General features: G+C 40.3%; 32 protein-coding genes and 1 other RNA gene. 18 read left to right on the forward strand and 15 right to left on the reverse strand.

Annotated features, from left to right (window positions below):
- Positions 1 to 293 precede the first annotated feature (293 nt).
- Positions 294 to 842 (forward strand): 3'-5' exonuclease, encoded by a 549-nt coding sequence (locus V7K25_RS27380; RefSeq protein ID WP_335162458.1) that lies wholly within the window; start codon positions 294 to 296, stop codon positions 840 to 842.
- 243 nt (positions 843 to 1,085) lie between these two features.
- Here V7K25_RS27380 and V7K25_RS27385 read toward each other — a convergent pair whose 3' ends face one another.
- The 3 genes from V7K25_RS27385 to V7K25_RS27395 form a co-directional block, all read right to left on the reverse strand.
- On the reverse strand, positions 1,086 to 1,475 hold the full coding sequence (locus tag V7K25_RS27385; RefSeq protein ID WP_335162460.1) for a hypothetical protein: 390 nt from the start codon (positions 1,473 to 1,475) through the stop codon (positions 1,086 to 1,088).
- A gap of 1,121 nt (positions 1,476 to 2,596) precedes the next feature.
- A complete protein-coding gene (locus tag V7K25_RS27390; protein ID WP_335162462.1) occupies positions 2,597 to 3,940 on the reverse strand; it encodes a hypothetical protein in 1,344 nt (447 codons plus the stop codon).
- A gap of 252 nt (positions 3,941 to 4,192) precedes the next feature.
- A complete protein-coding gene (locus V7K25_RS27395; RefSeq protein WP_335162464.1) occupies positions 4,193 to 4,834 on the reverse strand; it encodes a hypothetical protein in 642 nt (213 codons plus the stop codon).
- A gap of 2,316 nt (positions 4,835 to 7,150) precedes the next feature.
- Between V7K25_RS27395 and V7K25_RS27400 the strand changes: the two genes are divergently transcribed.
- From V7K25_RS27400 to V7K25_RS27420, 5 genes are all read left to right on the forward strand, one after another.
- Positions 7,151 to 8,380 (forward strand): sedoheptulose 7-phosphate cyclase, encoded by a 1,230-nt coding sequence (locus V7K25_RS27400; protein ID WP_335162466.1) that lies wholly within the window; start codon positions 7,151 to 7,153, stop codon positions 8,378 to 8,380.
- 4 nt (positions 8,381 to 8,384) lie between these two features.
- Complete coding sequence (locus V7K25_RS27405) at positions 8,385 to 9,218, forward strand: O-methyltransferase (protein ID WP_335162468.1); 834 nt, start codon at positions 8,385 to 8,387, stop codon at positions 9,216 to 9,218.
- 159 nt (positions 9,219 to 9,377) lie between these two features.
- Entirely contained in the window at positions 9,378 to 10,406 is a 1,029-nt protein-coding gene (locus V7K25_RS27410; protein ID WP_335162470.1) for a D-alanine--D-alanine ligase family protein, read from the forward strand.
- Positions 10,407 to 10,537: 131 nt separating this feature from the next.
- On the forward strand, positions 10,538 to 11,917 hold the full coding sequence (locus V7K25_RS27415) for an ATP-grasp enzyme (RefSeq protein ID WP_335162472.1): 1,380 nt from the start codon (positions 10,538 to 10,540) through the stop codon (positions 11,915 to 11,917).
- 282 nt (positions 11,918 to 12,199) lie between these two features.
- On the forward strand, positions 12,200 to 13,528 hold the full coding sequence (locus V7K25_RS27420; RefSeq protein ID WP_335162474.1) for an ATP-grasp enzyme: 1,329 nt from the start codon (positions 12,200 to 12,202) through the stop codon (positions 13,526 to 13,528).
- 91 nt (positions 13,529 to 13,619) lie between these two features.
- On the opposite strand, the gene V7K25_RS27425 is transcribed toward V7K25_RS27420, so the two are convergent.
- A complete protein-coding gene (locus V7K25_RS27425) occupies positions 13,620 to 16,205 on the reverse strand; it encodes a GAF domain-containing protein (protein WP_335162476.1) in 2,586 nt (861 codons plus the stop codon).
- A 919-nt stretch (positions 16,206 to 17,124) separates the two neighbouring features.
- On the opposite strand from V7K25_RS27425, the gene V7K25_RS27430 reads away from it, so the two are divergent.
- The 7 genes from V7K25_RS27430 (at position 17,125) to queF (ending at position 22,327) form a co-directional block, all read left to right on the forward strand.
- Positions 17,125 to 18,468, forward strand: coding sequence for a calcium-binding protein (locus V7K25_RS27430; RefSeq protein ID WP_335162478.1), 1,344 nt, complete (start codon positions 17,125 to 17,127; stop codon positions 18,466 to 18,468).
- Between the two features lie 466 nt (positions 18,469 to 18,934).
- A complete protein-coding gene (locus V7K25_RS27435; protein ID WP_335162480.1) occupies positions 18,935 to 20,380 on the forward strand; it encodes a PQQ-dependent sugar dehydrogenase in 1,446 nt (481 codons plus the stop codon).
- 89 nt (positions 20,381 to 20,469) lie between these two features.
- Entirely contained in the window at positions 20,470 to 20,736 is a 267-nt protein-coding gene (locus V7K25_RS27440) for a YciI family protein (RefSeq protein WP_335162482.1), read from the forward strand.
- Between the two features lie 38 nt (positions 20,737 to 20,774).
- An RNA gene (gene ffs / locus V7K25_RS27445) (signal recognition particle sRNA small type) lies at positions 20,775 to 20,871 on the forward strand.
- A 25-nt stretch (positions 20,872 to 20,896) separates the two neighbouring features.
- Positions 20,897 to 21,283 (forward strand): phasin family protein, encoded by a 387-nt coding sequence (locus tag V7K25_RS27450; RefSeq protein ID WP_335162484.1) that lies wholly within the window; start codon positions 20,897 to 20,899, stop codon positions 21,281 to 21,283.
- Positions 21,284 to 21,439: 156 nt separating this feature from the next.
- On the forward strand, positions 21,440 to 21,838 hold the full coding sequence (locus V7K25_RS27455) for a hypothetical protein (protein WP_335162486.1): 399 nt from the start codon (positions 21,440 to 21,442) through the stop codon (positions 21,836 to 21,838).
- A 69-nt stretch (positions 21,839 to 21,907) separates the two neighbouring features.
- A complete protein-coding gene (queF, locus tag V7K25_RS27460; protein WP_335162488.1) occupies positions 21,908 to 22,327 on the forward strand; it encodes a preQ(1) synthase in 420 nt (139 codons plus the stop codon).
- Between the two features lie 244 nt (positions 22,328 to 22,571).
- On the opposite strand, the gene pstS is transcribed toward queF, so the two are convergent.
- The 3 genes from pstS to V7K25_RS27475 all read right to left on the reverse strand — a co-directional run bounded on the left by pstS (position 22,572) and on the right by V7K25_RS27475 (position 26,030).
- On the reverse strand, positions 22,572 to 23,648 hold the full coding sequence (gene pstS / locus V7K25_RS27465; protein ID WP_335162490.1) for a phosphate ABC transporter substrate-binding protein PstS: 1,077 nt from the start codon (positions 23,646 to 23,648) through the stop codon (positions 22,572 to 22,574).
- A gap of 213 nt (positions 23,649 to 23,861) precedes the next feature.
- Entirely contained in the window at positions 23,862 to 25,259 is a 1,398-nt protein-coding gene (locus V7K25_RS27470; protein ID WP_335162492.1) for a cytochrome c biogenesis protein, read from the reverse strand.
- Between the two features lie 30 nt (positions 25,260 to 25,289).
- A complete protein-coding gene (locus V7K25_RS27475; protein WP_335162493.1) occupies positions 25,290 to 26,030 on the reverse strand; it encodes a cytochrome c biogenesis protein CcdA in 741 nt (246 codons plus the stop codon).
- Between the two features lie 183 nt (positions 26,031 to 26,213).
- Here V7K25_RS27475 and V7K25_RS27480 point away from each other — a divergent pair, with 183 nt between their 5' ends.
- On the forward strand, positions 26,214 to 31,262 hold the full coding sequence (locus V7K25_RS27480; protein ID WP_335162495.1) for a protein kinase domain-containing protein: 5,049 nt from the start codon (positions 26,214 to 26,216) through the stop codon (positions 31,260 to 31,262).
- Between the two features lie 350 nt (positions 31,263 to 31,612).
- Here the strand turns inward: V7K25_RS27480 and V7K25_RS27485 are convergent, their stop codons facing one another.
- Together V7K25_RS27485 and V7K25_RS27490 are read right to left on the reverse strand one after the other, a co-directional pair.
- On the reverse strand, positions 31,613 to 32,419 hold the full coding sequence (locus V7K25_RS27485) for a pentapeptide repeat-containing protein (protein ID WP_335162497.1): 807 nt from the start codon (positions 32,417 to 32,419) through the stop codon (positions 31,613 to 31,615).
- A gap of 10 nt (positions 32,420 to 32,429) precedes the next feature.
- Positions 32,430 to 33,071: a hypothetical protein gene (locus V7K25_RS27490; RefSeq protein ID WP_100900887.1), complete on the reverse strand. Its 642-nt coding sequence runs from the start codon at positions 33,069 to 33,071 to the stop codon at positions 32,430 to 32,432.
- Between the two features lie 481 nt (positions 33,072 to 33,552).
- On the opposite strand from V7K25_RS27490, the gene V7K25_RS27495 reads away from it, so the two are divergent.
- Complete coding sequence (locus V7K25_RS27495) at positions 33,553 to 34,548, forward strand: DUF1350 family protein (RefSeq protein WP_335162500.1); 996 nt, start codon at positions 33,553 to 33,555, stop codon at positions 34,546 to 34,548.
- A gap of 131 nt (positions 34,549 to 34,679) precedes the next feature.
- Here the strand turns inward: V7K25_RS27495 and argC are convergent, their stop codons facing one another.
- Complete coding sequence (argC, locus tag V7K25_RS27500; RefSeq protein ID WP_335162518.1) at positions 34,680 to 35,651, reverse strand: N-acetyl-gamma-glutamyl-phosphate reductase; 972 nt, start codon at positions 35,649 to 35,651, stop codon at positions 34,680 to 34,682.
- A 349-nt stretch (positions 35,652 to 36,000) separates the two neighbouring features.
- On the opposite strand from argC, the gene V7K25_RS27505 reads away from it, so the two are divergent.
- Positions 36,001 to 36,543, forward strand: a complete 543-nt coding sequence (locus V7K25_RS27505; protein WP_335162502.1) for a hypothetical protein — start codon at positions 36,001 to 36,003, stop codon at positions 36,541 to 36,543.
- A gap of 241 nt (positions 36,544 to 36,784) precedes the next feature.
- Here V7K25_RS27505 and V7K25_RS27510 read toward each other — a convergent pair whose 3' ends face one another.
- Together V7K25_RS27510 and V7K25_RS27515 are read right to left on the reverse strand one after the other, a co-directional pair.
- Positions 36,785 to 37,261, reverse strand: coding sequence for a hypothetical protein (locus tag V7K25_RS27510; RefSeq protein ID WP_335162504.1), 477 nt, complete (start codon positions 37,259 to 37,261; stop codon positions 36,785 to 36,787).
- Between the two features lie 987 nt (positions 37,262 to 38,248).
- On the reverse strand, positions 38,249 to 38,377 hold the full coding sequence (locus V7K25_RS27515) for a hypothetical protein (protein WP_335162506.1): 129 nt from the start codon (positions 38,375 to 38,377) through the stop codon (positions 38,249 to 38,251).
- A gap of 148 nt (positions 38,378 to 38,525) precedes the next feature.
- Between V7K25_RS27515 and V7K25_RS27520 the strand changes: the two genes are divergently transcribed.
- A complete protein-coding gene (locus tag V7K25_RS27520) occupies positions 38,526 to 39,689 on the forward strand; it encodes a choice-of-anchor tandem repeat GloVer-containing protein (RefSeq protein WP_335162508.1) in 1,164 nt (387 codons plus the stop codon).
- A gap of 93 nt (positions 39,690 to 39,782) precedes the next feature.
- On the opposite strand, the gene V7K25_RS27525 is transcribed toward V7K25_RS27520, so the two are convergent.
- The 3 genes from V7K25_RS27525 to V7K25_RS27535 all read right to left on the reverse strand — a co-directional run bounded on the left by V7K25_RS27525 (position 39,783) and on the right by V7K25_RS27535 (position 42,956).
- Positions 39,783 to 39,977, reverse strand: coding sequence for a hypothetical protein (locus V7K25_RS27525; protein WP_335162510.1), 195 nt, complete (start codon positions 39,975 to 39,977; stop codon positions 39,783 to 39,785).
- Between the two features lie 117 nt (positions 39,978 to 40,094).
- Positions 40,095 to 41,606 (reverse strand): glycerol kinase GlpK, encoded by a 1,512-nt coding sequence (gene glpK, locus V7K25_RS27530; RefSeq protein ID WP_335162512.1) that lies wholly within the window; start codon positions 41,604 to 41,606, stop codon positions 40,095 to 40,097.
- A 180-nt stretch (positions 41,607 to 41,786) separates the two neighbouring features.
- On the reverse strand, positions 41,787 to 42,956 hold the full coding sequence (locus V7K25_RS27535) for a PAS domain S-box protein (protein ID WP_335162514.1): 1,170 nt from the start codon (positions 42,954 to 42,956) through the stop codon (positions 41,787 to 41,789).
- 1,128 nt (positions 42,957 to 44,084) lie between these two features.
- Here V7K25_RS27535 and V7K25_RS27540 point away from each other — a divergent pair.
- On the forward strand, positions 44,085 to 44,417 hold the full coding sequence (locus tag V7K25_RS27540; protein WP_335162516.1) for a hypothetical protein: 333 nt from the start codon (positions 44,085 to 44,087) through the stop codon (positions 44,415 to 44,417).
- Positions 44,418 to 44,716 lie beyond the last annotated feature (299 nt).

The raw sequence follows: 44,716 nt of genomic DNA on the forward strand, positions 1-44,716 counted from the left end.
CTTCGGGGGTCATGCCTATGGTTTAAGTAAGTATTGTGTTCTCCCCATACTACACTCATGAATCAGTATTTCTGCAAAAATGGGATGCTCCCCTTCGTTGGGTTAAACCTTTTTCATCAATCTAAATTCCCTATGCCCCTAAATAAAAATATATAGGACTAATATTTGATTTATGAAAAAGCTCGGTACAGATCGAAAAGCCTAATTCCTTATTCCCTACTCCCCACTCCCCGCCCACGTAGATAATTTCAAAAATCAAATACGATTCCTATAATTTATTACTAATATCTAATATGGAAATTAAAATATCCCACTATTATTTAATCGTCGATCTAGAGGCTACATGCTCTGACAGTGGGACTATTCCCCGCCATGAAATGGAAATTATAGAAATTGGTGCAGTGATGCTCAATCGAACAACCTGGGAAATTGATTCCGAGTTTCAGCAATTCATTCAACCTGTGAGACATCCGCAACTAACAGGTTTTTGTACCGAATTGACTAGTATTATTCAGCCAGATGTTGACAAAGCACCAAAATTTATAGAGGCAATTTCTCGTTTCAAAGAATGGATTTATTTATTTCCCAATCATATTTTTTGTTCTTGGGGCAATTACGATAAAAAGCAATTTATTCAAGATTGCGCGTTTCATAATTTCCCTTATCTTTTTAGTTCCGAACACATCAATATCAAAGAGGAGTTTTCAGAATATCTTGGTGTGTCTAAAAAATTTGGCATGGCACAGGCTCTCAATGAGTTGGGGATAGAATTAAAAGGTACACACCATCGTGGCATTGATGATGCTCGCAACATTGCAGCTATCTATAGACAGATTAATTAAAACTAAGCTGAATAATGGGTAAGTAGTAACGTATCATCTTCAACTGTTGCGGTACATTAGGAAGATATAGCGCTTTCGGTACTTATCTCACTTGGTTAGTAATTCAACTTAATCAGGGTACAGCTAGATAAACGTGACGGAAAAAGACAAGCGATCGCTATCCGAACCAAGGCGTTACCAGCCACAGAACTTACTTAATATGTAACTTCTGTTACTCGTGCAATATCAAATTAATAATTCTATTTAGACAAAAGGATTTTTGGAGGAAGAATCTTTCTTACTGGGTGAATATTCAGAGCAATTCATCGCTTCTTCAGTGAGGACAATAGAAGGATTTACCGCACATTTTAAATAATGATTATTGGAATAAAAGCTACATTTTTTACAGGGAAGTTTGTGTAAAGATTTAGCAGGAAATACCATTTTATAATCTAAAAGTGCCTGGATTTTTCGCAATATTAGGAAAAAAACCATCCAACTAATTACAAAGCCAACAGGAGATAAAGATATTACTATATCAGTAATAGTTAATTCATGCGTTTGTGCTTTATCTTTCGTTGCTTCACTCACGATTACTTGATGTAAGTTACTATTGGTTGCTACATTTGTCGGCAACATTTGAGAATGATACATATTATTTACCTCTTCTATATGTCTTTAGTCTCTCGATTTTTACTAGCCAGTTTACTAACTAGTTATTTGGAAATATATCCTGACTATTACTGTGTCATCGAAATTAGGTTGACAACACTGTTTCTTTAGGAATATATAATCATTTATCGAGGAAGAGAATTCAGCATAATTTTATAAACAAGACTTGATTTTACCTAAATCGCGGCAAAGTTATAAATATTCCATATTAGAGATGTAAATATCAAAAAACTTTGGAAGATAACGATATTTAGGGTTTAAGTTTATTGATCTGTTTTTTAATAAACAAATCACTACACATTTTTCAGTAGATCAAGTTCTAATGTTTATAAGGGTTTAATTATAGGTTTAGCAAAATAAAACTTCAGTCATATCTGCCAAGAGTTTTGCTTATATTTTTAAGTTATATATCCAAGGGGAGAAATTAGATTATGGACTTACAACTAGATGTTTTTATGTTAAAATATATGCAAAAATACTTTTAAAAGTTTCTGAACATCAAACTCATGCGACTTTGTAAGTTATATTTATTACAAAAGTTTTGAATGCAATGATTTTGCATTGACAGCTTATCTAGTAGCGGGTTTTTGCTGAAGGTGGGGCTTTTGGAGTGCGTGTAAATGGCCCCATGCATTGGCAGTGATTAATTCTATTTTTTTAAGTATTTTTGCTCGAATTACTTGACAACTAAGGTCAGGGCTATTTCATTGTCTGTCATCTAGCCGTTATCTAGCCCGCCTCAGAATGAATTCTGAGTCGAATAGTGAAAGTTGTCTAAAGACGATTCTACCAGACCCTCCGCGAAAGGGTCTACATTTCTCAACCTAACCTACATTAGAGTTATTTTTTAGGCAAAACCTACGCAATATTGCCAGTTGCGTAAGTCCTGAATACTTTTACAAGCGAAGCGATCGCCAGGTAAATAGAATTGCACTGTAGGGGCACAGTATTACTCATACGTGTCAACAAAAGCCTAGAAATAGCTTAACTGTTGCTTCCTCACCCGCCTGGAATTTCAGCTCCAAGCAAGACATGACTTTTACCTTAAGTTGACACCAATGATCATAACTGTACCCTTACAGAAATTAAAGCTGCTGTAAGAATTATGAATTACGGATTTTTAAAGAGCGGTGTTTGTAACCGACTATGCATAGTAGAACAATTAGTAATAAAAGCGCTTTGATCATTGATGGCTCCACTACCTTCTTCACTTCGGTAGGGGTTTTAGGAGTAACATTACACGGAACCTCAATGATCTGTGTGTGATCGGGAGCATTACCACTGGGAGTCAGATCGCATTCGCCTGTGCTGGTGAGAGACAAAGGTGCATTTCCTGAAGAAACAGATGAAACAGATGCTTGAGCTGAAGAATTATCGCCATTCAGTAGTAGAAGCAGAATTAAAGCAAGACCCCCAATTCCGAATATTGGCCAGAGTGGAAAGGAATCAGGACTGTCTTGTACCAAAACATCTCCCATAGAGGCTGGGGAAGTATCAACGCCCATTACTTCTCCATCCAATGCTAGTGGATTATCACTCAGCAATATATCTCCTGGGATATCTTCTCCCAAGAGCTGACTAAATTCCTGTGGAATCGCGTTAATGGGACGTCCGAGTTCCCCACCATTTTCAGAGTATGGAAAGGATAGTACTTCAAAAATCCTCTGTTGGAGTTGGTTTGGATTTCCCGAATTCAACGCATTCAAGCCTGTAGAGATTTTATTCAAATAGAAATTCGTCATCTCTGGGGACAAACCTAAAGACTGAATCTGCTCCTTAATGTTGGGAATTTTTGAGGCTTCCTCAAAGAGTAGTCGTCCGTATGACAACTTCAAGTCTAGTAATCCATTACGGAGACTAACCGAGTTATTGGTTCCTGAGTATGGTGACCAGTAGAACTGTTTGGTTACAAGTCCGAGTCCTTCTACTGGATTCCGACCAACAGGTTGTCCAAGAAGGTATTGAGAACTATCCATGATTGCGGGGGATTGGTTTCTCCAAAATGAGGCGTAAGGCACCTCAGAAAGATTGGGATTGTTACCGTAAAAGCTAGCGAAATTCTGGAAGTTTTCTTCCCCACCAGCTGCTCGTATCAAGAGGTTTTGATAGCTAGTCCCCTCGTTTGAATCTAGTAATCGCTGAATTACCGATCCAGTTTTATTGCAGGTCAGACCAAATCCCACATCACATCCAGGAATGACTCGCATCTGGCTCAGATTCTGGTTATTGATTTGGTACTGGAGATACTCATACTCCAGTCCTGGTTGGATACCATAGCGTCCAATATTGAGCTGTGCAAAACTAGACTCACACATAGTAAGTACTACTGCAACAGATGAGAATACGATGGTCGCAAACCGAACCCCCTTTTCTACGCTCGCGTAGCGTGTCGCAGACAAACGCTCTACGAATGGCATTGCAATTCTTTGAACGATTGATTTAGGCAAGATGCACCTCCACTAAATGACAGCAATTTCATTGGTTGTTCACGCCCCTCTTTCAGTCCGTGGGGTTGATATTAATAGCTCCATAAATCCAATGGGTCGCAGCAAGATCGCAGACTCACCGAGTCTGCAAACAGCATTCCTATCCTTGTTAGCTAGGATTAGGGATTGGGAGAAAATTTCTTTACGAGTTGAGTGAGGTTTGAATCCCCATCTATACTCATTACACTCCCCACTCCCTACTCTCTAGTTCATTCAACTCTTAGGTAAAGAAATGTTGATTGTGATTCCGGTACCTTTGAGATTTCCTGATGAGAGCGTGTGATATAAGACCAATCCCCGGTTGGGTTGGTCGAAAAGAAATCCACGACGTGTAGGTTTGATTTTGCCTTCTTTTACTAAGGAGACAAAGGCTTCTAAATACCTGTGTATACCTTGACGGTTCTCTGGGCTAGTATTCGTATGACGCTTAATGAGCATCATAAAGAAGTCCAAACTACGATTTTCCTGTCCCTGAATCAAACTGCCTTCATCTAGAAAAGAACTTGCTATGAGCCTGCCATCAACTTGTTTAACCTTAAATAGGGTAAAGTAACGCCCTTCTTTTTTAGGATCGTTCACATAACAGACCCAAGAACCCTCTTGATTCTGTATAAAACCCTGTTCAGCAAGGTAAGAAAGCAAAGAATTACTTGCCTTGGTTTGTACTGGAGGTAATAAATTATCAATGGGATCTAAAGAGCAAATCTTCTGCGTTGTTTTCCGTAGAGAAGCAGCAAGAGTCTCCTGGGTATAGACTTGTGGTGTCTTGTCATTAGCCATTGCCATAGTAGACATCGTAGCGATCGCAGATATTTGGAGAGCGATCGCTCCAACCAAACGAACAATAATATTCATGTTTTTCCTGTTACTTTTGCTGACGTTGTTAAGAATCGAGTCATTACTAAATCAAGATTGATCTAGCAGTCCTAAATCATTTTTTAGATTTAAGTGTTTCCCTCATTTGGTCGAGGTAGCTTAAGTTTTCGACAATGAAATCGGGATTTTGTATAGGTAACTACCCACAAAGAGAAATCAATATCTAAATAAAACACACAATATTAATGTCTTCTTGACAAGACAAATTTGGCTTTTCGATATTTTTACATACACGAAAAACAACTGACTTAGTGTCTAAACTTTTATATTTACTCTTGTCTAATTTTTTGCCATTTCAAAAGGGTTTTATACGTTCTTAGCTAGCTCTAATGATTTATCAAAGAGGACTTTGTGAGCTATTTAGTACCTTATATAAGCGGAATTTTAAAAGCTCTGTGCTTGGCACATTGGCGCTTTTGTGGATTTCCTTGGTGGTTTAAATAATTTTTCTTTTTTGAAGGTAGCGCACCTAACTAACTGTTTCAGCATGTTTGAAACTTTATGTATAAAATAATATCTCCTGACAGTAAAATAATATTACCATGAGCTTGAGACATGCAACACTATTGTGGACAGTTGTCAAAGTTGTACACAGTGAATTGTAACTACCTCTTGATTAAATTTCATGGCAAATAGCTGAGAATCAAAATCAATTTACTTATACATTACTAGTATTTTAGAATCTAGTACCTTTGTTCTTAATCCAGTAAATCATGTTTTAAATAAAACTTTTTATTACTAAGTACAAATTTTACTATTTATAAATTTCTCCGCCGACTTAGTTAAGCGATCGCGGCAACTGGAATGATAAATTTAAGTTTAAATTGATACACAGACTGATTGCCAAAATCCTTAATTTGTTACAGCCTTCTGCTTTCTGAAGCATCCACTGTCGCTTCCGTAAGTCAGCAAAAAAATTTCAATATCAATATATGTATACATTCAGGCGTTGCAGAACGGTGAGATAAATTGGGGCAAGCTGGCGTTACACGGGAAGCAGGGGGAGAATTTTGGAAGTTGCTAAATCATCCTGCAACTATGCAACCCCAGCCAGTCTAGTAGAGATTTTGATTCTAAACAAGACTAATTTTGCAAAGCCTCGATAATATCACATTCAAATGAATTAATTTCATCTTCTCTAGAAAATATCTATCTTTCGACATACTTTTTAAAAAAATATTGTTATACAGTACACTTCGCATGGTGGATTGACTTAAATATATTTACATATGTTATGATTTCTATGGTCTAATGTTATGATTTGTGTTGCAATTTTAATTTACCATTTGGTAAATTATTAGCTAAATTAAGCTAAAATAGTCTAATTTAGAACTTTAAAGAGCAATTCAAGCAAACTTAGAAATTTTTAAGAGATAACCGTTCTTTAAATAAAGTTAAAGTTTTGTTACTAATAACTCAGATATTTTTAACTTCTGAATTTTTAGGAGTTACCAAAGTAGTTATGTTGAATACTAAGTATTAACTTGATTGAATGAAAAAAGAATTCTACTGCGATTCTGAATAGAGTGTAATGAGTCATATTCGTTTTTAACCATTTTATGTTTTAAGACTAAAACTAAAAAACAGCTAGCTGAGAATTAATCATGGCTGGAATCTAAAATGTCAACCTGGAGATAGATAATATGATTAGTTTACTAAAATAGGATTTTTGCAAAGTCTAATGGTTGGAAAGTTGCTAAAGATAAACATCGTGGAGTTAATAAAAATTCAGATAAACTTCCTAAAAGTCCACTGTTATTCTGAAGCAAATAAAATAAACGAGTTTAGCGATATAAGGTTTGATACTAATGGTAAAAAACAGCGAACTAACGATTAATCAGGGTTCTAATCTCAAATTTAAGCTTGGAGATCAACGATACAATAAGTTTTCTAGGCTAGAATTTTTGCGGAATCGTACAGTTGGAAAGCCACTAATAAACTATAGTGGAATAAATCTCAATTAAGATAAATTTTCCTCTCACTAAAGTCAATAATCTCGAAAGAAAGAATGCAAGTAAGTATTATGGCGAAATCTTGCTAGAGGGACTATTTGACTAGTTTAGAGGCTATCTTAAATTAGAGACTAGCCCACTTACAGAATTTACTCCAATGAATGATGTTATTTAATAACATTGCCAGTCAGAAATATAAGTAAGCTTTTTTATTGAAAGCTCATTTAATCATGTCTCTAATCTCAAACGATAAAGAGCATTATCTGTTGCTGGCATAGATTAGGGTAAATCGGAATTCTTACCGAAATCTCACAGTTTTTTAATTGGAATAAGGTCAACACACATGAATAAAGTTCAAGCATCATTTGAAGCTACAGAATCTGCGTTTCACGTCCAAGGTTACGAAAAAATCGATTTTAGCCTTGTCTATGTGAACGGTGCATTTGATATTAAAAACAGAGAAATAGCAGATAGCTATGCAAAATTTGGTCGCTGTCTAACTGTAATTGATGCCAATGTCCATGAACTTTATGGCGATCAGATCAAGTCATATTTTAGACACTATGACATTGAACTGACAGTATTTCCGATCATTATTACAGAGACAGCTAAAACCCTGGCAACGTTTGAAAAAATTGTTGACGCTTTTTCCGACTTTGGCTTAGTTCGTAAAGAACCAGTCTTAGTCGTCGGTGGTGGTCTAATTACTGATGTGGCTGGGTTTGCTTGCGCTTCTTACCGTCGCAAGAGTAACTACATTCGCATTCCTACCACGTTGATTGGTTTAATCGATGCAGGTGTAGCGATTAAGGTAGCAGTTAATCATCGTAAGGAAAAAAATCGCTTGGGAGCATATCATGCACCTTTAAAAGTGATCCTAGATTTCTCATTTTTGAAAACCTTGCCAACGGCTCAAGTTCGTAATGGGATGGCAGAGTTGGTAAAAATTGCGGTAGTTTCTAACTCTGAAGTCTTTGAACTGCTATACGAATATGGCGAAGAACTGCTTTCCACTCACTTTGGACATGTGAATGCGACACCGGAAATTAAAGAGATTGCTCATAAAGTCAACTATGAGGCAATCAAAACCATGTTGGAGTTAGAAACTCCTAACTTGCATGAAATAGACCTAGATCGCGTCATTGCCTACGGTCATACTTGGAGTCCTACTCTAGAATTAGCACCTCAGATACCCCTATATCATGGTCATGCAGTCAATATAGATATGGCTTTGTCTGCAACCATTGCAGCACAACGGGGCTATATTCCCACAGAAGAGCGCGATCGCATCCTAGACTTGATGAGTCGTATCGGTTTATCACTCGATCATCCTCTACTAGATGGGGATTTGCTCTGGTATGCCACCCAGTCTATAAGCTTGACACGAGATGGCAAACAACGCGCAGCCATGCCTCGTCCTATTGGTGAGTGCTTCTTTGCCAACGATTTGACTCGTGAAGAACTTGATGCTGCCTTAGCTGAACACAAACGTCTTTGTGCTAAATACCCCCGTGGCGGAAAAGGTATTGACGCATATATTGAAGATCAAGAAGCCAAGCTAGTAGGGGTGTGAAAATATGACGAGTGTTTTAGGACGAGAAACAGCTAGACCGATAACGCCACACAGCATCTTAGTAGCGCAGCTACAGCAAACCCTCAAATTAGCAGAAGAGAACAAGATTCCCGTAGAGATATTAGATTCTTTGCGGCAGGGTGTTCAATTAGCGGTGGGTTTAGATCCCTACTTGGATGATTACACCACCCCCGAATCGAGTGCATTGACAGCATTGGCGCAAAAAACCAGCATTGAAGACTGGAGCAAACGCTTCAGCGATGGGGAAACAGTGCGTCAACTAGAGCAAGAGATGCTCTCAGGACATCTAGAAGGACAGACATTGAAAATGTTTGTTCATATCACCAAAGCAAAGCGCATTCTAGAAGTAGGAATGTTTACAGGGTATTCAGCCTTAGCAATGGCAGAAGCATTACCAAGTGATGGGCAACTTATCGGTTGCGAAGTAGATCCCTACGTTGCTGAATTTGCTCAAGCTTGCTTTAGTGAGTCTCCCCACGGCGACAAAATTGTTGTGGAAGTAGCACCTGCCCTAGAGACACTCCACAAGCTGGTTGCCAGAAATGAAGTATTCGATCTGATCTTCATTGATGCGGATAAAAAAGAGTATGTAGAGTACTTCCAGACCATTTTGGATAGTAGCTTACTGACTCCCGACGGTTTAATTTGCGTGGATAACACGTTGTTGCAGGGACAAGTTTACTTACCACCCGAACAACGCACCGCCAACGGTGAAGCGATCGCTCAGTTCAACCGTATTGTCGCCGCCGATCCTCGTGTGGAGCAAGTTCTGTTACCCATCCGAGATGGTATAACGCTGATTAGACGAGTTGTGTAATCGAGAGATCAGCAGAGAAGTCTAAGCCTTGGCTTAAATTTCAGAGAGATGAAGAAGATAAGAAGGAATAATTTCCGCTTGCTTCCTCATCTCTTCTTAAGCTATTTTTTGCGATCGCAGTTGTTATACAAAATACAACAGTACTTAAGAAGATGAATCATGCCAGTACTTCGTATTCTTCATTTAGTTGGATCTGCATACAATGATTTTTACTGTCAGTTGTCACGCAATTACGCCGAAAGCTGTCTGCTAGCTACGGCAAATCCATCGCTCTATGACTTTCTGATTGCATACATCACAGTTGATGGCCAATGGCGATTTCCTTCCTCTCTCAGTCCAGAAGATATTGCTGTCGCTAAACCGATGCCTCTATCAGATGCCATACAGTTTATAACAGCGCAAAACATTGACCTTATGTTGCCACAAATGTTTTGTCTGCCTGGAATGACTGACTACCGGGCCCTATTCGACTTGCTTAAGATCCCTTATATAGGCAATACTCCCGATGTCATGGCAATAACGGCCCACAAAGCCAGAACCAAAGCAATTGTCGCAGCAGCAGGGGTGAAAGTGCCGAATGGAGAACTGCTCCGCCAAGGAGACGTTCCGACAATTAAACCTCCAGTAGTCATCAAACCCGCAAATGCCGACAACTCTTTAGGAGTGTCCTTAGTCAAAGAAAAGAGTGAGTTTGACGCTGCCTTGAAGAAAGCATTTGAATTTGCAGATGAAGTAATTGTAGAAACATTCATTGAAGCCGGTCGAGAAGTCAGATGCGGCGCTATTGTCAAAGATGGGGAGCTAATCGGTTTACCCCTTGAAGAGTATCAGATAGACGCGCAAACCAGACCCATTCGCAGCTATACTGACAAATTCAAAATTCCAATCGAGGGCGACTTGGATTCAACTGCTAAAAATTATGTCCCAGGTTGGATTGTAGATATTAACGATCCGATCGTCCAAAAGGTTCAGCAAGAAGTTAAAAAGTGTCATTTGGCTTTGGGCTGTCGCCATTATAGTTTATTTGACTTCCGAATCGACCCACAGGGACAACCTTGGTTCTTAGAAGCCGGATTGTTTTGTATTTTTGACCATAACGCGGTGATTGCCTGTACGGCGAACGCAGCCGGAATTCCTTTAAATGAGTTATTTATGACGGCAATCAATGAAGCGTTGAGCGCGATCTAATGTCCGGCAAATCACCTTTTTAGCTTTTTTCTGACTTGGAATAGCACAAGGTCTTCACTAGCGACAAGTAATAGAACTCGAATGTAGATTATTTGAGTCAACTAAGCATATATCATGTCACAATTACAACTATGAGGGAGAAGATTTTTGCCATATTCCAAAATTTGGGTACTCTTGCATTACTAGCGATCGCATTTCCCTTTAACTGCACCGTTGTACTTGCATCGCTGCTGTGGAATTTTTTCAGCCGATCGAATGCTAATCTTGTGGTTTTGAACAAAAATCCTAAAAATATCTTGATCGGTGGTGGTAGAATGACCAAAACCCTTCAACTGGCGCGATCGTTTCACGCTGCTGGGCATCGAGTCATTTTATTTGATCTTGACAAATACTGGTTTAGTGGTTATCGATTTTCTAACTCTGTGGCTGGCTTTTACATAGTTCCTGACTCGCAAGAAGACTTAGAAGGCTATACTCAAGCCGTGCGGGCGATCGCTAAAAAAGAAAACATAGATTTTTTTGTCCCGGTAGGTATTTTTGCTGCCAGCTACTTCGACTCGGAGCGCAAGCCAGTGTTATCAGGCTATTGTGAAAATTTCCACTTCGATGCTGATACAATGAGTATGCTGGATAACAAGTTTACCTTTGCAGAAATTGCCCGCTCAGTGTCGCTATCTGTTGCGAAAACCTTTCTAATTACAGATTCCGAACAAGTTCTTAAATTCGACTTTGCCAACGAAAAGCGCAAGTACATTCTCAAAAGTATTGTCTATGACTCTGTTTTACGCTTGGATTTGACTAAGCTACCAATGGAGTCTCCCGAAAAAATGGCGCTTCATGTTAAAAGTAAGCCAATTAGTAAAGATAACCCTTGGATATTGCAAGAGTTTATTCCCGGAACAGAATACTGTACTCATAGTACGGTGAGAAATGGTGAATTAACGGTACACTGCTGCTGCAAATCATCTGCTTTTCAAGTCAATTACGAAAACATCGATTGCCCAGAAATTAAAGAGTGGGTGAGTCATTTTGTCAAAGAACTACAACTGACTGGACAAATTTCTTTTGACTTCATTCAGGCGGAAGATGGAACGATTTATGCGATCGAGTGCAACGCTCGCGCTCACTCGGCAATTACAATGTATTACAACCATCCAGGTTTAGCGGATGCCTATCTTAGTAAAGAGCCTCCATCTGAACCTCTGCAACCCCTGAGTAATAGTAAACCTACTTATTGGCTTTATCACGAACTTTGGCGACTTAATGAAATTAGATCGTTAAAGCAGTTGCAAAAGTGGTTTAAAAATATTTGGCGAGGAAAGGATGCAATCTTTGAAGTAAACGACCCACTACCGTTCTTAATGGTACATCACTGGTACATTCCTTTACTATTACTCGATAGTTTGCGCTCCTTAAGAACTTGGGTGAGGATTGATTTTTGCATCGGCAAACTCATACAGTTTGGAGAAGACATAAAATATAAAACCTCTATCTCTGCAACCCCTGAGTGATAATAAGCCTATTTATTGGCTTGCTCACGAATGAAGACTTAATGAATTAAATCATTAAAAAGGAAGCAAGAGCAGGATCGCATCTCCTTGTCTCTTTAACGAACTTTGGGGGGTTTAAGTCCCCTGCCTCCACAGGCAGCGCGTTTTGGGTCGGGGTCTAAATCCCCGGACGCTCGCAGACTCGCTAACGCAAAACGTAATTGCGAATTGCGAATTGCGAATTGTTCTAACCTCTTCCTATGCACCAGCCACTGATTCCACTATCATGTCAAAATTCTAACTATGAGAAAGCATATTTTTGTAGTGTTCCAAAACTTGGGCACTCTTGTATTACTAGCACTGGCATTTCCCTTAAACTGCATTGTTGTCTTAACATCGCTACTGTGGAACTTTGTTAAGCAACCATTCGGTAAGTCAATTGTAGTCAACCCCAATTCCAAAAATATCTTGATTGGTGGCGCGAGAATGACTAAAACCCTTCAGCTAGCGCGTTCATTTCATGCTGCTGGGCATCGGGTTATTATAATTGACATTGAGAAATTCTGGTCAAGTGGTAATAAATATTCTAACTCTGTTGCAGGCTTTTATACCGTTCCCGATCCAAGCAAAGACTTAGAAGGCTATGTTGAAAGCCTACACGCGATCGCTAAAACAGAAAAGATCGACTTTTTTATCCCGGTAGCGATTTTTTCCGTCATTCACTACGATCGAGGCCAGCCACCATTACCAGACTTTGTAGAGTTTTTCCACTTCGATGCTGATGTCATAAAGATCCTGGATGACAAGTTTGCCTTTTCTGAAACAGCGCGATCGTTCGGTTTATCTGTCCCCAAATCCTTCAAAATTACCGATCCCGAACAAGTAATCAACTTTGACTTTTCTCAGGAGAAGCGCAAATACATTCTTAAAAGCATCCCCTACGATCAAATACGTCGCTTGAATCTCACCAAGCTACCTTGCGATACACCATCAGAAATAGCAGCATTTGTCAATAGTCTGCCGATCAGTGAGAAAAATCCTTGGATTATGCAGGAATTTATCCCTGGAAAGGAATACTGTACTCACACTACCGCGCGAGATGGAGAGTCAAGAATGTACTGCTGCTGTGAATCATCCGCCTTTCAAGTCAACTACGAAAACGTTGATCGCCCAGAAATTATGCAATGGGCGAGTCATTTTACCAAAGAACTGGGAAAAACCGGGCAACTTTCCTTTGACTTCATCCAAGCAGAAGACGGAACTGTTTACGCGATTGAGTGTAACCCCCGTACTCACTCCGCCATTACTATGTTTTACAATCATCCAGGAGTAGCGGATGCCTATCTTGGTAAAGAGCCTCTAGCTGAATCTTTGCAACCTCTTGCTGATAGTAAGCCAACTTACTGGCTATACCACGAAGTTTGGCGGCTGAATGAAATTAGATCGTTTAAGCAACTGCAAACCTGGTTAAGAAACATCAAGCGGGGGAAAGAAGCAATTTTTGAGGTGAGCGATCCCTTACCCTTCCTGATGGTACATCACTGGCAGATTCCCTTACTCATTCTCGACAACTTACGAAGACTCAAAGGTTGGATAAGAATAGATTTTAATATGGGCGAGCTTATAGAGTGATACCAATCCGCATCTAAAGCGTAATCTAGTATGCTCCACATTACCTTCTGGTACAAGCCCCAACTGAAAAGTCGGTGGGGCAGTTGACCAGTTATTTTTCCTGAAACGTCCACACACCTTCATCCCAATCTGATTCTGTTAGGGATGACTGTAACCAATGCTGACAACGCAATAGATGCAACATAGCAGCTTTGTCATAGTTATCAACTGCCAAAACTTTGGCAAACTCGGCTCTAGCAAAGGAAAACTGGCGCTTGAGGTAATACTCGCGCCCTTTGTGATAATGCTCAATTACTTGCAATTTTTCGCTTTCAATCGGGTTGGAACGCAAACCCAGTAATTCATATATGGCTACTGGTTCGTTTCTACCCTTAACACGAATGTAATCTAGTTCCCTAGCCCAAATCTGATCTTGGCATGGCTTAAAAGTGTTATCGCTAATAATAATATCGCAACCATATTGTTTACTGACACTTTCTAATCGAGAGCCAAGATTAACGCCATCGCCAATGGCAGTAAATTCCATCCGCTTACTAGAGCCGATATTCCCACTAATCACGGTATCAGAATTGATGCCAATGCCGATCTTGATTTTAGGCTTATCATCTCTATAGCGACGTTGATTAAATTCGTGCAGACGATGGCGCATTTCTAAGGCTGTTTGCACTGCCATCCAAGCGTGTTCTTCTAATGGTAAGGGAGAACCAAACACAGCCATGATCGCATCGCCGATATATTTATCAAGAGTGCCTTTATGTTTAAAAACTGCCTCCACCATTGATTCAAAATATTCATTAAGCATACTCACCACTTCTTCTGCTTCTAAGTTTTCCGTTAAAGTGGTGTAGCCGCGAATATCGGAAAATAAAATCGAAACTTCTTTACGATCGCCTCCTAGTTTAGCGTCATCTAATTTCAGCAATTCTTCGGCTAATTCCTGGGTCATGTAGCGGTACATCGTACTCTTGAGCCGCTTTTCATCACTGATATCTTCCATCACTACCAGCGCCCCCCGGACTTGCTCTTGATCGCTAGCATCAGCTATTGTGTTAATGGATAAATTGATACTGTGCTGTTCTGTACCAGTAGTTAGGAGTGTGCGATCGGGATAATATTGCTGGCGGCCTTTTAAGTCGGCTGCATGTAAAGCATCCTGATACCACTTGCTAAAGTCACCTTCTTTGATGCCGATCGCATCAGTAACTAATTTACCTTCTAAACGATCTTCTGCCTTCAGTCCTAGCATCCGCTTGGCACTTTCATTGGCGGCGATAATTAACCCGGCTTTATCAGTGGAAACTACTCCATTGGAAAGACTACGCAAAATATCCCGTTGCATTTGTTCTTGTTGCTTAACCGTGGCAAACAACTGGGCATTTTGCAGCGCTACTCCCGCTTGAATATTAAAAGCTTCCATAAACTCTTCATCGTTGCGGTCAAAGCTAGCTTGGAAGCAGTCAGGAGCTTTGGGCCAATCAACTGGATTATAAGGTGGAAAATCACCTGTTTTCTTTTTATTTACTAATTGAGTAACGCCAATCAGTTGTTGATCGGCGTTAAATACTGGCATACAAAGCAAGCTACAGGTGCGATAGCCATTTTGCTGATCGAGTTGTTTGGCAGTATCAGAATCAGGATGGTGGTACAAATCAAAGGCAATATTTAATTTCTTGCCAGAAGCCGCTACTATACCAGCAAAGCCTTTACCTACAGGGACTCGTAACTCCTTAGTTGAACTATCATCCTGGGTGATTTTCGTCCATAATTCATGGCGATCGCGGTCTATTAACCATAGTGTACTGCGATCGGCATTCATCAGTTCCTTGGCTTCATCCATCACCCGCTTCAGGGTGTCTTCTAAGTCGAGGCTGCTTTGAGATAGAGACTTGATCGCCTTCATCAGCGCCGCCACTGCTCTTTGTTTTTGAGTGGCTACATAAAAAGAGCGCGAGGATTCTAAAATGAGGCGAATCGATGGGGCAAATTCTTGAAATAATTGTTCGTCACCACAGATAAAACCTTTGGTATCAATGCGCTCTGCAAGTGGAACATCGGGATTATTCCCACATTTTAATTTATTCAATAATTGCACTACCGCAACTAACTGTCCATGTTCATTCAATAATGGCAAAGCCAGCATGGTGTAGGTGCGGTAGCCAGTTCTTTTTTCTTGTTCTTGGGCAAAATGCGATCGCGGATCGTTATAAAAATCAAAGGGAATATTAATAACTCGCTTGAAGGTGGCGACTTCCCCAGCAATGCCTTTATCGGCGGGGATGCGAATTTCTAAAGAGCGATCGCCCTCCCCCTCAGCCAGAATCGACCAGAGTTCTTGTTTTTCTTCATCCAATAAAAATATCGTCGTCCGGTCTGCCCCCAGTAATTCCCCGGTTTTCAAGGTAATCGAATGCAACATTTCTTGCAGAAGAGTTTCAAATCCCTGAGAATCCAGCATTGACAGGGTTTGATGAACAATCTGTAATTTTTGCTCGACATCCTGAACGACCTGTTTAAAAGTATCTTGAGTCAGAGGAGCAAGAAACGTAGAAAAAGTTCCTTGTCTTGTGGCAAGAGCACCCACAGGAGCAGAATTTGCTTGTAATTCGAGGTTTTCTTGGTTGTGAACACCAATAATTAAATCGGTGGTCTCCCCACAACTTCCTTGATACACTGACATAATAGGTTTTTTATATAGCAGAATGAGATTTTAAATGTAACAATGCAACTAAATTTATGTAAGTGGTGCTAAAAACAACAATTCCTTGATGTTATCCATAGTTTAATCGCTTGTTTAGCTAGCGTCATCCTGGGAAGCAAGGTGGAAGCCAATTACTTATGAACTACAGTACAGATGTAGTAATACCCAGAACCTTTGCTACCATTTACACATAAGTCTTGTGGGAATCGTCAATTTTGTATTGAGAAGAAGTCAGAAGCAAGCAGGGCTATTTCATTCTCATCACACCTTGAAAAGGCTTCTTCCCCAATCCCTACTCCCTGTATACGCAAATAATTTCAAAAATTAAAGCGGACTACTATATAAAATTTATGTAAAGCTTAAGTGTTATTAAGCTCGAAAACGTTCTTGACAATATATAACTTTAACTTATGTATTCTTAAATGTATTTCTTTAATAGAAAAATATTAATTTTACAAAATAACAACGATATTGAAACCTAACTTAACGAGAATATTGCATTTATCTGAAAAATATTGCAACTTTTTCTAAAAAAACAGGAAGTTTCAACACAGACTTAATTAAAATTTATAACCATTTTTAACAGTATTAGAAATCCAAAAGATTAAATTTTTAAGATTTGGTAAAGAAGTTGACGTAACTTTTAGTTCATGTTAATTAAGTAATTACAGGTAAGTTAAATATGGGAAAATAATTAAAATCAATTTTCACCCAATTTCTTACCATTTGCCTAATCAATAATTAACCAAATCAATAATTAATATTTTCTAAGTAATATTTGTATTAATTAGGTTAACAAAAATAACTGTATTTAAACTTACAGTTTTAAGTAATCTACATTGAACTTATAAAAAGTTCTGTGACTGAGGCCGAAGTTAGACATTTTAGGAATAATAATATGGCAGTTATTTTCGGCACTACAAATCCTGACACCAGAAATGGGACATCAGGAGATGATACGATATATGGTTGGGCTAATGGTGGTAATGCCAATAGTTTGTCTGGTAACGATACCCTAAATGGTGCAGATGGTGATGATAATCTATTTGGCGGGACGGGAAACGACAGTTTAATCGGTGGAATTGGCAATGACACACTTGATGGTGGCTTGGGTAGTGACAGCTTGAATGGGGGAGTAGGCGACGATACTTACGTCATTGACAGTGCTAGCGACACCATTACCGAGGCTACTAATTCAGGAATAGATACTGTCCGGTCTTCTGTCCCCTACAAACTGGGCGCCAATCTGGAGAACCTGAGACTGAGGGAAGGTAGCGCCATCAATGGGACAGGTAACAGTCTTAATAACATAGTATTTGGTAATACTTCTAACAACATTCTGAATGGGAGAGCAGGCGATGACACGCTAGATGGTAACAATGGCAATGATACCCTCAATGGTAACGAGGGCAATGATAGTCTACAGGGCGGGCCTGGTAATGATGTAGTCAATGGCGGGCCTGGAAACGACATCCTCATCGGTGTTTTCCCTGGTAGTCCCCTTTCACCTGGATTAGGGGAGACTGATACTTTAACTGGCGACGTTGGGCTAGATACATTTGTCCTTGGGGACGCTGCAAATGTTTTCTACGACGATAAAAACACTACGAATGCTGGTTTTGGGGACTTGGCTACTATTACTGACTTCAATACTAGTGAAGATAGAATAGAACTAAAAGGCTTGCCAGAAAACTACCGCTTGCAATCTGTTGGAGCCAATACACAAATATTTTTAGACAAACCTGGAGCAGAGCCAGATGAGATCATAGGTATTGTGCAAGGAGTATTAAACCTTAAACTTGAGAGTGACAATTTCCTTTTCTATGAGCCGGAAAATCCTGGACAAGCTACAAACAATACACTAGCTAGTGCTGAAAAATTAGGTTCTCTATCATCAGGCTTAGATGTTAATCTCTCAGGTGAGTTAGTAACAGTTCAACCGGGAGACAATCCCGATTTCGACTTTTTTACATTTTCTCTAGCAAATCCAGGGACTGTGACTATCACTGCGGCGACAACCGATGATACAGTTATCGGACTGTTTAACAATGCTGGAATTTTACTGCAAAGTGACGACGATAGTGGCCCTGACTTTGGATCATTAATCACCGCTTCATTGGGTGCTGGAACCTACTCAATTTCAGTGAGTAAATATGCTTTCTTCCCCCAAAATGGCGGAACTTTCTCTGGCTCTAGTGATAGCAACCCTGCTCCTTATACGCTAGAAGTCAGTTTGGCATAAGAACGTTGTTAACTCAAGGAATTACTGCATTATAAGGCTGATTGAAAGATACTCTTACTGCTAGTTAGAGAGATACGACCATGTGTCTCCCTTCCCTAACAAAAGACTATTTAGAAGCTAGTACAGCACGGTAAAAATAAATATACCATTTCAAATGGCACAAGAAGCTCGGAATACAATTATGTGGCAATACGCTTGGGTTAGCGCCAAAAACCTTGAAATGTGTAGGTTGGGTTGAGGAACGAAACCCAACATTTTCAGGGCTTTGTTGGGTTGCGCTTTGCTTAACCCAACCTACAATTTTCCTTAACCCAAGCGTATTGAATTATCTGGGACTTTTGAATTTTAACTTCCTCCTTGCGGTACTAGTACCCATTGCTCATTTCAACCCAGAATCTCTAAAATTGTTTCCTTTCTCAAAAATATTTAGCAACAAAAATCATTTGACTCTTTTATGAACGCAATAATGAATAGCATTAACTCATCCAACCAAAAGCAACGCAGATTTATTGGCAAGTTTGCTCTCAAAAGCTACTTTGTTGCTGCTAAAACGCTGTTATTTACAATAGTTCTATTAAATTATGGTGCAACTGGAGTAAATGCTGCACCTAAAGCCCTGCGTCCTGATATTCAGATTCGCAATATTACGAATACCTTATCAGTCTCTCCTTCTGTTCGGATTGTAAAAGATCCACGAAACAATACCCTCTATTACCTTAAAGAAAATGGTGACATTTATCGAGTCAATTTACGCTTGTCTAATAGTACACTTTTGTACACCTCTAGCGATCATAATCTAGGTGAGACTCAAGGTATGGCTATTGGCCCTAACGGCACAATTTATTTGGTGGGCAATGCAGACCTTGTGAATAACCAGACCAAAGGAATTATTGTTAAAGGCGAAATTAAGTCGGGTACAGAACAGCGCGTCTGGTCTATCTTAGCTAAAAGTGCAGGCTATCCCAAAAGCAAAACAGCCTATGACCATCGCTTCAACGGCGTGGTTGTTAGCCCGGATGGTAACTTTATCTATGTAAATAGCGGTTCTCGTACCGATCACGGTGAGGTTCAGTCTGTTAATGGGCTATATCCTAATACTCGCGAAGTCGGATTAACCGCCTGTATACTCCGTCTTCCTACTAATGGCAAAAATATTTTTCTTCCAAACAATCGAGCAGCTTTAAAGACAGCTGGCTATATTTTTGCAGAAGGAACACGTAATACTTTTGATATGACCTTTGCGCCCAATGGGGATTTATTTGGCACAGAAAATGGCCCGGATCGCGACATGTCAGAAGAATTAAATTGGCTTCGTCCAGGTGGTAATTACGGCTTTCCCTGGCGGATTGGCGGAACAGACAACCCACAACAATTTCCCAATTATGATCCTACCAAAGACCTTTTATTAAGCCCCAATTTTAACGCTGTCCAAAGGGGCTACTTTCGTAACGATCCAACCTTTCCAGCTCGGCCTATAAACTTAATTGAACCAATTCCTAATTTTGGGCCGGACGCAGACAATTTCCGCGATCCTCAAGATGGAAAAATCAAAGACGCTAGTGTTCTTGGGCAAAGTATAAGCACTTTTTCAGCACACCGTTCTCCTTTAGGCTTGGTTTTTGATACACAAGGAGTAATGAGTCCAGAATTCAACAGAGATGGATTCATGCTGAGTTTTACAACAGGCGACCCAACTGGCGAAACACTACCAGGCCCTTTTAAAGATGCTGGTCAAGACCTACTGCATTTAAAGTTAACTAAAGTAGGAAATACTAACTACAAATTGAATGCTACCCGCATTGTTGAAGGTTTTAGTAATCCCATTGACGCTGCGATTATCGGCAATAAAATTTATGTTATAGAATATGGTGGAAATCAAGGAATTTGGGAAATCACTATGCCAACTAAATGAAGCAGACTGAGGATTACAGTCTTACTTTTATAGTGCCACCCGAAGGTGGTTGAGGCAGAAAGTCCTTAGCAATAGGAGATAACAAGCAGATGCCTTGGTTTGTCAAGATTGAAGAAGGGAAAGTCGATAAACCTACCTTTGACCAATATGTACCTGCCCACAAAGCCTACATTCAGGATTTGATTGCTAAAGGACACAAAGCGCGAACAGGCTATTGGGCAGAGCAAAGAGGCGGAATGTTACTCTTTGAGGCGGCCTCAAAGGAGGAAGCAGAAGCAATTGTAGCTAATGACCCATTGGTGAAACACGGCTGCGTCAACTTTCAGCTTTATGAATGGCGGATTGTTATGGAATAACACACACATTACTGACTTTTAATGTTATGCTTTTAGAAGACCTGGATCTATGCGATCGCAACACCCAAATCTTGTCAGAACCGGAAGGTAGCAGCAACACGGGAGGCTTGTGATAGGCGTAGTCTCCGGGTCGCCCTATTTGTAGGAGCGGTCAGGGAGAATGGCTGGTTTTGGAGATATTGTTCAAAAAGCTTTTTACCTCGGTGTTGGATTAGCTTCTTACGCAGGTGAGAAAGCAGGGGGAAAATTAGCCGAAGTGCGATCGCAAGTCCAAAAACTGGCAGATGAAATGGTCGCAAAGGGCGAAATGAACACAGAAGAAGCCCGCCGCTTCGTTGAAGATATGATGAAGCAAGCCCAACAATCCCAACCATCTGCTGAAAGCTCTGAGAAAAGGCCTCCTTCAGAACCTCGCCGCATTGAAATTTTAGAGGAAGATGAAGAACCAACGGTGAAAGAGGGATCAAGTGATGATAACACGGAAAAATTACGGCAAGAAGTGCTAGACCTGCAAAACGAGTTAAAAAGATTGCAACGCGATCAATAAAAAAAATTGTTTGATCGAAATATTAGTAAGAAGTGGCAGTTTGACATGGCACTTCAGATAGAAACTTGATAAGATACATTGCTTAGTGTGTACTCTAGCTCTTTAAGCCAGAAAACACAAAGCGTCCTGTTTATAGCCTGCAAAGGTGTCAAGTTTATGGAACAGTGGCAAAAAGATTTAGTAGAGATCGTTGAAACAGTAGCTGATGAAGTAGAGCGTTTCTTCCTGGGAATGAGTGAAATGGTAGACGCTTTTTTTGAGCTAACGGAAGAAATCACCGAGCAAGTCCCTAACATTGCCATTGAAGTCGATCAGTATTTACAGGATTTGACTGAACCAATGTTTGAAGCTTACTGGGAACTGGAAGACATTGTAACAGATATAGATCCAGGTTTTCCTTATTCAGTTGAACCCACATCTGAAAAAAATCCTGCCTGTATTGGTTGTACTCACTACCACGGTCAAGTTTATAGTGGTAATTTGTTAGTTTGTGCCATGCATCCCCACGGTTGTGAAGATGAAAATTGTCCAGACTGGGAGAAGGAAGAGTATTGAGTGGGGAATGGGGAGTTAGGAATAAAATTACTAAAAGGGCGTAAAGATAAGTAAAATAACTAATGACAAATGACAACTGACAAATTATCTGAAAGTGTAACCCAGGCAAGCCAAGAAATGAAGTATGGCGAACGCGAGATTGCAGAAGGTAAACTAATTACCTTTCCGAATCCGCGTGTGGGGAGGCGATATGACATTAGCATTACTTTGCCGGAATTTACTTGTAAATGTCCTTTTTCTGGTTATCCTGACTTTGCGACAATTTACGTTACATATATACCTGATGAACGAGTAGTGGAATTGAAGGCGCTTAAACTTTACATTAACAGTTACCGCGATCGCTATATTTCCCACGAAGAATCTGCCAATCAAATTTTGGATGATTTTGTAGCTGCTTGCGATCCGTTGGAAGCCACTGTGAAAGCAGATTTCACGCCTCGCGGTAATGTACATACCGTGGTTGAAGTGCGTCATCATAAGCATCCATAATAAAAACTTTGGCTTGTAGTGAGGACTAAAGTCCTCTCTACGAGACGCTAGGCGAATAAAATCAGGACTTTTTACTCAGGTTGATCAAATAACGCGATCGCCTACTCTAAACTAAAAAATAGTAGTCTGTCTCATTAAATTTGAGGGATAAGGGAACGAACCGCAGAGGCACAGAGAACGCAGAGAGGAGAAAGATTCTAAAACTTGGAATACTCTAAGCATTGTTGACTTGACAGACTATTAGTTATTCTCCAATCTTCTTTGCAGCAGATTGCACTTGAAGCACAACTTTTTGAGACAAAGGGATATATCCCAGTTCCAAACTGGATTTTTGTCCGTCAATCACAGCCCAATCAATAAAGTTTTTCAGCGCTTGAGCTTTGACTCGGTTTGGATATTGGTGATAAGTTAAAAGCCAGGTGTAAGTAACGATGGGATAAGACTGGGCATCTTTAGGATCGGTGATAAAAGCAATCAAGTTATCAGCGGGTAATTTCACTGCCTCTAAGGTTTCAGCTACAGATTCTGGTGTCGGTGTAATATAATTACCAAATTTATTTTCCAAAGCAGCCATAGGAAGTTTATTTTGTTTGGCGTAGACGTATTCTACATAGCCAATAGCTCCTGGAATCTGTTGAATTAAGGCGGTGACACCTTCGTTACCTTTTCCACCAATTCCTACTGGCCATGCTACAGATTTACCTGCTGCAACTTTGCTTTTCCATTCTGAACTTATCGCACTTAAATGTTGCGTAAATACACTTGTAGTCCCACTACCATCAGTTCGGTGTACAACCTGAATCGGTAAATTGGGCAAATTTACCCCTGGATTAGCTGCGGCTATTCTGGGATGATTCCAATTCGTAATTTTTCCGAGGAAGATATCTACGTAAACTTGGCGTGGTAGTTTTAAACCAGTTGACAGATTGACTTGAGGCGACTGGTGTAATTTGGCAAGGTTATAAGCTAGTACAATAGAACCGGCAGTTATGGGTAAAGCGATCGCTCCCCGTTTTATCTTAGCTGCTTGTTCATTTGTAATTCCTACATCACTAGCTGCAAAGTCCACAGTACCTTCAATGAGTTGTTGCACTCCAGCACTGCTTCCTATCGCTTGATAATTAATTTCTATATTGGGATTTTGCTGGTTATAATCTGAAAGCCAGCGTTCGTACAAAGGTGCGGGAAAACTTGCCCCAGCACCTACAAGAGAAACACGGTTGATGTTTCGATTATTGGCAGTGCAAGAAGCAATATTCAACAAGATAGCAATTAACGGTAGAAGGTAAACGCGTCCCTTGAATTGAAGTTGAGCAGACATAGAAATCTTTTTTTCCAATATTTAATAAATACCTCTAGTAATTTTCCAATTTGTAGCTGTGGAAGTGGCGTAATTAATTGTAAATAACTTTGAAATGCATAGATACGCATAGGCTAACGCAAAAGAACGCAAAGTAATCCTCTGCGTTCCTCTACGATTTCCTTCTCTGCGAGACGTTGCGCGAACGCTAATTCGAATGCGCCCCTAAAGTGTTTAAACTTCAATCGCCGCCTCTTTCTCCTCACCTTTTGGCTGTGAACTCAGCCGATCTAAAATCTCCAAAACCTCTTGTTCAAAAGCAACTTGGGCGCGATTAGTTTTGCCACCCACATACAAGCGATCGCCTTTTTGTAATGCCCATATTTGCGAGTGAGAAAAGTAACTCATCACCACACCCAGCATTAGTAAACCAAACCCTGAGTAAACAATTGGTATACCTGGATCGGCTTTTATTTGTAAGCCAGTGCTGCCAATGATATCCAGAATTTTCAGCTTTACGCCATTTACTTGAGTGGACATCCCAGCGCGGACAGTATCAACGAGTTTGCCTGTGGGATCATAAATTAGTACCATCCCTTGCAAGTCTTTGGCTAATAAAGAGACACCCTCACTCAAATCCGGTTTCGTAGGAACCCACGTTCCCCAAATGCGCCCTTGGCCGTTGGTATTCAATTGCGCCATTGGTAGCTGAAAAACCGGGCTATTGTTAAATTGGACGCGAACACCCGCAATTCCCCAATCAGTTTGGTAGAAAGTGATGCCATGATAGCGCAGAGGCTCGTTGACAAAAATCTTTTTGTGGTCAATTTCCTCCCCCTGCTTATTCAAGACAGACATATCCGAATAAAATTGATCGATGCCGCCAGATGGTGTATAGTCAATCCAAAAACGATTGACGCGCACAGACCAATCTTTCGAGATTTTTGCTGCTAAAGGGCCAGCATCGACAATATTTGTCACTTGAAATGTATCGCCACTAGCAACCATTTCCTGAGCCAAAAACCCAGTCATCGCCCCCCAAATTCCCCCGATAAGAATAGCTACGATGCCAATATGAACAATAATTGGCCCAATGCGTCCGACTATTCCTTTACGGGCGTATAGGAGATTTTCTTTTTCTTGATCTGGAAAAATTTTATAGCGACGTTTCTGTAATATTTGGCTGAGAGAATCGAGGGAACCAGTATCTAGTTCTGCACTTAAAGCTAACTTTTGAAATTGCCGTGGTTCGTCGTAATATTTCCAGCGCTGGGCTGCTTTTAAGGCTGGTAACTGTCGGGTAAAAGAACAAGCAGTTAAGCTAGTACCAAATAATATCAGTAATGCTAAAAACCACCAAGTACGATATACATGGTCTAACCCAACTACCTGAATTACCTTCCAAGTTAAGAAACCAAATAAAGCTGGATGTTCTGGGTAGTTAGCCTGGTAAAATGCGGGTGATTGACCTTGCTCAATTACAGTACCAGTAGAGCTAAAGATTGCAATCAATAGCAGTAGTGCGATCGCTAGCCGTAAGTTTGTCAGTACAGGCAAAAGCTCTTGCCGTAAGAACTGCCCAGGTACTGCCCACCATTTTAATTCTTTCGATGCTGAATCTTCTAAAGTCATTATGTGTAAAATCTAACAAAGGTATTGATATTAAAAACTGCCAAGGGGAATTCGAGAAATTAAAGAAAATACACCGAATCCTACTAACAGCGCCCCGCTAACTGGGTTAATCCAACCAGACCAGCGACGCAATTCTAGTAACTTTTTAATTGAAGCTGTAAAAGTACCTGCCAAAATCAACGGTGCTACATAACCGGCTGTGTAAGAAAGTAGCAAAACAGCCCCTAAAATTAAGTCTTGTGTATTGGCAATCCAACCCAACAAACTAGCTAAAACAGGCGTGCTACAAGGGGATGCGACTAAACCGAAAGTCAGCCCCAGTAAATAAGAACGCAATCCTGCTGGTAAATCTTGCGAAATCCAATTCGTTTCGCCCAAGGATGGAAATTGCAGAGGTAGTGCTTCTAATAAGTTCAGCCCCATGAGAATGGCGATAATGCTGACGATAATCGGCAAACCAATTCCCACTTGACCGTAGACTTTTCCTACCAAACCTGCTATGATACCAAGCCCGGACAAGGTAGTTGCTAATCCTAAAGCAAACCAAGTTGATTGGGCAGCTGCTTGCAAGCGGCTTTTAGCTTCATAGCCGCCGATGTAACCAATAGTAATTGGCAGCATAGAAAGCATACAGGGTGTAAGACTGGTAAGCAAGCCAGCAGCAAAGATGATAGCAACACTCACCACGCTAAGGTGTGTGAGTTGGTTAGAAACGAGGCTGTTGGCAAATTGTTCGAGTTGGTAAACTTGGGTTTGCAGGTTATCAAGCATGGGGAGTTTTTGAGCGGGAAATGCTTACTCTGCTTGAATTTTAGCTTATTTTTCGTTTGGGAGTTAGCAGAACGTAAATTATCCAAACTTAATATCATCTAAATTTCATCTGCCCAAGGAAATGTATCTAAAATACAATTAAGCTCGAACTAGATTTGAAGAAGCACGGCTGGAGTATTTGGCATGATGATTGCATTACCCGGATTTCAAATTGTCACTTTATTAAAAGCAGGGGTAAAAGCAGTCATATACCGTGGAATTAGGGTTAAGGATCAGTGTCCGGTAATTATCAAAGGGCTACGGAAAGAACAGTGTACACTCAATAATATTGAACAGATCAAACATGAGTATGCGATCGCACAAAGGTTAAACACCGCAGCCGTAGTTAAAGCTTACGCCTTAGAGATGCATCAGGGAATCCCTTATTTAATTATGGAGGATTTTGAGGCGCGATCGCTCGATCAGTTGCTAGACCAATTTCAACAGCCTGTGCCGTTTCTGAAGATTGCTATAGAAATCACTAGCAAACTTGCACAAATTCACACTCATCACATTGTCCACAAGGATATTAAGCCGCAAAATATCTTAATTAACCTCGAAACTAATCAGGTTAAAATTGCCGATTTTGGAATTGCTACCTTCATTCCATATCAGCAGCAAATGGTTAGTAGTTCCAGCCGAATTGAAGGCAGTCTACCATATTTGTCACCTGAGCAAACTGGGCGGATGAATCGAGAAATTGACCATCGTAGCGATTTGTATTCTCTGGGAATCACCTTTTATGAAATGCTGACAGGTCAGCTACCATTTAAAGGCAAAGACCCCTTAGAGTGGGTACATTGCCATATTGCAAAATCTCCGCCATCCCCGAAAGAGTTAAACTTTGATATTCCCCAAATCCTCTGTGATATCATCATCAAATTGCTCTCGAAGGTTGCAGAACAGAGGTATCAAAGCGCTTTAGGTTTGCAATTTGATCTGGAACTGTGCTTAAAGCAATTGGAGACAGGCAAAGAAATCCAATCTTTTATTTTGGGTGAGCAAGATATCTCAGAGCGTTTTCAAATTCCTCAAAAATTGTACGGACGAGAACCAGAGATTATCAAACTTTTACAAGCATTTGAGGGAATTATTAGCCAAGGCGGCTGTGTGGAAGCAGGTGATATGACGATGGCGAACTACAACGGTTATCAAAGCTCGTGGCAAATTATCCAGTTAGGTTTTCCACTTGCAGAAACATACAAATCTCTAGAAAAGTATACTGCATTCGCCCGCCAATCTAAACATGAGACTGTCTATCAGACAATCAAACTACAGCAGATGCTACTGATGAATCTGCGCGGACTGACTCACCAAAATCTGACTCTCAGTAATGATGAATTTGATGAAGCATCAGCTTTGTCTATTATTACAGATGCAGGTTTTGTTAGTGGAATTATTTTTTATAATATTATTAAATTAATTATATTTTTTACTTATGGAAAACATACAGAGGCATTTAATTATGCCTTAAAATTGTCTAATTATCCAGTTAAAACACTAGCATCACTAATTGAAACAGATTACATTTTATATTACTCACTAACTCTCACAGCTCTTTATCCAACAGTATCTTATCAAGAGCAGGAAGAGTTTTTACAATCCCTAGAATCCCATCAACAGCAATTGCAATACTGGGCTAACCACTGCCCTGCAAACTTCTTACACAAGTCTCAATTGGTAGCTGCTGAAATAGCTCGCATTGAAAATCGTGACTTGGAAGCAATGCGCTTGTATGAGCAATCAATTGCTTCAGCTCGTGAGCAAGGATTTGTACAATATGAAGCTTTGGCTAATGAGTTATGCGCTAAATTTTATGTAGAACGGAAGTTTGAATTAATTGCCAAAACCTACTTGCAAGAATCTAAAAATGCTTATGTACGCTGGGGGGCATCTGCTAAAGTTAAACACCTCGAAGAATCCTATCCTCAGCTATTGCCACAACAACAGCTTATCTCTAACGGAACGTTTTTCAGCACAGGTGAACAGCTAGACTTTTTATCGGTTGTGAAAGCGTCTCAAACCATATCTAGTGAAATTGTGTTTTCGCGGTTGTTGAAGACTTTAATGCAGATTATTATTGAGCAAGCAGGAGCAGAAATTGGTTATTTATTGCTTGAATACGAGCAAAAATTGGCGATCGAAGTAGAAGCTAAATTTAATCTCCAAGTAGAAAAGCTCAATGTTTATCGACCTGTATTCGAGGGTGAAATTTCACAGGTTATTCCGCAATCAATGCTGAATTATGTTCAGCGAACTCAAGAAACAGTGATTTTGCAAAATGCCACTGAGCAAAATCTGTTTTCCAAAGACGAGTATATAATCCGAAAGCAACCTAAATCTGTACTTTGTTTACCGATCGCGCTTCAGTCAAAATTAATTGGTATTTTATATTTAGAAAATAATCTTATTTCCAGTGCCTTTACAAAGGACAAGCTTTCCGTACTGGAAATATTGACAGTTCAAATTGCTATTTCTCTAGAAAATGCTCGTCTTTATCAAGGTCTAGAAAATAGTCAAGAAAAACTCAATCTAGCGTTGAAATCTACCCAGATCGGTGTTTGGAGTTGGGATATTGCCAACGATCAGTTTACCTGGGATGAGCAAATTTATCAATTATTTGGCTTAATACCTGAAACCTTTGTTGGCACTTCTGAGGCAATTTTAGCTCGTCTGCATCCAGATGATCGAGGATTGCTGGCTCAATCGTTGAGCCTAGCGATTAACCAAGGTGTGGAGCATGATTTAGAATATCGAATTATTCGAGATGATAGCAGTATTCGCTACCTAGCCTACCGAGGAAAAGCCTTTTTCAACGAAGCAGGTAAAGCAACACACATGAGTGGTGTTGTGCTTGATATCACAGATCGTAAACAATCTGAAGCTGAACGTATCCAACTGATTCAAGAGCAAACTGCCCGACAAGAAGCAGAAGCCGATCAGCAACGGGCAACATTCTTAGCTCAAATCAGTGCAACCCTAGCCTCTTCTTTCGATTACGAAAGCACACTAGCAAGTGTGGCAAATCTGACTGTGCCTTACTTAGCTGATTGGTGTGGCGTCGATCTGCTGCAAGACAACCAATCAATTCATCGGGTAGCAGTTGCTCACCGAGATCCAGAGAAAGTGAAACTTGGTTGGGAACTTTATCAGCGTTATCCTAGAAAGTTGGATGCACCTGAAGGTGTACCTAAAGTTCTGCGTACTGGACTTGCAGAAATGGTAGCTGAAATTTCAGATGCAGCTCTAGCAGAAGCTATCCAAGATCCAGAACATCTGCGGATTCTGCGTGAAATTGGCTTAAAATCATGTATTATCTTGCCCTTAATGGCACGCGAAAGAATTTTTGGGGCAATTTCCTTTGTGACTGCTGAATCAGAACGTCGTTACAGCACCGCTGACTTGTCACTAGCTGAAGATGTTGCCCATCGGGCTGCGATCGCTATTGATAATGCCCGCCTTTACCAAGAAGCACAGCAAGCACAAAAAATAGCAGAACGAGCATTAGAGCGCATTGCCCGTCTTCAATCCATCACGGCTGCCCTTTCAGAATCCCTGACACCAGCCCAAGTATCTGAAGTCATTGTAGAGCAAAGCATGGCTGCCTTGGGAGCCAACTCTGCCCTCGTCGCTTTGGTGAATGAAAACAAAACTGAACTAGAAATTGTACGTGCGGTTGGCTATAACCAAGATTTGGTAAACACTTGGCGGCATTTTACTATTGACTCACCCTCTCCCTTAGCAGAAGCTGTGCGGACTGGGCAACCTATTTGGGCTGAATCAACAAAAAATCGGATTGTTCGTTACCCTAATTTAGCTGAAACTTACTCCAAATATGACTTTGAAGCCTGGATTTCTATTCCATTGATGCTAGAAGGTTGGGCAGTTGGCGGTATAACTTTGGGATTTGTCCAGCCTCAACAACTGAGTGGAGAAGATCAAGCGTTTCTCTTGGCCATTGCTCAACAATGCGCCCAAGCGATCGCTCGCGCCTATCTTTACGAAGCCGAACGAACGGCACGAAGCGCTGCTGAATCAGCAAACCGCATCAAAGATGAATTTCTCGCTGTGCTGTCCCATGAATTGAGAACACCGCTTAACCCAATTTTGGGTTGGACAAAACTGATGCGAACCCGCAAACTTGATCAAGCAACAAGCGATCGCGCCCTCGAAACCATTGAGCGCAACGCCAAGTTACAAACCCAATTGATTGAAGATTTACTTGATGTCTCCCGCATCCTTCAGGGTAAACTTAACCTCAACTTCTACCGCATTAATTTGATATCAGTCATTGAAGCTGCGATCGAGACAGTGCGTTTGTCAGCACAGGCTAAGTCCATCGAGATTCAGACAATTATTGAGTCTAGTCTAGGGCCAGTTTTAGGCGATGCCAATCGATTGCAACAAGTTTTTTGGAATATCCTTTCTAATGCCATCAAGTTTACTCCCACTGGGGGACAAGTAAAAATTAAATTAGAGCAAATTGGCTCACAGGTACAAATCTGCGTCACTGACACAGGGAAGGGGATTGCACCTGAGTTCTTACCTTATGTCTTTGATTATTTCCGTCAAGCAGATAGTGCCACAACTCGAAAATTTGGCGGTTTAGGTTTAGGATTAGCGATCGTCCGGCATCTTGTAGAACTTCACGGGGGAACTGTTCAAGCCCAAAGCTTGGGCGAAGAACAAGGAGCAACTTTCACTGTCAAAATTCCATGCTTACAGAATGAAAGCAAAGGAATCAAGCATGCAAAAGATAACTCCTTACTTGTGGAAGATCAGTCCTTACCCTTGTCTGGCTTAAAGATTCTCGTGGTGGATGATGACGCAGATATGCGAGAGTTTTTGCCTTTCATGCTGGAGCAATATGGTGCAAGTGTAACTGTTGTAGCCTCAGCCATTCAAGCTTTAACTGCACTGAGTCAATCCCAGCCAAATTTGCTCATTAGCGATATCGGGATGCCAGAAATGGATGGTTACATGCTGATGCGACAAATAAGGAGTTTGCAACTAGAACAAGGTGGGACAATTATAGCGATCGCTTTAACTGCCTACGCTAGTGAGATAGATCATCAGCAAGCGATCGCTGCTGGATTTCAACAGCATATTTCCAAACCTGTAGATCCAGAAGAATTGGTGAAGGCGATCGTATTATTAGACTTATTGAAACAGAATAAAGGCGGCAGTCCTTAGAATTCACGATGAATTCTGTACAAGTAGCGGATCTGAATCCCCCACCTCTTGGGGACTTCAAAATTACTTTTTTTTGTTAAGGGAACTCCAAAAAATAAATTATCCAATTTCTAGACTTCACTACGACTTTCCCTCCCCCTGCTCCTAATACGCTTGGGTTAGCGCCAAAAACCTTTCACGACTTACGCAAAAACTCTCTGAAACTCTTATTCTTTTGTGTCCTTTGCGCCCTTTGTGGTTCGTTTTTTCTTAATTTTGGATAAGTCTTGTCTGTAACTGAACCGTATTGCCCCTGCCCCCTGCCTCTATAGCGATGGTATATTTTTTATTAGGAAGTCGGAAGTCCCTAATTAATCATGCCTTGAAGCATCAGGCATAATTGCCTCCTGAAGATTTACGCCCTTGAGGTTAGCTCCCCTAATGTCGGCTCCTCTAAGGTTAGCTCCTCTAAGATTCGCGCCTGCCAAATTCGCGCCTCTAAGGTTAGTCCAACTCAAGTCAGCTTCACTTAAGTTAGCTTCACTTAAGTTAGCTTGCAACAAGAAAGCACCACTGAGGTGAGCCTTATTTAGATTAGCTTTGTACAGTTCAGTTTTATAAAGATAAGCCCCTAACACTTCCGCCTCATACAAACTCGCCTCGCTAAGGTCAGCCGCAATCAAGTTAGCTTCAATCAGGTTAGCAAAAGAGAGATTAGTCCGCATTAGCTTTGCTGCACCTAAATCGGCATCTCTCAAGTTAGCGCCTCTTAAGTCGGTTCCAATTAGATTAGCATGAGCGATCGCAGCCTCTCTAAGATTCGCCTCACTCAAATCTGCTCCAATGAAATTAGCATGACTCAAATCTGCCTGTTTAAGTACAGCACCACTCAAGTTAGCAACACTGAAGTTAGCATTACTTAAGTTAGCTTCAATAAGCAAGGCTTTGTAGAGGTTGGCACTACTCAAATCAGCACCACTGAGATTTGCTCGCACGAGTAAAGCATTACCCAAATCCACCTTGCTCAAATTTACCCCCTGGAGATTCGCGCCTCTGAGGTTATCCCCTTGCAAGTTTGCGGCGCTGAGGTCTGGTTCAATCTGAGGATTTTTCTCTCTCCACTCAATCCATTTAACTGCACCTGCTTTGAGTAAAGCTAGATGCTCTCGATTTGCCATTTTCTCTCTTTTACTCCTGACGCATACCCAGAGGATTTGCCCGACCAGCTACACTTTCTATTGCCGTTAATGCTCCCGCCGCACCTGCTAGAATATCTCTTTCATGTCCACCTAAGTAAAGCCGTCCAAAACTTCCTACAGCTTGAACTTCAAGGATGTTAATCGATGCCGCTTTCTCAGCTTCATTCGCAGCCAGTGCAGCATAAGCAGCAGGCTCTACTTCTAATACATACAACGTTTGCCCCGCTAGTAATAGCTGGCCCCGTCGTGTGCGGTTAATAAGTTGTGTTTGGTAAGCATCGATATTGCGGATAATTTGGCTAGAAACAACACGCGGTTTGAGACATTCGTCTTTTCGGACTCCCAATGCAGCTAAAATTGCTTGCCCAGCAGCTCGCGTTTCACCTTGGGAGCTAGAATGAACTTCTAATAGTCCGTAGAGTCGTTCAACTACCTGTACTCCCGGACGAACAGAGGCAGCTTTCAGAGCTACATCCGTAATTTTATTAATTTCGATACCAGGAGAGATTTCAATCCACAGTGATGTATCCCCTGGTAATGGTAAGAAGCCTTGAGCTACTGTTCCCATATATGCTGCATGTTGAGGTTGCAGGCTGTCGAGAAATACGAAACTGCGTAGTTCTATTCCCAAGATTTTGCTCTCCAGTCATAAGGGTAAAAGTTATCTATTGCAAGATAGAAGCGCCTAATTTGGGGCATTCTTGCCACAAGTGCAGGATGGAAAAACACAAAGTAGAAAAATTTTGCTGTCGATAAATTTTACGCCTGAGAAGTATTCTGGCAGGAAAAACCGCCTTGACAATTGTACAAGCTTTATTACACACAAATCGCTGTCTGCAATGCCCAACTGGTCTTGATTTACTGATAAAGTTGATGTTACAAAAAAGTCCAATAGCTAAACTGAAGCGGGAAAAATCCACTGGACTTGTGCGAATATCTTCAAAATGCTGCCAAAATTGCAGCCAATCAAACTCACAGTACTAGGATTTACACATTGACAAAGTAGGCAAGTAGTGATTTGGGTGGAAACAAGGAAATATCCGAAAAGCAGCAACTTCAGTTTGGAGGTTAAGTATACACCTATCAAAATGAGATGCACTCATTGCTAAATCATGGTAAATGCAAATTTAAAACTGAGATTTAAACCTGTTTCTCACAGTTGGGTTGCTCTGCATCCACAGCCTAAAGGAGTAATTCAATTTATTGCTGGGGCTTTCTTTGGTACATTTGGCCCCATGATTTTTTATCGCTATCTGCTTCAGTGCCTATATGAGCAGGGATATACAATTATTCTTTTACCGTTTAATTTCACTTTTAACCATTATGTAGAAGCTGGTTTTCTCATGAGAGAGCAGTATGAAATTCTGCCAGAGCTTGTGAGGATGGCAAGCGTTGAAGGATATGATTATGAAGCTTATCTAGATGATAAAAACTTTTCTTGGATTGGACATAGCCTTGGCTGTAAATATATTTCCCTGTTAGAAGGATTTACTGCTTTACCTCCAGAGCCTCAAGATAGAGAAAAGTTTATTCGGAATCTGCTATCTTATACTTCGGATGAGTCACAGATAGAAAGTGTTATTGCAGACATTAACGTTCTTTTTGAGGAACTTAAACGAAAAATTGTAGAAGATCGGAAACTAATTTACAGTTATGTAAATCGGGAAATCAAAATTAACAGTGTCTTCATTAAAGGGCAGGCTTCTGTCCTATTAGCACCTGCTATTGCTGATACAGGGAGCGCAATTCGTCCTCAGTTTTTAGCGAATCTCATCGATAATCTGGGTTGGGGCGTGAAACCAACTGTTGAAGAAACCCATAACTTAATCAAGGATAGTGGTTTATTTAATATCATGGGTTTAGTTTGTTTTCAATCTGATAATATTGCTAAAGTAACCTGTGAGTGGTTTACTAATATTCTGAAAAAACCACCTCAAGAATTTCTACAATCTGTAAAGGGCGGACATTTAAAACCTTTAGGTATTCAATTAGGTAAGTATGTAATTAATCTTTTTAATCGACCTTTGATTGAATCAGTGCAAGAGCGAAATAGAGGCTTTGAATCTCATGTAATTCAATTAATTGAGGAACTAAAAAATAATAAATAAAAAAAGTACTGAAAATTCCAAAATCATTAAGTTAATAATATAGCGGTTCTTAAGCAAAAAGACAGATTGCTTTCTCAATTTGCCTTTTTGCTTTTTAAAATGAACAATTTACACTATTACCTAACCCTCTTTCATATTAATCCTAACTCTTCTGGAAAGCCTAGCATAATGTTTAAGTTTTGGATTGCGGCTCCCGATGCGCCTTTGCCCAAGTTGTCGAGACGAGCAACTAGCAAGGCTTCTTTGGTTGTGTCATTGGCAAATACAAATACTTGAACAATATTGGTGCCGTTCATTGCGATCGCATCCAAAAATATTCCGTCTCGCAGCAGTGTAGAATCTTGGTATGGAGCAACCTGGACAAATTTTTCACTTTGGTAGTAGTTAGCGATCGCTTGATGAATAACCTCACCTGATGGTGGATTATCCAAAGTTCCTAACGGCAAAGGTATCTGAACCAGCATCCCTTGCTCAAAATCCCCTACTGCTGGTACGAATAGCGGCGGCGATGCTAACTCTGAGTAATGATGCATTTCTTTGACATGCTTATGTCCAAACTGCAAACCGTAGATACCATAAGGATAGAGCGACTCTCCTCCAGCCTCCTGTTGGTGGAAGGTATGGTATTGTTTGATCAGATTCTTTCCGCCACCAGAGTAACCTGACACTGCATTGACGGTGATGGGAAAATTACTCTTTAAAAGTCCCTTGGCAATCAACGGACGGATACAGGCTAAAAATCCTGTGGGATAACAGCCTGGATTGCTGACATACTGAGCGCTGGCGATTTTCTCTCGCTGTCCTGGATTGAGTTCAGGAAAACCATATACCCAGTTATTAGCTGTGCGATGGGCACTACTAGCATCAAGAATCTTAACCTTAGTACTACTTACTAAGCTAACGGCTTCGCGGGCTGCATCATCAGGTAGGCAGAGAATGACAACATCGACGGCATTAATTAATTTAGCTCGCTCAGTTGCATCCCTACGTTTAGATGCCTCAATGCTAACTAACTCGATATCATCCCGTTGATTGAGGCGTGAGTAAATATGTAAGCCTGTGGTTCCCGATTCCCCATCAATAAAAATCTTAGGTTTAGTAATCATCCGTCCAGCATCCTGATCTGTGAGTAGTATTATGCAGTAAATCAATTCATGCTGGTCAAATTGCTTGCTTTTTGCTCATTCAGGAGTTGATTTACGGAGAAAGCCAGGGCAAACGCATCTAAAGTATAAGAATCCTTTAACAAGGTTAAGGCGTTTAATTCCCCTGTCTAAAAAGGGTAGCACGTTCAGGGTAAGCGCGTTTAAAATGCTAGCGATCGCTTGATTAAACCAAGTCTTAACCTACCATGAAGTATAGGATAACTGGCTTTAAGTACTAGTACGTAATCTGCGGAAGCATTATATATTTGAAAAGATTAGATTTATTAGCTTCTGGGATTTCTTAATTATGAAGCCTAACTTAAAAGACATCGTTGGTAGTTCTCCCCGTCGTCAAATTCTCAAAACTGCTTTTACCTTTGTGACTGGTTTAACCGCCACATCACTGGTTTCTTTTTTGATGAACAAATCCACAAAGCCAGCACAAGCAATTGTTGTGCAACGACCAAATGAGTTTAAACTTGAGGGCGAAGGTACAACAATTCAGTATTCAATTCTCAAGGGAGTTCCACAGCTTGATTACAAAACTCAAAACATTTCCATTCATTTCAGTGGTAACGAAATTCAGACATTAGCTACTGATATCGGTACACTAGTGACAGTTATTATTAGCAAGCCACCAAACCCTGAATTTGGAGGAAATGTAGTAAAACTGAGCTTACTCTTACCAATTATTAACCTATTTATCGGCAATGGAGAAACCCCTGTCCAAACCGAAGCCATTTTAACTACTCAAAAAACATCAGGATTTATTCGTACTCCCCTATTGGGACAATTACAGTCATATCAGACTATAGTACTGCGGGGAACTGCCAAAGCAAACGCATCTTAAATTGCATCCGAAAATGAAGTATAGATTAACGCTGCTCTGATGTAAATCCAGAGCAGTTTTATCTTGTACAGGCTTTCTAACCCCAGTTAAAAACAGTCAAATTGATGAATCAACTAAGGAACATGGATTAAATAAGATGCAAAACTTTATCCTGTCTCTAGATTCCCTCTACTTTATAAGGAGAGGGATTGAGGGTGAGGTAAACCAGAGATATAAATTTTATGTTATTTAATTCTCATTCCTAAAAGTTCTGGGGTGGGAGTGGTTGTCCTTGGCTCTTAGGAATATTAATTACGTTTAAAGCTTTGGCAATTTCAATAACGTCATTATCCAATCGTTGAGCTTTAGGATTGCCAGGACAGCTAATGTCTGACGACTCTTCACCAGCTAATCTAATGCTAGTAATTGTACCAAAAGAAACAGATTTGATGCAACCTTGTTTTGGCAAGTTAGATAAAGGTTCAGCAACTTTCAAGTCACTGAAAAACTTTTTCGTTAATTTTTCGGACAATTTACCTTGATTAGACCCTTTGCCATCAACATACTTAACTTCTCCAGATGGTGATACGTAAATGCGATACCCAATCGTATTTGTAGAGCCACTATTAACGATAATGGCAACGTTATTAGGTACAAGCGCCATTGCTAATTGAGACGAACAAAGTAAAAATGATACACCTGCTAGCCCCAGTAAGCTCTTAGAAAAAATCTGATTCATATAATAAATCTCCTGATTTATGAGTCTTGATTGTCAAAATTTTATGACCAATATTCATCTAAATAAGTTTCTTTCGTTTCCTGATTTTAACAGGCTGTTTAGTAAAAACCCTGGTCATACTTTTGTTATAACTTTGTCATAAGTGCGTCAAATTAGTATGAAATGATTAGAGATTGTGTTTTACTGCTTATGTGAATTGGGGTAGCAAGAAAAACGCGCGTTTTTAAAGCAGGTTAAGCGCATATTGTCAAGAATAAAATTTCTATATTAATAAATCTCAAAATAATCGCATTCACTAATACTTATTTATTACGAAGATTTTAAGCGTAGGCGTAGCCCGTCGTAGACATCGGCTTGACCCTTAAAAACTAAACCAAGCGATAAATCTGATTCTTTGGTTAATACATTATTAATCAAGGTTTTTGCCAAGAGTAATTTAAATGTGCTTACCTAGCAGCACATCTAGATGCCTAATTAAAATCCCCGTTATAAAACGTAATTGCTCTCTTCTCTACGAGACGCTTTGCGAACGTAGCGGAGCATAGGAAGAGTGCAAATTGGTTTAACAGCAAGGGTTTAAGCGTTTAATAATTGAGGTGCTTTTTCATAAATATCTTTATGCAGCAAGGGTTCCACAAATTAAATGCGTTTATCCTGGTATTCTGCTTTAGTTTTTTCAAAAATGAAATAGGATTTTTATAGCAGAGATAAAAGTTAAATTTAAATTTTTTGTGTTGCTCACGACATCTAAAAAATAATGAGTATGTTATCTTACTTAACGACATCATTAATTACCTCATTTTCAGTAATTAACTTAAGTGCGAATACAGCTATTGCGGTATAGCCAGCTAGAGAATTTCAAAATTCTTCCTGGTCAAGACTATACCTAAGTTCCTGGTAATTTCTCATTAAAAGCTAGTTATGAAAAACAAATTTATAGTACTTGATTTCACAACTAGTTTATGAAATAAAGTACTACAAAATTTGTTATTCCAAGCCATCCAAGCTTTTTTCAATTGTATGGAATAGATATCTGTTGAGGAGTGCAAAGTCTTGCACCCCATAGCGGATTGCATCCATACAAGAATTGTTATACCCAATCTGAGGGAGATCCATAAAAATAAATCTCCAGCCTGATTAAAAGGAATAACCGACTACGCCCACACTGAAAATTATGTTCGGCAGAGCAGTTTTTGAAGATTAGGCTGGGGATTTATTTCGGGTTCGCGTCTGAGCAAATTTTTGTAGGAGTTAAGTGAACAAGATGAAACTGTGCAAACAACGTCAAAGCAAAAATAGCGTATTGATTTTAACATCTCTGGCTGTGTTGGCGTCTCCATTAGTATTGCCCTTGCAACAAGCCTTTGCAGAAACATTAACGACCGTTGTAAATTTCAACGGTACTAATGGAGCCAACCCAAATGCAGGTGTGTTTGCAGGGAAAGATGGCAATCTTTATGGAACCACTTCCGCAGGTGGTTCGCAAAGTAAAGGAACAGCATTCAAATTAACTGGTTCTACTTTTAGTACTCTGACTACACTAGTTAACTTCACTGGAAGCAATGGAACTAACCCAATTGCTAGATTATTCCAGGCGAGTGATGACAATCTATATGGTGCAACCTCTACAGGTGGTACAAATAACTTCGGTACGTTGTTTCAGTTACAAAAAACAACTTTTACAAACTTGACAACTCTTTTGAATTTCAATGGCACTAATGGAGCCAACCCAGCAGGCCGATTGATTTCAGGTGGCAATGGCAGCTTGGTGGGGATAACTTCTGCCGGTGGGGTCAATAATAAAGGAACTGTATTCAAGATTCCGCTAACTGGTGGTGTCCCCACTGTCTTAGTTAACTTTAACGGTACTAATGGAGCAACTCCATTAGCAAGATTGCAATTAGCTAGTGACGGAAACTACTATGGCACCGCCTCAGCAGGTGGAGCAACTAATAAAGGTGTGGCATTCAAGTTAACTCCCGCAGGAGCAATAACTCCATATAGCTTTAGTGGTGCTAATGGCCAAAGTCCTCAGGCTGGATTAATTGAATCTGATAAATTTATTTATGGCACGACTTCTCTGGGTGGAGCCAGTAATAAAGGAGCTATATTCAAGGTTCCGCTCGGTGGCGGTACACCGGTTTTAGTTGCCAGTTTTAATGGCACCAATGGGGCTAACCCCACAGCTGCACTCACAAAAGGAAGCGACGGTAACTTCTACGGTACAACTTCTACAGGTGGTGCAAATAATAAAGGAGCCATCTATCGGTTGACTGGAGGAACCATCACTTTGTTGTTTAGTTTTAATGGCACGAATGGGGCAACGCCAGAGTCTACCCTAATTCAACTTGCTAGTGGTGCATTTTACGGTACCACCTCTATTGGTGGCGCTTCGGGACAAGGAACCGTGTTTAAATTTACACCATAGCTTGAAATACAATAGACCTCTTGCAAAAGTCTATCCCCTTTTCCACATCCCGTAAAAAGTCAGGTTGAGCGCTCGCATTTGTTTGTTGAGCGCTCACATTTGTTTGTTGAGCGATGGCATTTGCTTGTTAAGCGATGGCATTTGCTTGTTAAGCGATGGCATTTGCTTGTTAAGCGCTCGCATTTGTTTGTTAAGCGATGGCATTTGCTTGTTAAGCGATGGCATTTGCTTGTTGAGCGATGGCATTTGCTTGTTGAGCGATGGCATTTGCTTGTTGAGCGATGGCATTTGCTTGTTAGGCGCTCACATTTGCTTGTTAGGCGATGGCATTTGCTTGTTGAGCGATGGCATTTTACCCAATAACTCTTTTTCTTCCCCTGCCTCAAGAGCTTATCCGAATGAGGGCTACTCCCAAACGAGAGTGCGTTTCACTGCCTTTTGCCAAGTAACAAAGTTGGATAATGGAGCATCGCTCCCCGGCTCAAACACACGTTCAATTTGTCGTTGTTCCACTAGTGCTTCATAGCTCTGCCAAAATCCTACAGCTAAACCTGCTGCAAATGCTGCACCCTGAACAGTCGTATCGCGCATTACCGGACGTTCAACTGGAATATTTAATACATCAGCTTGAAACTGCATCAGAAAATTATTCTCGCAAGCACCACCATCTACCGTTAATCGCCCAACTGGAGTACTACTAGATGCATTAATCGCCTCTACTACTTCCAGAACTTGATAAGCGATCGCTTCCAATACGGCGCGAACTAGATGCTCCGGTTGTACACTGGCAGTAATGCCGAAAAAGGCTCCCCTAGCACTCATATCCCAATAAGGTGCGCCTAGCCCACTAAATGCAGGCACAAAGTAGACTCCGCCATTATCTGTTACCTGGTTTGCCATCGCTTCACTTTCAGCAGCAGTTTTAATCAGCTTCAGGCGATCGCGTAACCATTGAATACAAGCTCCACTAGTAAACATACTACCTTCTAAGGCATAGCCTACATCTAAAGTTCCCTTCGGATTTGCTTGTGTCCATGCCACCGTAGAAATAAGTTGGTGGTGCGACCGCACAATTTGATCGCCTGTATGGGCAACTAAAAAGCTACCAGTCCCGTAAGTACATTTCATCAAACCAGGGCGATCGCAGCCATGACCAAATAGAGCAGCTTGCTGATCCCCCAAGATGGCAGTAATGGGAATCTCAGCGCCCAACAAAGTAGCATCAGTAACTCCAAATACTCCTAAACTCGGCTGAATCTGGGGCAAAATATGCACCGGAATCTGAAATAGTTCCAGTAAGTTCTCATCCCACTCACAGGTTTTGAGATTCATCAACATTGTCCGACTGGCGTTGCTGTGGTCAGTAGCATGGACTTTGCCACCTGTGAGGTTCCACAGCACCCAGGTATCAATAGTGCCTGCTAAGACATTGTTCAGGTCAGTATCTGTAAACTTGTCTAGTAGCCACCTAAACTTAGTCGCAGAAAAGTAGGCATCGATGATTAATCCGGTGCGATCGTAAATTTCATTAGCGTAGCCTTGCTGTTGTAATTGGTGGCAAAGAGGAGCAGTGCGGCGATCTTGCCAGACAATCGCTTTATGGAGTGGTTTACCAGTAGTTTTGTCCCAAATCAAACAGGTTTCACGCTGCACAGTTAGCCCTAAGGCTGCGATCGCAGATGGAGCAATTTGGGCATTACCAATTGCGGTTTGCATCACCCAACACGTATCCTGCCAGATTTGTTGAGGGTCATGTTCTAACCATCCAGGGTGAGGATAATACTGAGTTAGTTCTTTGTACGCTTGTCCAACAATCTTGCCGTCTGCGTTAAACACAAAGGCGCGGTTGCCTGTCGTACCTAAGTCCAGTGCTAAGATGTAGCCCAATGATTGAGTTATGTTGCCAAGTGTGTGCATAGCTGCTTTGACATGCTGCGTAGGCGATTTTAACAATACACGTCAAATTAGATATACATTATTTTGGGTACATTTTTTAATTCTGCGATGCCTACGGCGGGTTACACCTACGTGTAGCCTCTTTACAGGATAAGAGGATAACAATTAGGCCATATTTTCTCATGAGATACCTATAAGGAATTAATCAAAATCTCTCAAAATCATGTGTTTTTTTAAGTCAAAACTGATTATGCCTTCTTCCTGTAATTTGCCGATCAATCGTGTAATTGTTACCCTGGTGGTGCAGCAGGCGCTAGCAATATCTTCGTGAGTAAAGCGAACACTTAGGCGAGTTCCCTGCGGCACAGTTTCACCAACTTCCTGTTTCAAAAGTTGTAATAGATGGTGTAAGCGCTCTTGTACCCGTCGTCTTCCACAAATTACTAAAAAAGATTCTGTTTGGCGTAAGCGCTGATTAATTTTTGGTAAAAGGATATGGCTCAGGTTGGGGGAAGCTGCTATCTCTGCTGCATAAATTGACACCAACTCAACATCAGAGAGGGCTGTTGCTTGGTAAATGTTTAAAGATGTTAAACTAGAGCCAAAAACCATTTCTGCTGTTGCCAATCCTGTTAAAACTTCTTCACCCGTTTCACAGTAAGTACTAAGTTTGACCAAACCCTGACAAACATACAAAATTACTAATGGGTTAAGAGGAATAGTTTCTCCTTTAGAATATTTCTGCACAGGACGGTCATACAAGAGGTTGCTATCATTTGTAACTACTGCTGATTCTACCGCTTTCCGTTCAGAAATATTACGTAACACCCAGCGTAAAGAGGTTGCCTTACCCTGTGGATTCCGGGCAACTGCTACTGTTAAAGCTGCATCAAATAACTCACCATGACGTTGTTGCAAGCGTATCAATAGCTCTTTAACTCTGTCTGATTGAGCTAGTTCAATAAGTTTGTTACGAAGGTGCTGACGTTCTTCTAGAGGGACGAAGTTAATCATTGGTTTGCCCACTAAAAATTGCTTTGAAACATTGAGCAATTTAGCTGCGGTGAAATTAGCTTCTTGAATGATTCCTTCTGTATTAGTCACTAAATAGGCGTCAGGCGCAAACTCGAATAATTCTTGATAGTGTTGGCGTTCTGTTTCTAAGCAATTCCGTGATTGTATTAATTCCTCATTTTGTTGATGGAGTTCCTCTGCTGCTAACTGCACCACCTTTGAGCTGTTATAGAGTTCATTAAAAGCTTGCGGCAGCAGATCCGGTGAAATCCAAGGTAATACACTAGCAGTTTGGTATAAATCTGCTAAACGATTGTGCAATGTTTCTGAGCGTTGGATAAATTTTTCTATGTTCACCTTAAATTCCCGCTACTTACTTGCAGAGTTGAAGCAAAAAATCTACTAGGTAAATTATTGGTAAAATTGCAGTATTCCATCTTATAAATTTAACTAGTTCTGAACTGTAATTATTATTCAGTAGAATCTATAACAGTATGATTAGCACAGTTAGAAAACCCTGGATCTCAACTTTAAGTTCCTATTCTTGCTTAATCAACTTTCTCATTTTCCCAATGAATGATTTAGTGATAATCATAATTGTTTCCATGATTTCTCAGAATAACTAATAATTTTTTCCGCAACTTCCATCACAAGCATCAAGCTACTACTACCAAAGATATATAGTTTAAATTAAGTTTGTTTGTGATTATAAATACATTTTTTCAACGAAAAGCTTCCCGACTTATTACAAAAGTCGGAAATCTGAGCTTTTGGATTTCCACAAATCGATGAAGGAACTATCTGGCATAAGCAAAAGTAAGACTAATAAGTTAAAAGTATTTGTATAGTAAATCACATAATAACTTAACGATTCTCCGCCTCTTTAGTTAGAAGAGAAATCAAGCAATAAGCTGGTGTAATTTAAAAATGCGTAACATGCTTATCAACGCGCAAGTTATTAAGGAGTGGTGGGTGAGGTGTTAATACTATAAAATCTCATCTCGTCACTTTTTTTACTTACTTCGGAACGCATACACGTACTTTTATAAAAGTCACTTCATAAAAGTCAGCTTTTATTAAAACTTTATATATTGTTGGTTGTAGTTCATTAAATATACGAGTTATTAGCTGATTTACTGAAAATTGCGTTTTTCAAAAACTTCAGTAAAACTCCTATTTTAATAATAAAAAAATCCGACTAAATTATTAATAGTTAGTGCTGAATTAATTGATGAATAAACATCAGTTATTTTAGGATATCTATTTACAGGCTTTCTGTAAGATCAATTCCGTAATTCTAGAATACCCCTCTCTTAAAAGAAGAGCAGAGTTTAGCTTTCCCCTACCTTATATGAAAGGTAACTGAAGGAGTTAAGTTTTTGTGACTGAATCAATGTACTAAGCTGCGATTTATCTTGAAAAATCACGGTTTTATTTCCAACTGAGAACAAATACAACTTTTTGAAACCTTTTTGACAAATTCCCATGCGACAATATATTTTTAATCTGCTAATACTGGTATTAGGAACAAGCTCGACTTTCATCATTACTCCATCTCAAGCTGAAACTCCGGTAAAATCCAACATCCAGAATCCTGATAATATTACTTCCATATCTTCAAATTCACCTTCGGCTATCCAATTGAGTGATTTTGCCAATTCTACTAATAGCAAATCACCTATCCTCTCTGAGGCAGCCAAGAACTTTTCTGATGCTAATACCAATATAGCTGATAATGCCAATATAACTTCAACTAAGCCGAAGCCACGGGTTCCTATATTTAGCAGAATTTTTCCTACACCTTCGATGCAGCAATAATTAGAGGCTAAATATTTAGTTTACTAGTTTGTGGTGGTAGAGGTATACATTTGTACATTATATACAAGCTTAAGTAGTGAAAACGCTATTATTAGGCAACATACTTAGACCTCACTTCATTCCCCAACCCTTGTAGGGTTGGGGGTGTTTTTGTTAGGTATACATTGCAATACGCTTGAGTTAAAGATTTTTGGTATTGATTTTAGGTATCGGCTCAATAAGTAGGGGTAGCGCAAGAAAATTATGATCTTAGAGGTCGCGGCATTATAGAATATGACACATGACGCAAAAGCAGTTGA

Source organism: Nostoc sp. (genome assembly GCF_036919495.1).
In the GTDB taxonomy this organism is placed as follows: domain Bacteria; phylum Cyanobacteriota; class Cyanobacteriia; order Cyanobacteriales; family Nostocaceae; genus Nostoc.

Excerpts from the sequence above, each read along its gene's own strand:
- V7K25_RS27380 (WP_335162458.1), top strand. The coding sequence starts at position 294 with ATGGAAATTAAAATATCCCACTATTATTTAATCGTCGATCTAGAGGCT.
- V7K25_RS27385 (WP_335162460.1), bottom strand. The coding sequence starts at position 1,475 with ATGTATCATTCTCAAATGTTGCCGACAAATGTAGCAACCAATAGTAAC.
- V7K25_RS27395 (WP_335162464.1), bottom strand. The coding sequence starts at position 4,834 with ATGAATATTATTGTTCGTTTGGTTGGAGCGATCGCTCTCCAAATATCT.
- V7K25_RS27400 (WP_335162466.1), top strand. The coding sequence starts at position 7,151 with ATGAATAAAGTTCAAGCATCATTTGAAGCTACAGAATCTGCGTTTCAC.
- V7K25_RS27405 (WP_335162468.1), top strand. The coding sequence starts at position 8,385 with ATGACGAGTGTTTTAGGACGAGAAACAGCTAGACCGATAACGCCACAC.
- V7K25_RS27410 (WP_335162470.1), top strand. The coding sequence starts at position 9,378 with ATGCCAGTACTTCGTATTCTTCATTTAGTTGGATCTGCATACAATGAT.
- V7K25_RS27415 (WP_335162472.1), top strand. The coding sequence starts at position 10,538 with ATGAGGGAGAAGATTTTTGCCATATTCCAAAATTTGGGTACTCTTGCA.
- V7K25_RS27420 (WP_335162474.1), top strand. The coding sequence starts at position 12,200 with ATGAGAAAGCATATTTTTGTAGTGTTCCAAAACTTGGGCACTCTTGTA.
- V7K25_RS27425 (WP_335162476.1), bottom strand. The coding sequence starts at position 16,205 with ATGTCAGTGTATCAAGGAAGTTGTGGGGAGACCACCGATTTAATTATT.
- V7K25_RS27430 (WP_335162478.1), top strand. The coding sequence starts at position 17,125 with ATGGCAGTTATTTTCGGCACTACAAATCCTGACACCAGAAATGGGACA.
- V7K25_RS27435 (WP_335162480.1), top strand. The coding sequence starts at position 18,935 with ATGAATAGCATTAACTCATCCAACCAAAAGCAACGCAGATTTATTGGC.
- V7K25_RS27440 (WP_335162482.1), top strand. The coding sequence starts at position 20,470 with ATGCCTTGGTTTGTCAAGATTGAAGAAGGGAAAGTCGATAAACCTACC.
- V7K25_RS27450 (WP_335162484.1), top strand. The coding sequence starts at position 20,897 with ATGGCTGGTTTTGGAGATATTGTTCAAAAAGCTTTTTACCTCGGTGTT.
- V7K25_RS27455 (WP_335162486.1), top strand. The coding sequence starts at position 21,440 with ATGGAACAGTGGCAAAAAGATTTAGTAGAGATCGTTGAAACAGTAGCT.
- queF (WP_335162488.1), top strand. The coding sequence starts at position 21,908 with ATGACAACTGACAAATTATCTGAAAGTGTAACCCAGGCAAGCCAAGAA.
- pstS (WP_335162490.1), bottom strand. The coding sequence starts at position 23,648 with ATGTCTGCTCAACTTCAATTCAAGGGACGCGTTTACCTTCTACCGTTA.
- V7K25_RS27470 (WP_335162492.1), bottom strand. The coding sequence starts at position 25,259 with ATGACTTTAGAAGATTCAGCATCGAAAGAATTAAAATGGTGGGCAGTA.
- V7K25_RS27475 (WP_335162493.1), bottom strand. The coding sequence starts at position 26,030 with ATGCTTGATAACCTGCAAACCCAAGTTTACCAACTCGAACAATTTGCC.
- V7K25_RS27480 (WP_335162495.1), top strand. The coding sequence starts at position 26,214 with ATGATGATTGCATTACCCGGATTTCAAATTGTCACTTTATTAAAAGCA.
- V7K25_RS27485 (WP_335162497.1), bottom strand. The coding sequence starts at position 32,419 with ATGGCAAATCGAGAGCATCTAGCTTTACTCAAAGCAGGTGCAGTTAAA.
- V7K25_RS27495 (WP_335162500.1), top strand. The coding sequence starts at position 33,553 with ATGGTAAATGCAAATTTAAAACTGAGATTTAAACCTGTTTCTCACAGT.
- V7K25_RS27505 (WP_335162502.1), top strand. The coding sequence starts at position 36,001 with ATGAAGCCTAACTTAAAAGACATCGTTGGTAGTTCTCCCCGTCGTCAA.
- V7K25_RS27510 (WP_335162504.1), bottom strand. The coding sequence starts at position 37,261 with ATGAATCAGATTTTTTCTAAGAGCTTACTGGGGCTAGCAGGTGTATCA.
- V7K25_RS27515 (WP_335162506.1), bottom strand. The coding sequence starts at position 38,377 with ATGGATCTCCCTCAGATTGGGTATAACAATTCTTGTATGGATGCAATC.
- V7K25_RS27520 (WP_335162508.1), top strand. The coding sequence starts at position 38,526 with ATGAAACTGTGCAAACAACGTCAAAGCAAAAATAGCGTATTGATTTTA.
- V7K25_RS27525 (WP_335162510.1), bottom strand. The coding sequence starts at position 39,977 with ATGCCATCGCTCAACAAGCAAATGCCATCGCTCAACAAGCAAATGCCA.
- glpK (WP_335162512.1), bottom strand. The coding sequence starts at position 41,606 with ATGCACACACTTGGCAACATAACTCAATCATTGGGCTACATCTTAGCA.
- V7K25_RS27540 (WP_335162516.1), top strand. The coding sequence starts at position 44,085 with ATGCGACAATATATTTTTAATCTGCTAATACTGGTATTAGGAACAAGC.